General features: G+C 65.1%; 38 protein-coding genes and 1 pseudogene (1 of these 39 only partly in view). 19 read left to right on the top strand and 20 right to left on the bottom strand.

The features are described 5' to 3' along the window. The first annotated feature begins 204 nt into the window (after positions 1-204). The 3 genes from QDT69_RS31050 to QDT69_RS31040 all read left to right on the top strand — a co-directional run bounded on the left by QDT69_RS31050 (position 205) and on the right by QDT69_RS31040 (position 2,851). Positions 205-618 carry a DUF3830 family protein gene (locus QDT69_RS31050; RefSeq protein ID WP_021077459.1) on the top strand — a complete coding sequence of 138 codons (414 nt, stop codon included), beginning with the start codon at positions 205-207 and terminating at the stop codon, positions 616-618. 1 nt (position 619) lies between these two features. After that, positions 620-1,558: an allantoinase PuuE gene (gene puuE / locus QDT69_RS31045; RefSeq protein WP_279710274.1), complete on the top strand. Its 939-nt coding sequence runs from the start codon at positions 620-622 to the stop codon at positions 1,556-1,558. Positions 1,559-1,705: 147 nt separating this feature from the next. Beyond that, entirely contained in the window at positions 1,706-2,851 is a 1,146-nt protein-coding gene (locus QDT69_RS31040) for a mechanosensitive ion channel family protein (protein WP_279710273.1), read from the top strand. A gap of 3 nt (positions 2,852-2,854) precedes the next feature. Here QDT69_RS31040 and QDT69_RS31035 read toward each other — a convergent pair. Then, positions 2,855-4,109: pseudogene (locus tag QDT69_RS31035) on the bottom strand (NADH:flavin oxidoreductase/NADH oxidase family protein); the annotation flags it as partial. 85 nt (positions 4,110-4,194) lie between these two features. On the opposite strand from QDT69_RS31035, the gene QDT69_RS31030 reads away from it, so the two are divergent. Next, the gene (locus QDT69_RS31030) at positions 4,195-4,674 is read left to right on the top strand and encodes a MerR family transcriptional regulator (protein ID WP_347952150.1); all 480 of its coding nucleotides are present in this window, start codon (positions 4,195-4,197) and stop codon (positions 4,672-4,674) included. A gap of 53 nt (positions 4,675-4,727) precedes the next feature. Here QDT69_RS31030 and QDT69_RS31025 read toward each other — a convergent pair whose 3' ends face one another. From QDT69_RS31025 to QDT69_RS31005, 5 genes are read right to left on the bottom strand one after another with little or no spacing between them, the layout of a single operon-like run. Further along, positions 4,728-6,260 carry an ABC transporter ATP-binding protein gene (locus tag QDT69_RS31025; protein ID WP_279710272.1) on the bottom strand — a complete coding sequence of 511 codons (1,533 nt, stop codon included), beginning with the start codon at positions 6,258-6,260 and terminating at the stop codon, positions 4,728-4,730. Then, entirely contained in the window at positions 6,257-6,940 is a 684-nt protein-coding gene (locus tag QDT69_RS31020) for a cysteine hydrolase (protein ID WP_279710271.1), read from the bottom strand. The genes QDT69_RS31025 and QDT69_RS31020 overlap by 4 nt, the downstream gene beginning before the upstream one ends. Positions 6,941-6,955: 15 nt before the next feature. Next, positions 6,956-7,882, bottom strand: coding sequence for an ABC transporter permease (locus tag QDT69_RS31015; protein ID WP_279710270.1), 927 nt, complete (start codon positions 7,880-7,882; stop codon positions 6,956-6,958). A 1-nt stretch (position 7,883) separates the two neighbouring features. Then, positions 7,884-8,993, bottom strand: coding sequence for an ABC transporter permease (locus QDT69_RS31010; protein ID WP_279710269.1), 1,110 nt, complete (start codon positions 8,991-8,993; stop codon positions 7,884-7,886). Then, positions 8,990-10,099, bottom strand: a complete 1,110-nt coding sequence (locus QDT69_RS31005) for a BMP family ABC transporter substrate-binding protein (protein WP_279710268.1) — start codon at positions 10,097-10,099, stop codon at positions 8,990-8,992. The genes QDT69_RS31010 and QDT69_RS31005 overlap by 4 nt, the downstream gene beginning before the upstream one ends. Positions 10,100-10,470: 371 nt before the next feature. Here QDT69_RS31005 and QDT69_RS31000 point away from each other — a divergent pair, with 371 nt between their 5' ends. The 3 genes from QDT69_RS31000 (at position 10,471) to QDT69_RS30990 (ending at position 13,482) form a co-directional block, all read left to right on the top strand. After that, the gene (locus tag QDT69_RS31000; RefSeq protein WP_279710267.1) at positions 10,471-11,733 is read left to right on the top strand and encodes an allantoate amidohydrolase; all 1,263 of its coding nucleotides are present in this window, start codon (positions 10,471-10,473) and stop codon (positions 11,731-11,733) included. 138 nt (positions 11,734-11,871) lie between these two features. Then, the gene (locus QDT69_RS30995; RefSeq protein WP_279710266.1) at positions 11,872-13,110 is read left to right on the top strand and encodes a PAS domain-containing sensor histidine kinase; all 1,239 of its coding nucleotides are present in this window, start codon (positions 11,872-11,874) and stop codon (positions 13,108-13,110) included. 150 nt (positions 13,111-13,260) lie between these two features. Continuing rightward, positions 13,261-13,482: a hypothetical protein gene (locus tag QDT69_RS30990; RefSeq protein WP_279710265.1), complete on the top strand. Its 222-nt coding sequence runs from the start codon at positions 13,261-13,263 to the stop codon at positions 13,480-13,482. Here the strand turns inward: QDT69_RS30990 and QDT69_RS30985 are convergent. Further along, the gene (locus QDT69_RS30985; RefSeq protein WP_279710264.1) at positions 13,430-14,401 is read right to left on the bottom strand and encodes a LysR family transcriptional regulator; all 972 of its coding nucleotides are present in this window, start codon (positions 14,399-14,401) and stop codon (positions 13,430-13,432) included. The two genes, QDT69_RS30990 and QDT69_RS30985, sit on opposite strands and share 53 nt — an antisense overlap. A gap of 86 nt (positions 14,402-14,487) precedes the next feature. Between QDT69_RS30985 and QDT69_RS30980 the strand changes: the two genes are divergently transcribed. Next, positions 14,488-15,585 carry a putative sulfate exporter family transporter gene (locus QDT69_RS30980; protein WP_279710263.1) on the top strand — a complete coding sequence of 366 codons (1,098 nt, stop codon included), beginning with the start codon at positions 14,488-14,490 and terminating at the stop codon, positions 15,583-15,585. A gap of 12 nt (positions 15,586-15,597) precedes the next feature. Here QDT69_RS30980 and QDT69_RS30975 read toward each other — a convergent pair whose 3' ends face one another. Next, complete coding sequence (locus QDT69_RS30975) at positions 15,598-16,611, bottom strand: formamidase (protein ID WP_279710262.1); 1,014 nt, start codon at positions 16,609-16,611, stop codon at positions 15,598-15,600. Between the two features lie 293 nt (positions 16,612-16,904). Between QDT69_RS30975 and QDT69_RS30970 the strand changes: the two genes are divergently transcribed. Then, complete coding sequence (locus tag QDT69_RS30970; RefSeq protein WP_279710261.1) at positions 16,905-17,582, top strand: cysteine hydrolase; 678 nt, start codon at positions 16,905-16,907, stop codon at positions 17,580-17,582. Positions 17,583-17,729: 147 nt separating this feature from the next. Here QDT69_RS30970 and QDT69_RS30965 read toward each other — a convergent pair whose 3' ends face one another. Together QDT69_RS30965 and QDT69_RS30960 are read right to left on the bottom strand one after the other, a co-directional pair. Further along, the gene (locus QDT69_RS30965; protein ID WP_279710260.1) at positions 17,730-18,701 is read right to left on the bottom strand and encodes a helix-turn-helix domain-containing protein; all 972 of its coding nucleotides are present in this window, start codon (positions 18,699-18,701) and stop codon (positions 17,730-17,732) included. 611 nt (positions 18,702-19,312) lie between these two features. After that, positions 19,313-19,864, bottom strand: coding sequence for a hypothetical protein (locus QDT69_RS30960; RefSeq protein WP_279710259.1), 552 nt, complete (start codon positions 19,862-19,864; stop codon positions 19,313-19,315). A gap of 88 nt (positions 19,865-19,952) precedes the next feature. Between QDT69_RS30960 and QDT69_RS30955 the strand changes: the two genes are divergently transcribed. Continuing rightward, the gene (locus tag QDT69_RS30955) at positions 19,953-21,818 is read left to right on the top strand and encodes an autotransporter domain-containing protein (protein ID WP_279710258.1); all 1,866 of its coding nucleotides are present in this window, start codon (positions 19,953-19,955) and stop codon (positions 21,816-21,818) included. A 437-nt stretch (positions 21,819-22,255) separates the two neighbouring features. On the opposite strand, the gene QDT69_RS30950 is transcribed toward QDT69_RS30955, so the two are convergent. The 4 genes from QDT69_RS30950 to QDT69_RS30935 form a co-directional block, all read right to left on the bottom strand. Then, positions 22,256-23,080: a carbohydrate ABC transporter permease gene (locus QDT69_RS30950; protein WP_279710257.1), complete on the bottom strand. Its 825-nt coding sequence runs from the start codon at positions 23,078-23,080 to the stop codon at positions 22,256-22,258. After that, positions 23,077-24,018: a sugar ABC transporter permease gene (locus tag QDT69_RS30945; protein WP_279710255.1), complete on the bottom strand. Its 942-nt coding sequence runs from the start codon at positions 24,016-24,018 to the stop codon at positions 23,077-23,079. Before QDT69_RS30945 ends, QDT69_RS30950 begins: the two co-directional genes overlap by 4 nt. Further along, a complete protein-coding gene (locus tag QDT69_RS30940; RefSeq protein ID WP_279710254.1) occupies positions 24,015-25,337 on the bottom strand; it encodes a sugar ABC transporter substrate-binding protein in 1,323 nt (440 codons plus the stop codon). Before QDT69_RS30940 ends, QDT69_RS30945 begins: the two co-directional genes overlap by 4 nt. Positions 25,338-25,547: 210 nt before the next feature. Continuing rightward, positions 25,548-26,402, bottom strand: a complete 855-nt coding sequence (locus QDT69_RS30935; RefSeq protein ID WP_279710253.1) for a VOC family protein — start codon at positions 26,400-26,402, stop codon at positions 25,548-25,550. A gap of 127 nt (positions 26,403-26,529) precedes the next feature. On the opposite strand from QDT69_RS30935, the gene QDT69_RS30930 reads away from it, so the two are divergent. Further along, on the top strand, positions 26,530-27,897 hold the full coding sequence (locus tag QDT69_RS30930) for an FAD-dependent oxidoreductase (protein ID WP_279710278.1): 1,368 nt from the start codon (positions 26,530-26,532) through the stop codon (positions 27,895-27,897). A gap of 153 nt (positions 27,898-28,050) precedes the next feature. Then, positions 28,051-29,238 (top strand): 6-phosphofructokinase, encoded by a 1,188-nt coding sequence (locus QDT69_RS30925; RefSeq protein ID WP_347952153.1) that lies wholly within the window; start codon positions 28,051-28,053, stop codon positions 29,236-29,238. A gap of 58 nt (positions 29,239-29,296) precedes the next feature. Here QDT69_RS30925 and QDT69_RS30920 read toward each other — a convergent pair whose 3' ends face one another. The 4 genes from QDT69_RS30920 to QDT69_RS30905 form a co-directional block, all read right to left on the bottom strand. Further along, entirely contained in the window at positions 29,297-30,922 is a 1,626-nt protein-coding gene (locus QDT69_RS30920; RefSeq protein ID WP_279710251.1) for an ABC transporter ATP-binding protein, read from the bottom strand. Continuing rightward, a complete protein-coding gene (locus QDT69_RS30915) occupies positions 30,919-31,749 on the bottom strand; it encodes an ABC transporter permease (protein WP_279710250.1) in 831 nt (276 codons plus the stop codon). The genes QDT69_RS30920 and QDT69_RS30915 overlap by 4 nt, the downstream gene beginning before the upstream one ends. A gap of 2 nt (positions 31,750-31,751) precedes the next feature. Then, positions 31,752-32,729: an ABC transporter permease gene (locus tag QDT69_RS30910; RefSeq protein ID WP_279710249.1), complete on the bottom strand. Its 978-nt coding sequence runs from the start codon at positions 32,727-32,729 to the stop codon at positions 31,752-31,754. A 197-nt stretch (positions 32,730-32,926) separates the two neighbouring features. Next, on the bottom strand, positions 32,927-34,540 hold the full coding sequence (locus QDT69_RS30905; RefSeq protein WP_279710248.1) for an ABC transporter substrate-binding protein: 1,614 nt from the start codon (positions 34,538-34,540) through the stop codon (positions 32,927-32,929). 433 nt (positions 34,541-34,973) lie between these two features. Between QDT69_RS30905 and QDT69_RS30900 the strand changes: the two genes are divergently transcribed. After that, positions 34,974-35,273: an HU family DNA-binding protein gene (locus tag QDT69_RS30900; RefSeq protein ID WP_016843119.1), complete on the top strand. Its 300-nt coding sequence runs from the start codon at positions 34,974-34,976 to the stop codon at positions 35,271-35,273. A 202-nt stretch (positions 35,274-35,475) separates the two neighbouring features. On the opposite strand, the gene QDT69_RS30895 is transcribed toward QDT69_RS30900, so the two are convergent. Continuing rightward, complete coding sequence (locus QDT69_RS30895) at positions 35,476-36,255, bottom strand: SDR family oxidoreductase (protein ID WP_279710247.1); 780 nt, start codon at positions 36,253-36,255, stop codon at positions 35,476-35,478. A 500-nt stretch (positions 36,256-36,755) separates the two neighbouring features. Then, positions 36,756-37,742 (bottom strand): ABC transporter substrate-binding protein, encoded by a 987-nt coding sequence (locus QDT69_RS30890; RefSeq protein ID WP_279710246.1) that lies wholly within the window; start codon positions 37,740-37,742, stop codon positions 36,756-36,758. A gap of 471 nt (positions 37,743-38,213) precedes the next feature. On the opposite strand from QDT69_RS30890, the gene QDT69_RS30885 reads away from it, so the two are divergent. The 6 genes in view from QDT69_RS30885 to QDT69_RS30860 are tightly spaced (at most 33 nt apart) and all read left to right on the top strand, a layout consistent with a single transcriptional unit that may run on beyond the window. Next, a complete protein-coding gene (locus QDT69_RS30885) occupies positions 38,214-39,305 on the top strand; it encodes an ABC transporter substrate-binding protein (RefSeq protein WP_279710245.1) in 1,092 nt (363 codons plus the stop codon). Further along, entirely contained in the window at positions 39,283-40,299 is a 1,017-nt protein-coding gene (locus QDT69_RS30880) for an ABC transporter permease subunit (protein WP_279710244.1), read from the top strand. The genes QDT69_RS30885 and QDT69_RS30880 overlap by 23 nt, the downstream gene beginning before the upstream one ends. Continuing rightward, positions 40,293-41,090 (top strand): ABC transporter ATP-binding protein, encoded by a 798-nt coding sequence (locus QDT69_RS30875; RefSeq protein WP_279710243.1) that lies wholly within the window; start codon positions 40,293-40,295, stop codon positions 41,088-41,090. The genes QDT69_RS30880 and QDT69_RS30875 overlap by 7 nt, the downstream gene beginning before the upstream one ends. After that, positions 41,084-42,256 (top strand): acyl-CoA/acyl-ACP dehydrogenase, encoded by a 1,173-nt coding sequence (locus tag QDT69_RS30870; RefSeq protein WP_279710242.1) that lies wholly within the window; start codon positions 41,084-41,086, stop codon positions 42,254-42,256. The genes QDT69_RS30875 and QDT69_RS30870 overlap by 7 nt, the downstream gene beginning before the upstream one ends. 33 nt (positions 42,257-42,289) lie before the next feature. Then, positions 42,290-43,384: an LLM class flavin-dependent oxidoreductase gene (locus QDT69_RS30865; RefSeq protein WP_279710241.1), complete on the top strand. Its 1,095-nt coding sequence runs from the start codon at positions 42,290-42,292 to the stop codon at positions 43,382-43,384. Next, positions 43,381-43,912, top strand: the 5' portion of a protein-coding gene (locus tag QDT69_RS30860; RefSeq protein WP_279710239.1) for an ABC transporter substrate-binding protein. 410 nt of this gene lie beyond the right edge of the window; the window shows 532 of its 942 coding nt (coding positions 1-532); the start codon lies at positions 43,381-43,383; its stop codon lies beyond the right edge, outside the window. The genes QDT69_RS30865 and QDT69_RS30860 overlap by 4 nt, the downstream gene beginning before the upstream one ends.

Below are 43,912 nucleotides of genomic sequence, written 5' to 3'. Positions count from 1 at the left end.
TCACCCTGATTGACGTATCCTTGTTGTATCCTTGGAGGCTCGCAAACGGGCAGGCGAGGCGCAACGCAACTTTGCTCAAATCTGCGTTGCGGGACCGTCAAGCGGCGAAAAACCGCCTTTCCCTGCCGGAATCGGCCTTGCGTCCGGCGCGGGCCGGCGGCAATGGTTGGGGCATCACTTCTTCCAGCTACCCACGAGAGCCCGATGAGCAAACTGATTGTCCGCGCCGGCGATTTCACCTTTGACGCCCGTTTCGAGGAACAGCTCGCGCCGAAGACGGTGGCTGCGTTCCGCAAGGCGATGCCGTTCGAGAGCCAGGCGATCCATGTGCGCTGGAGCGGCGAGGGCGTCTGGATGCCGCTCGGCGATCTCGATTTCGGCGTCTCCTACGAGAACCACACCAGCTATCCGGCGCCGGGCCAGATCATCCTCTATCCCGGCGGCATCAGCGAGACCGAGATCCTGCTCGCCTATGGCGGCGTGCACTTCGCCAGCAAGATGGGCCAGCTCGCCGGCAATCATTTCATCACGCTGACCTCGGGGCTGGAAAACCTCACGGCCTTCGGCAAGACCGTGCTGTGGAAGGGCGCGCAGAACATCCGCTTCGAGGAAATCTGATGTGACCGAGGCCCGCTATCCGCGCGATCTCCGCGGCTACGGCCGCAATCCGCCGGATCCGAAATGGCCCGACGCTGCACGCGTCGCGGTTCAGTTCGTGGTCAATTTCGAGGAGGGCGGCGAGAACAACATCCTGCACGGCGATCGCGCCTCGGAAGCGTTTCTGTCCGACGTGCTCGGCGCGCAGCCCTGGGCCGGTCAGCGCCACGCCAATATCGAGACGATGTTCGAATACGGCTCGCGCGCCGGCTTCTGGCGGCTGTGGCGGATGTTCACCGAGCGGAAGCTGCCGACGACCGTGTTCGGCGTCGCGATGGCGCTGAAGCGCAATCCCGACGTCGTCGCGGCGATGCAGGAGGCCGGCTGGGACATCGCAAGCCACAGCCTGCGCTGGGTCGAGCACAAGGACATGTCGGAGGACGAGGAGCGCGCGGAGATCGCCCGCGCCATCGCGGTGCATACCGAGGCCACCGGCGCGCGGCCGCTCGGCTGGTACACCGGCCGCTCCTCGATCAACACGCTGCGGCTTTTGATGGAGGCCGGCGGCCTGCGCTATCTCTGCGATTCCTACGCCGACGATCTGCCGTACTGGATCAAGTCACCGGGCACCGAGCCGCATCTCGTGATCCCCTACACGCTCGATGCCAACGACATGCGTTTCATCAACGCGCAGGGCTTTGGCGGCGGCGACGAGTTCTACACCTATCTGAAGGACAGCTTTGACGTGCTCTATGCCGAGGGCGCGACGTCCCCGAAGATGATGTCGGTCGGCCTGCATTGCCGCGTCGTCGGCCGTCCCGGCCGCGCCGCCGCGCTGATGCGCTTTCTCGATTACATCGGGAAGCACGAGCACGTCTGGGTGCCGACGCGGCTTCAGATCGCCGAGCACTGGCACGCCAATCTGAAGCATCTCGCCGCCGACGCGTTCGAGATCGGCTAGCAACGGTTCCGCGTCCGCCGATTTGACGCAGATATCCCGATGCATCCGAGCGAGCTGCATCGGATGAATTGCTGCATTGCACGAACGGCAGAAGCGATCCCGGATTCCGTGCGTTAGCGGCCTGCAATGCGGGAGCAGGCGGGTTTCATGCGGGATTTCCTGGCCGAATTGGAACACACATTTCGCTGGGTTCCGGACTGGGTCGTTGGCCTCGGCCTGATCACGGGCGCGATTGCGGTCGCGCTTATTGTTCATTCGATTGCGCAGCGCCTCGTCCATCGCATGGTCAGATCGCAGAACTCGGTCGCCCCCCAACTGCTTGAGCGGACATCGGGGCCGTCGCGGCTGGCGCTTTGTCTTGCCGCCGTTGCACTGGTGTTGCCGCTGGCACCGCTCGACGATCTGCTGCGGCGGACGCTCAGCCATCTCTTCGGCGTCGCCGTGATCGCGCTGGTCGGCTGGATCTCGATCCGTGCCGTCGACATGGCATCGGCCAGGTATCTCGATAAATTTCGTCTCGACGTTGCCGAGAATTTTCTGGCGCGCAAGCACGTCACCCAGGTTCGCGTCTTCAAGCGGGTCACCGACACGCTGATCGTCATCATCGCGGTCTCCACCGCGCTGATGACCTTCGATTCGGTCAGGCAGTATGGCGTCAGCCTGTTCGCGTCCGCAGGCGCCGCCGGCTTGATCGTCGGTCTCGCAGCGCGACCCCTGTTGAGCAATCTGATCGCCGGCGTGCAGATTGCCGTCACCCAACCGATCCGGATCGAGGACGCCGTCATCATCGAGAACGAATGGGGCTGGGTCGAAGACATCGCCTCGACCTATGTCGTGATCCGACTGTGGGACTGGCGGCGCATGGTGGTGCCGCTGTCCTATTTCATCGAGCGCCCGTTCCAGAACTGGACGCGCGACGCGCAGTCGCTGATCGGCGCGATCGCGCTGCATGTCGACTATAGCGCCGACGTGCCGGCGATCCGGAAAAAGCTGGAGCAGGTGGCTAAGGATTCAAGACTTTGGGACGGCGCGGTCGTCAATCTGCAGGTGATCGACACCCATCCGCGCACCATCGAGCTGCGCGCGCTGGTCAGCGCCCGCAATGCGCCGCAGTCCTGGGACCTGCGCTGCGAGATACGCGAGAAGCTGCTGGCGTTCATCCGCGACGAGATGCCGGACGCGCTGCCGCGCGATCGGGCGATCCTCGCGCCTGCCGTCGATGATTTCGGCAGGGCGTTCCTGCGCGGCGCACCGCCACGGCAGCGCGCGGCTGCACCGGCGCGCAATCAGTGACTTGCTTGAGGCCGCGTACTCATCAGGCCGCGGCCTTCGCCTGCATCCAGTGACGGTACTGCTTGGCCCGCCGCTTGGCGTCGATTTGCGAGACGACAAGCGCCCAAATCGGCGAAACGCCGGGAACCGGCCGGCGCCGGTGGCTGAGACGGGTCAACTGGTATTTGACCGCCGCCATGTGCGCCGTGGCGGCAAGCGGCTTGTTCTTCCATGCGATCGGCTTGAGCGACGGCACGTCGACCCGGCCGAGACGCCAGTTGCGGGGCAGATCCGGCTCGATGGCGAGCGCGGTTGCGATGCCGGCCATCGCGACCCCGCTGTCGACGACCTGTTCGGCGACCTCGCGCCGGCGGATGCCGCCGGTGACCATCAGCGGCATCGTCGCGACGGCGGCGATGTCGCGGGCAAATTCCAGGAAGTAGGCCTCGCGCGCGAGCGTGCGTTCGTCGCGCGAGGAGCCCATCATCGCCGGCGCTTCGTAGCTTCCGCCGGAGAGCTCGACAAGGTCGACGCCGAGGGGCGCCAGCATGGCGACAACGGCCTTGGCTTCGTCCGGCGAGAAGCCGCCACGCTGGAAGTCCGCCGAATTGAGCTTGACCGCGACCGCGAAGCCGGGGGCTACCACGGCGCGGATGCCGCGCACGATGTCGAGCAGCAGTCGCGCGCGGTTATCCAGGCTGCCGCCCCAGCGATCCTGTCGCCGGTTCGAGAGCGGCGAGAGGAACTGGCTGAGCAGATAGCCGTGTGCGGCATGGATCTCCACGCCGGTGAAGCCGGCGCGCTCGGCAAGCGTCGCGGTGGTGATGAAGCGGCGCTCGACGTCGGCGATGTCGGCGGCCGTCATCTCGCGCGGCACCGGGAAGCGCTTCGATTGTGCGCCGAGGTCGAGGGCGATCGGGGACGGCGCCAGGGTCGTCTGGCCAAGAGCGGCCGGTGTCTGCCGTCCCGGATGGTTGATCTGCATCCAGAACTGCGCGCCTCGCGAGCGTCCGGCCCTTGCCCAAGCCGCGAAGCGATCGAGGTGCCGGTCATTCTCCAGCACGACCCCGCCGGGGCCCGTCATGGCGCGAGCATCGACCATCACGTTCCCCGTGATGATCAACCCGGCTTCGCCCTCGGCCCACGCCTGGTAGAGCCGCAGCAGCCCTTCGGAGGGGGCGTGGTCGTTATCGGCCATATTTTCTTCCATCGCGGCCTTGGCGATGCGGTTGGCAATCTTGGCGCCGCCGGGCAGCGTGAGCGGTGAAAACAACGACATGAGGGATCTCCCTGGAAAGGTTTGGACAAACCCAAACCTTTAAGTTAAGTTTAAGGTCAAGCCTTTCCTGAGGGAGATTTCAAAGATGAACATCGGGGAGTTGGCGACGCGCAGCGGCCTCAGTCACTCGCGCATCCGGTTCTACGAACGGGTTGGCCTGCTGAAGACCGTCGATCGGCAGGCGAACGGGTATCGAAGCTATCCGCCCGAGGCGGTGGTGATGCTCGCCCTGATCGCCACCGCGCAGCAGGCCGGATTCAGCCTCGACGAGATCCGGGCGCTGGTGCCGCCCGACCTGGTCAAGTGGGAGCACGACGCACTCCTCGAAAGCCTTCACGGCAAGGTGAAGGAGATCGAGGCGCTGCAGGCGCGGCTCGCGCAGAGCAAGGCGGGACTCGTCGCGCTCATCAAGGACATCGAGACCAAGCCCGACGGTGTCGATTGCGAGGACAACGCGCGACGCTTGCTATCGCGGCTTCCGAGCGGCGAATTCGCGCGCGCGACCACGGCCGCGGCCGACGTGAAGATGCTCGGCAAGAAGCGCCGTCCGGCCAGGAGAGGCTGATCGGGGCCATCAAAGCAGTGCGGCTGCCTTTTCGGCGGTCGCCTTTGCGCGTCCTAGTGTCCTGCCATGTGCCGGCCGATCTCGGTCAGGTCGGCCTCGCTGGCGCGGGCCTCATGCACGAACGCGCCGTGGAACATCACGACCAGCCGATCCGACAGCTCCAATAGTTCGTCGAGGTCTTCGCTGACCAGCAGCACCGCCGCGCCGCGGTTGCGCGCCGCCATGATCTCGGCGTGGATCTGCGCCACTGCCGCGAAGTCGAGCCCGAAGCAAGGATTGGCCGCGATCAGCACCTCGACATCGCCCGAGAGCTCGCGCGCCAGCACTGCGCGCTGCACATTGCCGCCCGATAGCGCCGCGATCGGCATCTCCGGCGTGCGGGTCTTGATCTTGTAGCGGTTGATCTTGCGCTCGGCGTCGCTCCGGAAGGCTTTGCCGTTCAGCCACCAGCCGCCTCGCGCGAACGGGGCGCGGTCGAATTCGCGGAAGGCGATGTTGTCGGCGACGCTCATGCCGCCGACGCAGGCGTTCTTCAGCGGCTCCTCCGGTAGCAGCGACATCCTGTGGCGGCGCATCTCCTCGCGGCTCGCAGCATAAGCCTCGCCCTGGACGCGGATCACGCCGCTCTCGGCCTCGCGCTGGCCGGCCAGCACCTCGACCAGCTGGCGCTGGCCATTGCCGGACACGCCGGCGATTCCGACGATCTCGCCGCTTTTGACGGTCAGCGACACACCGTGCACGGCGATCGCGCCGGCGTCGTCAAGCGCGGTGAGCTTGTCGAGCTCGAGCCGGGGTGCGCCGGTCTCGCCGGTGCGCGGCGGCTGTACTGTGAGCTGCTCGGCACCGATCATGGTGCGCGCCATCTCGTCGGGCGTGAGGTCGGCGACGCGGCCGGTGCCGGCGAGCTTGCCGCGGCGCAGGATCGTCACCTCGTCGGCAAACGCCATCACCTCGCGGAATTTGTGCGTGATCATCAGGATGGTGAGCTCGCCCGCGACCACCATCGCGCGCAGCATGCCGAGCACCTCGTCGGCTTCGCCTGGCGTCAGCACCGAGGTCGGCTCGTCCAGGATCAGGAAGCGGCGCTTCAGATAGAGCTGCTTGAGGATCTCGCATTTCTGCCGTTCGCCGGCGGAGATGGCGGAGACCTTTGCATCGAGCGGCACCTTGAACGGCATTCGCGAAAGGAAGGCTTCGAGCTCCTTCTTCTCCTTGCGCCAGTCGACCACCGAAGGCACGTCGTCGCGCGCCAGCACCAGGTTCTCCGCGACCGTCATCGCCGGCACGAGGGTAAAGTGCTGGTAGACCATGCCGAGCCCGAGCGCATGCGCGTCTTTCGGATTGGCGATGGTCTGCTGGCGGCCGCCGACCAGGATGTCGCCTTCGGTGGCGTGGTAATAGCCCATGATGCATTTCACGAGCGTGCTCTTGCCGGCGCCGTTCTCGCCCAGCAAGGCGTGGAACGAGCCGGGCCGCACCTTGAGTTCGACATTGTCGAGCGCTGTGAAATCGCCGAACCGCATCGTCATGGCGATGGCGTCGACGCCGAACGCGCCTGACGGTGCGGGCGGTTCGCCGATGATCACGACAGCGCCCCGATCAGGTCGGCGGATTTGGTCACCGCGCCGAACACGCCGCCCTGCATCTTGATCATCTTCAGCGCGTGGTCGTGATTGCTCTTGTCGGTGGCGCCGCAGCAATCCTCCACCAGCACGCATTCGAAGCCGCGGTCGTTGGCCTCGCGCATCGTGGTGTGGACGCAGACATCGGTGGTGATGCCGGTCAGCACGATGTTCTCGATACCGCGCAGCCGCAGCATCAGCTCGAGATCGGTGGCGCAGAACGAGCCCTTGCCGGGCTTGTCGATGATAGGTTCGCCCGGCAGCGGCGCGAGGTCGGGAATGATCTCCCAGCCCGGTTCGCCGCGCACCAGGATGCGGCCGCAGGGGCCGGGGTCGCCGATGCCGGCGCCGATCTGGCGCGAGCGCCAGCGCTTGTTGGCGGGCAGGTCGGCCAAATCGGCGCGGTGGCCTTCGCGGGTGTGGATGATGTGAAAACCCTGCGCGCGCATCACCGCGAGCAGCTTTTTGATCGGCTCGATCGGCGCGCGGGTCAGCGAGAGGTCGTAGCCCATCTTGTCGACATAGCCGCCGACGCCGCAGAAATCGGTCTGCATGTCGATGATGATGAGCGCGGTATTCTCTGGCCGCAGGTCGCCATTGTAGGGCCAGGCGTAGGGCTCGGACTTGATGAAGCGCTCGGGCATGAATGATCTCGCGGTCTATCGGGTGATGGACAATTCGGCGGGCGCGCCGGTCAGCGTGCGCTTCGGCGAGCAGGTGATGATCATGATCGCCAGGGTCAGGATGTAGGGCGCGGCGTTGAAGAGGTGATAGCCGGAGGTGATGCCGACCGATTGCAGCGCGGGCCCGAGCGCGGCAGCGCCGCCGAAGGCGAGCGAGGCCCACAGGCACAGCATCGGGTCCCAGCGCGCGAAGATGACAAGCGCCACGGCGGTGATGCCCTGGCCGGAGGAGAGCCCTTCGTTCCAGCTGCCGGGATAGAACAGCGACAGGAACGAGCCGCCGATGCCGGCGAGGAAGCCGCCGACCATGGTGGCGCGGAGCCGGATCAGCAGCACCGAATGGCCCATCGCGCGCGCCGCATCGGCGCTTTCGCCGGCGGTGCGGATCAACAGGCCCCAGCGCGTGGTCCTGAAGGCCCAATAGAGCAGCGGCGCGATCGCGACGCCGATCAGGAACAGCACGTTGATGCGCAGCGCCGCGCGGAGCTGCGGGATGTCGTTCCACCAGCCGAAATCGATCGCTGGCAGCCGCGCGGCGGTCGGCTCGATCAGCGGCTTGCCGAGGAAGAACGCGAGGCCGGTGCCGAGCAGCATCAGCGCGATGCCGACCGCGATGTCGTTGACGCGGGGCAGCGAGCAGATCCCGGCATGCAGCGCGCCGAACAGCGCGCCGGTGATCCCGGCCGCGAGCACGCCAAGCCATGGCGAGTCGGAGAGATAGGAGATGCCGTAGGCACTCATCGCGCCCATCACCAGCGTGCCCTCGAGGCCGAGATTGATGCGGCCTGACCGCTCGGTGATGCATTCGCCGAGGCTGACGAACAGGAATGGCGTCGAGACGCGGATGGCGCCGCCGAACACGGCGAGCGGGACGGTCCAGAGCCCGAGCGATGCATCCGCCATGTCAGGACCTTCCCTTCAGGAAGCCGATGCGCCCATAGAGCGCGTCGCTTGCCAGCACGAATACGAAGATGATGCCTTGCAGCACCAGCACCGAGGCATCGGGCAGGCCGAGCCGCCGCTGCAATAGGCCGCCGGAGGCCGAGATGCCGCCGAGCAGGATCGCGACCGGAATGATCGCCAGCGGATTCTGCCGCGCGAGGAACGCAACGAGGATGCCGGTGAAGCCGTAGCCCGCCGCGAGGTTGGCATTGGTGCGGCCCTGCACGGCCGCCACCTCGATCATGCCGGCAAGCCCGGCGCTGCTGCCGGCGAGGAAGCAGACGGTCAGGATCAGCTTGCCGACGGAGAGTCCCACGATCTTGGCGGCGCGGATGTTGCCGCCGGCGACGCGCGCGGCGAAGCCGAAGGTGGTGTGATAGATCAGGATGTAGGCGGCCACCGCCGCGACGAGGCCGAACACCAGGCCCCAATGCACGTCGGTGCCGGGAATGCTGCCGATCATGTTGGCGGCGCCGATCTCGCGCGTCGACGGCTTGTTAAGGCTGGCCGGATCGCGCATCGGTCCCTCGACCAGATGGTTCAGGATCGCAAGCGCGATATAGACCAGCAGCAGGCTCGAGATCGTCTCGTTGACCCCGCGATACTGTCGCAGGCCGCCGGACAGCGTGATCCAGAGGCCGCCGCCGATCATGCCCGCGATCACCATCGCGATCTGCACCACGATCGGCGCCGCGCCCTGCAACGCCAGCGCCGCCGATGTCGCCGACAGCGCGCCGATCAGGAGCGCGCCTTCGCCGCCGATGATCACCATGCCGAGCTGCGCCGGCAGCGCAGTGCACAGCGCGGTCAGGATCAGGGGCGCGGCGCGGGTCAGCGTGTTCTGCCACGAGAACCAGGTGCCGAACGCGCCGTAATACATGTAGAAATAGAGATCGAGCGGGTTCTTGCCGTAGAGCGCGATGAAGCCGCCGAACACCGCGAGCGCGCCGACCAGCGCCGCGCCCGGGATCAGGATGTATTCGATGCTCGCGCCGTAGCGCTGGAGGAAGCCGGGATCGGCGGCCGGAGCAACGCCGGCCGCCTCCACCGATTCCGCCGCCTCGGTCGTCACGCGGTGGCTCCGATCACGCCCTCGACGAGATAGTCCATCTTCTCGAGTTCGGGATCCTGCTGGCCGCGATCGGTGCCGGAAGCGATCACCGTCTTGCCCTTGTTGTCGACGAGCGGGCCCTTGAAGATGGTATATTCGCCGGACATGAACTTGGCTTTGACGTCGTCGGCATGCTTGCGCGCTTCCGCTGAGACCATCTCGCCATAGGGCGAGACCTTGACGATCTCTTCCTTGAGGCCGCCGCGATAGAAGTTCGGGATCGCTTCACCCGCGACGATCATCTTGACGAATTTCGGATAGAGCGCCTCCCAATTCCATTCGGCGCCGGTGAGATAGGCCTTCGGCGCCAGCGGCGACTGGTTGACGTGATAGCCGCACACCATCGCGCCGCGGCGCGCGGCGTTCTCGACCATGGTCTTCGGTCCGTCGACATGACAGGTCAGCACGTCGACGCCCTGGTCGATCAGGCTGTTGGTCGCCTCGGCTTCCTTGACCGGCATCGACCAGTCGCCGGTGAAGATCACCTGCGTGGTCGCCTTCGGATTGGCGAGCCGGGCGCCGAGCGTGAACGCGTTGATGTTGCGCAGCACCTGCGGGATCGGCTTGGCCGCGACGAAGCCGAGCTTGCCGCTCTTGGTCGAATAGCCGGCGACGATGCCGGAGATGTATTGCGCCTCGTCGATGTAGCCGAAATAGCTGCCGGCGTTCTTCGGGTCCTTGTCCGACCAGAGCCCGCCGCAATGCTCGAAGTGCATCTTGGGAAACTTGCCCGCCATCTTGACGACGTGCGGGTTGTAGTAGCCGAACGAGGTCGGAAACAGCAGCGTGGCGCCGTCGAGGTTGATCATGGACTCGATGGTCTTCTCGACCGCATCGGTCTCCGGCACCTTCTCTTCCTCGACCACCTTGATGCCGGGCAGCTTCTTCAGCGCCGCGGCGCCTTGCGCGTGGGCCTGGTTGTAGCCGTAGTCGTCGCGGGACCCGACATAGATGAAGCCGACCGTGGTTTCCGCCGCAGCCGCGCCGCGAATGCCGAGCGTGCTGCCGAGCGCCAATGCCGCGCTTCCCTGCAATAAATGCCTTCTCGAAATCCTGCCAAAATCCATCGCCTGCTCCCTCCGGCGGGCCGGCCCGCCTGTCCTTGTCGCAGCCGCCGTAACGGCGGCGCTTGACGGAGTGTCGCAAGCTTCGTGCCAGAGCACGTTTGGCGGTCATGGTTCCGTAAGTAGCTGATTATGAATGCGAACGATGGTCGATGTGGTTCGCCTTTGGAATCGGCACGCGCCATTATTGCCTAATTTGTGAGCGATTGATCTTCGTTGTATGCAATGCCGTTAAGCAACCGCTAACCGCCGGGCGGCCGATGCGCGCCCGGCCGGGACGTCGCGCAAGGCGCCATTTGCCGGCTGGTGAATCGGACCGGGCCTGCTACGAGTGAAGCGGGCTCGGGCGCCGGGTTGGACCGATGGGAAACAGCATGAGCGAGACAAAACCGTCCTCAAATCCGTCTTCCCTTGGCGACGCGATCGTGGCGCGGATCGATCAGCTCGCGGCGATCTCGGAGACGCCGGAGCATTTGGCGCGCATCTTCCTCACCGAGGAGCATCGCAAGGCGGCCGATCTTATCCTGTCCTGGATGCGCGAGGCCGGCATGAGCGCGCATCTCGATGCGATCGGCAATGTCTGCGGCCGCTACGAAGGCGAGCGACCGGGCCTGCCGGCGCTGATGCTCGGCTCGCATTACGACACCGTGCGTGACGCCGGCCGATGGGACGGCCCGCTCGGCGTCATTACCGCGATCGCCTGTGTCGCCGATCTGAACCGGCGCGGCAAGCGGCTTCCGTTCGCAATCGAGATCGTGGGCTTCGCCGACGAGGAGGGCGTGCGCTTCGCCTCGACCTTGCTCGGCAGCCGCGCGGTGGCCGGCACGTTCGACGAGAGTGTGCTCAACACGCGCGATCGCACTGGTACCACGATGCGCGATGCGCTGATCGCCTTCGGGCTCGATCCCGATCATATCGGCAAGGCGGCGCGTGCCCGCCGCGAATTGCTCGGCTATGTCGAGCTGCACATCGAGCAGGGGCCGGTGCTGGAAGAGAAGGCGCTGCCGGTCGGCGTCGTCACGGCGATTTCAGGCGCGACGCGGCTCGCCGCCAATCTCACCGGCTTTGCCGGCCATGCCGGCACCGTGCCGATGCCGCTGCGGCGCGATGCGCTTGTTGGCGCTGCCGAATGCATCGTTGCGATCGAGCAATTCTGCAAGTCCGACGAACAAGGCCTCGTCGGCACCGTCGGCTATGTCAGCGCCATGCCCGGCGCCACCAATGTGATCCCGGGCAAGGTGTCCTTCACCATGGACATCCGCTCGCAGAGCGACATGCATCGCAAGCGCGCCGTTGCCGACATCGTGCGGCAGATCGAGACGATCGCAAAACGCCGCGAGCTCGCCTTGCAGATCGACGTCACCCACGAGAACCGCAGCGTGCCCTGCGCACCCTGGCTGAAAACGCAGATCGCTGCGGCCGTCGCCGCCGAGGGCCATGCCGTGTTCGAGCTGCCGAGCGGGGCAGGGCATGACGGCATGGCGATGGTCGATGTCGCCGATATCGGCATGATCTTCGTGCGCTGTCGCGGCGGCATCAGCCATAATCCGGCCGAGCATGTCGAGCTCGCAGACGCCGACACCGGGGCGCGGGTGCTGCTGCGGTTCATCGAGAATTTCCAACGCACGGTGCAGTGAATATGTGAAGGTGCCGCGGCTGGGCGGTCGTCTGTCCGTGCCGAATCTGGACAGATTTGATCGCCGTTGCCTGGCACAGTCGGCCTATTTGCGCGCCGGCCGTGAACGGCTAGACTTGGCGTCAACGGGGGGAAGGACATGCGGTCGTCCGTCGTCCACGACGTTCAGTTCCCAAAACAACCGGCGCTGCAGCTGATCTATGACACTGCACCGATCGGTCTTGCCTACCTCTCTCCCGATTGCCGTTATCTTCAGATCAACCAGCGGCTCACCGAGATCTGCGGCATCTCGGTCGAAGGCCATCTCGGACGCACCGTGCATGATTGCGTGCCCGCGCTGGCCACCGCGGTCGAAGGCATCGTTCGCTCGATCATGGAGACCGGCGAGCCCGTCACCGGCGTGGAGGTCTACGGCCAGCGTCCCGGTCACAATGACGAGCGCTGCTGGATCACGCATTGGCACCCGCAGCGCGAACCGAACGGGAGCATCGTCGGCGTCAACGTTGCGGCCGAGGAGATCACAGATCGCAAGCGCAGCGAACGCGAGATCCGCGCCGCGCGCGATGCGGCCGAGAAGGCCTTGCAGCATCTGCAGGAGACCCAGGCGTCGCTGATCGAGGCGGAAAAGCTTGCGGCGCTGGGACGGCTGGTGGCCGGCGTCGCGCACGAGATCAACAGCCCGGTCGGCACCAGTCTTACGGTCGCCTCGGTGCTGGAGCAGAAATGCGCCGACTTCGCTGCCGAGGCGGCGCGCGGCAAGCTGAAGCGCTCCAGCCTGAGCGATTTCATCGAGGTCGTCGAAAGCGCGTCGTCGCTATTGGTCGGCAACCTCAAGCGCGCAGCGGACCTGGTGCAGTCATTCAAGCAGGTGGCGGTCGATCGCAGCTATTTCGACCGCAGCCAGTTCGATCTCGGCGAGGTGACCGAGCAGGTGCTTTCGAAGCTGCGTCCGGCGTTGCCGAAGAACAATCTGGCGCTCGAGGTCGATTGTCCGTCGGGTCTCGTGATGAACAGCTATCCCGGCCCGTATGGCCAGGCGCTGACAAACCTGTTCGTCAATTCCCTCGTGCACGCGTTTCCGGACGGCAAGGGCGGCTCCATCACGATCCGGCTGCGCGCGTCGGGCGTGGACCAGGTGGAGATCCTGTTCGCCGACGATGGCTGCGGGATGAGCGGCGACGTGCTGCGGCAGGCCTTCGATCCCTTCTTCACCACGCGCCGCGACATTGGCCGGATCGGGCTCGGCCTGCACATCGTTCACAACATCGTCACGAACCGGCTGGGCGGAGAACTGCATCTCGACAGTGCCCCAGGCATGGGAACGCGCGTGCGGATCACGCTGCCGCTCATCGCCCCGCAGCGCGGGACGGACAGCTGACGCCGGATCAGGTAGCCGAGAAGGAAATACTCCCCGGCCAGGGGGCCGGAAAACGTCCTTCCAAGGTGCGGGTGCAAAAGGCATTCCACGACCCTTGCATCCACCCCCGTCGTCGCGACATTGTCACGGTATTCCCTGATGGTCACGACGATGAGCCAACCCGCATTCGATCCCTTCGGTGAGCCGGTCCCCGCAGTCGATTCTTCGGCCGCGAGCGAAGGCGTGTCGAAATGGCTGAAGACCGCGGGCACCAGCGTGTTCTGGGTGCTGGTGGTCGGCATCGTGCTGGCGCGCGCCGTCTATTTCGAGCCCGGCGTGTTCAGCTTCGAGCATGCCGTTGCGTGGGCGCAGGGTCTGTTCGCCGCGCTTTAGCTGACGGCGTGCGCGGCGCCGTCTTCGCGGCCCGCGTCTCCCGAATGATCCCCTCGAACGCGACCGCCGCCGGCACGTCGAGCCGGCCGGGCGATTTCAGCTGCCACAGCGTGCGCTCGATATGGACGCCCTTGATCGGGATCACCTTGAATTTGCCCAGCTTCACCTGATCGTCGATCGTCGCGATCGACACGATGGCGACGCCGACGCCTGATGCCACGGCCTGCTTGATCGCCTCGGTGCTGCCGATCTCGAGCGTTCGCTGCGGCTCGACGCGGTGGGCGACGAGCGCCTGCGCGACCACCTCGCGCGTGCCTGAGCCCGGCTCGCGCACGATCAGGATCTCGTCGTTAAGCAGGCGGACGTCGATCGGGGCGGCAGTGGCCGCGAAGCGGTGATCCGGGGCCGCGATCAGCACCATCACGTCGGTACGCCAGGCTTCGCTGGTCAGGTTCTCGTCCTCGACCGGGCCCTCGACCAGCGCGATCTCGATCTCATGTCCCAGCATCAGCGCCGCGATATCAGAGGTGTTGGCGCTCACGACATGCAGGTCGATGCCGGGAAAGGCGCGGTGGAACACGCCGAGATATTCCGGGATCATGTAGGTCGCGATGGTCGTGCTGGCGCCGATCCGCAGCGACCCGCTGTCGAGGTTGCGCAGCGCCTGCAGTTCGTCCTCTGCGGCGCGCTCGGCCGCGAACAGCGTCTCGGCATGGCGGGCCAGCGCCGCGCCTTCCCGGGTCGGCCGCACCCCCTTCGGGGTGCGGTCGAGCAGCCGGCAGCCGACCTGCAGCTCGAAATCCCGCACGCCCTTGGAGATCGCCGGCTGGCTGATGTGCAGGAGGTCGGCGGCGCGGGAGAAACTTCCGGTCCTCGCCACGGCCGCGAATAGGCGGAGCAGATGCAGGTTAAGGGACATAACTTCTCTCTATCGGGGCAGTCCGAAAAGATATTAGCCAAGAGACCCGCAATGGCGCATAAAATCTTCTCCGAAAAGAGGATTTCGTGCCGGAACAAGAACAAGATCAGGGGCGGCAGCAGGGGGTGCTGAAGGGCATCATCCTGCTCATTCCGGGCATTCTGCTCTGCGGCGTGGTCACGGTCATCTCGCTCGGCATCCAGGCCGCCGAGGAGCGGGTTTTCGACCACCCCTATATCGAGGCCCTTGTCGTCGCGATCCTGCTCGGGATGGCGGTGCGCACCGCCTGGGAACCTGCGGAGCGCTGGCGCTCGGGCATTGCCTTCAGCGCCAAGCAGTTGCTCGAGGTCGCGGTGATGCTGCTCGGCGCCTCCATCAGCTTCGCCGCGATCCTGGCGTCGGGCTGGCTCCTGATCGGCGCCATCGCGGCGACCGTCGTGATCATGCTGGCGGTGAGCTATGGCCTCGCCCGCCTGCTCGGGCTCAAGACCAAACTCGCGATCCTGATCGCCTGCGGCAATTCGATCTGCGGCAATTCCGCGATCGCGGCGGTGGCGCCCGTGATCGAGGCCGATGGCGACGACATCGCCTCGTCGATCTCGTTCACCGCCATTCTCGGCGTGCTGATGGTGCTCGGCCTGCCGCTGCTGATCCCGCTCTTGAAGCTGACCGCGACGCAATACGGCATCCTCGCGGGGCTCACGGTCTACGCCGTGCCGCAGGTGCTGGCGGCGACCGTGCCGGCCGGCATCGTCTCGACCCAGATCGGCACGCTGGTGAAGCTGGTGCGCGTCCTGATGCTGGGCCCGATCGTGGTCGCCCTCTCGCTGTTCGTGGCACGGCGGCGCAAGGCAAGCGCCGAGGCCGGTACGGCCACGCAAGGTACGGCCAAGGAAAGTTCTGTAAAGGCCGCCTCGATCAGCCCGTACAAGCTGGTGCCCTGGTTCATCATCGGCTTCCTGGTGCTGGCCGCGCTGCGCTCGTTCCAGCTGGTGCCCGACATCGCGATCGCGCCGGTGACCAAGACGGCGGCGATCCTCACCGTCGTCTCGATGGCGGCGCTCGGTCTCGGCGTCGATGTCCGCGTGCTCTCGACCGTCGGCGGCCGGGTGACGGCCGCGGTTACGCTGTCGCTGATGCTGCTCTTGGGCCTGAGCATCGGTCTGGTGCATTTCTTCAAGTAGCCGCGGGGGCGGCTACTCGGCGGCCTTCGCGGTCTTGCCGAACATCCGTGTCGGCGCCGCAAAGCCGCAGGACGTGCCGTCGGTGATCTTGACCTGATCTTCCCATGGCAGGCGGAAGCGGCCGGACACCATGTCCTGCATGAAGGTGTAGGGGCAATCCATCGCGCCACCTTTCACCGCGACATAGCCGCGGTGCCAGAGCTGATAGATGTTGTTCTCGACGCCCCAGTTGATCCGGGCCTCGCGCACGAGGTCGGGCCGCACCTCGGCGGTGATGATCTCGTCGGCCCGTCCGGTGGTCCCGTGCGCGATGATGCTGCCGTCGAAATTGACGATCATGCCTTCGCCCATCGAGTCGAACGACCCATCCGAGCCGCACATGCAGACATTGGCCGTCACCATCAGGTTCTGGAACGCATTGGCCTGGTTGGTGAAGCGCCAGCTGTCGCGGATCGGCGCGGTGTAGCCCGCGGTGCGGATCATGATCTCGGCGCCCTTGTAGGCGCATTCGCGCGCCATTTCCGGGAACATGCCGTCGTGGCAGATGATCAGTGCGATCCTGGCGCCTTTCGGCCCGTCGATCACTGGAATGCCGATATCGCCCGGCTCCCACGGCTCGACCGGAATCCAGGGATGGAATTTGCGGTAGTAGAGCTTGATCTCGCCGTGATCGTCGATGATCAGCCCCGAATTGTAGGGATTGCCGTGCGGGTTGAACTCCATGATGGAGAAGCAGCCCCAGATATTGTTGTCGATGCAGGCCTGCTTGAAGGCCGCGACTTCGGGACCGTCGAGCCGGCACATGATCTCCGGATTGGTATCCATCGAGAGGCCGTGCAGCGAGTATTCGGGGAACACGACCAGGTCCATGGTGGCGAGATTGCGTCGCGCCTTCCCGACCATCCAGACGATGCGCTCGGTCTGTCGTGCCAGATCGGCCTTGGTCGCAACCACGGGCAGCTGCAGCTGCACCAGTCCGATCACGACGCCATTGGGTGACTTGTTGAGGCCGCCAAGTCCATTCATGCCTGTCCTCCCGCTTGTTTGAAGTGTTGTCATTTCGCGAACGCTCGTCGACGCTCGCTCGGGCTTCGGTCTCTCTCTCTCTCTCTCTCAGCTAGCAACGATCATGCCAACAGGATTGGATGATGGACAAATCAAGCGGATGAGAACCGGGCAGGATGAACGGCCGAGCGTGTGTCCAAGCGATTGAGATGCCGGGCGTTTCGGGCCGTTGAGGGCGACGGCTGCATCATTGCGCGATGGCACGCGGTTTGCTTAATCAAGCGCAGGTCTTCTCGCATTCGGGGGCGGGCGTCATGGCGAATTCAAGCGGGACAATCGCGGCGGAGCCGGCGCCGATCACGCTCGACTGGAGCAAGACCGCGCTCGTCATCATCGATATGCAGCGCGATTTCATGGAGCCGGGGGGCTTCGGCGAGACGCTCGGCAATGACGTCAGCCAGCTTGCCCGCGCGGTGCAGCCGATCGCCACGGTACTCGCGGCGGTGCGCGACGCAGGCCTGCTCGTGGTCCATACACGCGAGGGCCATCTGCCCGATCTCTCCGACGCGCCGCCGGCGAAAGTCGAGCGCGGCGCGCCGAGCTTACGGATCGGCGATCCCGGACCGATGGGGCGGATCCTGATCCGCGGCGAGGCCGGGCATGACATCATCCCCGAGCTCTATCCGCTCGAGAGCGAGATCGTGATCGACAAGCCCGGCAAGGGCGCGTTCTACGCCACCGAATTCGGTGACATCCTGCAAAAATACGGCATCGAGAATCTGCTGGTCTGCGGCGTCACCACCGAGGTCTGCGTCAACACCACGGTGCGCGAGGCCAACGACCGTGGCTACCGCTGCGTCGTGATATCAGACGGCTGCGCGTCCTACTTCCCCGAATTCCACGAGATGGGCCTGAAGATGATCAAGGCCCAGGGCGGAATTTTTGGCTGGGTCACCGATTCTGCCGCGGTGCTGGAGGCGCTCGCTGCGTAGTTAGTGCGCCTTGATTCCGAAGTTCGCATAAGAGTGAGCCGCATGTGCTTACGAACTTCGGAATCGGAACGCCATCCACTGCAACAACGAAAACGAAGAGCCAAGGCGCGATAACGATTCGATCCGTACTGTCGCGGCCTAACGCGCTCAACGCCGCATCGTGGCGCGGACGTCGGAGGGCGTCGCGCCGTAGCGGCGGCGGAACGCGCGGTTGAAATAGGACAGATCGCCGAAGCCGGCTTCGAACGCGATGCTGCTGATGTTGCTATCGCCCCGGCGCGGGTCGGTCAGCAGCCGATGGCTCTGCGTCAGGCGGGCGTCGAGGACGAATTCGGTGAAGCTCGTTCCCTCGTCGGCGAACAGGCGCTGAAGATTGCGCGGCGAGAGATTCCGACGCGCCGCGACGGTGACCAGCGTGAGGTCGGGATCGGAGCAATGCGCATGGATGTCGGCTTTGGCGGCGGCGAGCCGCGCGGCGCGTAAGCCCCGGTCCTTCGCCACAGCCGCCCCGTCGCGGGTAGCGCCGATCACCAACGCCGCGAGGTCGTAGATGTGGGTGACGACGACTTTCCGTAGTTCGGGTGTCGACATCGGACCGATGCGGATCAGTCTTTGGAGATAGAAGGTAAGCAGTTTAACGGCTTCTGTATCGCGCGGCACTGGGCGCATCAGCGCATCTTCCGGATACGACACGAGCTGCGTGAGCGCGTTGCGCCGCAGCCGCAGACTGAGGAAGCGCGCGAATGACGGACATATGCTCACCCACGGCTCCGCGGTCGACATCAGGATGGCGTCGCCGGCAGCGCCGATGACCTCGCGGCCCCGGTGCGATAAGACGGGCGCGCCGCTCAGTGAGATGCGGAGCACGAGGTGGTCGGTGCCGTCGAGCAGTTCGTGCGTCACGGCAGTGCGTAGATTGCCGAGGGTCCAGGATGCAAAGCACAGCTCGGGTAGGGCCTGCGCCGTCGCCTCGGCGTGGAACGGCCCGTCATGCAACGGCATCGTGTCGAATTGAAAGACACGGCGTCCGATCGCCTCGCGCCATATCGCGAGCCGGTTCTGCGCCGGCCATTCGGCGGTCGAAAATCGGAGCGTCGTGGGCTCTGGAGGCTCTGACATCATGGGCTCGTGGCGTATCTATTCTGATCTGTGTTGCCGCATTGTGGCACTAGTGTCCCGCTCCCGACGCCGTATCACTTTGCAGCGAATACTCTTACAGCCATCGGGACACTAGAGTGACTTTGGATGTGACGTCCTGCGAATGACCCGCTGCGATCCTGTCCAATCCGCCACACTGGGGTTGAAAAAGTCGGGGCTGTCGTCTCCGTCCAAGTCCGTGTCGCTTCAACCCAAGCAGGCTCAATCTGCCATCCCTACACCTCGTATCCCTAGGAGTCGACGAGGGAGTTTGGGGTGCAGGTCTCAGAACAGGACAGGACGCCGGCCGGCGCGATTGTTCCATGCCGGATCGGCGTGCGCGCGGGTTCGATGGCCCGCGTCATGCTCTGGCCGTTGCTGCTCGGCGCAATCCTGATGCCGCGGCTGGGCGAGGCGCAGGACGCGACGTGGAGCGCCCATCCCGTCTCGAACGACTGGACCGATTCCGCCAACTGGAGCTCCAATTTCCCGCCGACGGGGACGGCGACTTTCGGCGCCTCCAGCCAAACCGCGATCACGCATCCGGGAATAGTCTCGGTCGGGACGATTGTGTTGAACAGCGATGCGCCGGCCTACAGGTTCAGTGTGGGCCTGACGTTTACCGGCCGGGGAATCGTCAACAAGTCAGGCTTTGCTCCGGTTTTCGATAATGGAGTTGGTTTTAGTAACGCCAGTTCGGCCGGTAACGCCATCATCAACACGACTGGTGGCGGGGCCTTTTTCAACAACACCAGCGCCGCGGCCAATGCCACGATCAACAACGCCGGCACCGTTCTCTTTGCGGACAGCAGCTCGGCCGGCAACGCCACTATCAACAGTCTCAATTCTACTATTGCCGAGATACATTTTTCCAACACCAGCTCGGCTGGCAACGCCCATATCAGCAACGGCTTCTCTCTGACCTTTGACGACCACAGCACGGCGGCCAACGCCATCATTGCCAACCCTCGCGGCGGTGACGTGATTTTCGCCGCCAGCAGCACGGCTGCTAACGCAAGCATCACGAACAACGAAATTGTGAATTTTGAATTTTCCAGTACCGCCGCCAATGCCAGCATCACGAACTTCGGCAACGGCAGGCTCTTTTTTGGTGATGCCAGCAGCGCCGGCAATGCGACGATCATCAACAACGCTGGTGGGCTGACATTCTTTAGCGCTCAATCCACTGGCGGTAATGCGCGTTTCATCAACAACGCGGGCGGCGTGTTCGACATGTCGCACTTGGCAAGCGCCGGCACAACAGCCGGCTCGATCGAGGGGGCGGGATCGTTTGTCCTTGGCGGCAAGACGCTCACTGTCGGCTCCAACAATCTCTCCACGGAAGTGTCCGGCGTCATCAGCGGCACCGGCGGCAGCCTTACCAAGGTCGGCACCGGCGCGCTGACGCTGTCAGGTAGCAACAGCTACACGGGCGCAACGGTGGTTAGTGGCGGAACACTCGCGGTCAATGGCTCGATCGCGCAATCCGCGGTAAGCGTCAACGGCGGCGGCACGCTCGCCGGCGCCGGCACCGTCGGCGCGACCACGATCGCCGGCGGCGGTACGGTCTCGCCTGGCGGTGGCGTGGGTGGTGCGATCGGCACGCTCCATATTGCCGGCAGCTTGGCTATGCTGCCGGGTGCCATCTACGCGCTCGACCTCAACGCGGCCGGACGGAGCGACAGGATCGTTGCGAGTGGAGCAGCCAGTCTTTCCGGCGGAACCGTGCGGCTGGCGTCGGTGAACGGTTTCCTCCTCAACACGCCCTACACGATCCTGACCGCAGCGGGAGGAAGGACCGGCACGTTCTCGGGCTTGATGTCCGGCACCAGCAGCTTCGCCTTCATCGCGCCCAGCCTGACCTACGATGCAAACGACGTGTTCCTGACGTTTGCGCGCAACAATGTGCGCTTTGCGAGCGTAGCGCAAACGCGCAACCAGATCGCGACGGGGGCCGGGTTAGACGGCCTCGGCCGCGGGCCGGCGTTCAACGCGCTCGCCTTCAGCACGACGCCGGCGCAGGCGCGCTTTGCGTTCGACCAGCTCTCCGGCGAGCTGCACGCGAGCGCGGCGGGCGCAATGCTCGATGAGTCGCGAGACGTCCGCGACGCCGTGATCGGCCGGCTGCGGCAGCCTTTCGGCAGCGCGGACGGACCGTCTGCGGCGCTCGCCGGCATCGGTCCTCAGGCCGTCGCGATCGACGGCAGCGGCGCCTTGGCCTACGCGGCCGAACCGGCCTTCAAGGCCGCGCCGAATTTTTTACCGCAGGAGAGCGTGATAACCGCCTGGGCGCAGGCCGTCGGCGATTGGGGGCACAATGGCAGCGACGGCAATGCCGCCGCGCTCAGGCGCGAGACCGGCGGCGTCATCTCCGGTGTCGACGCCACTTTCGACGCGCGCTGGCGGGCCGGCTTTGCCGGCGGCTACACCCAGTCCTTGCTAAATGTCGATGACCGCCGCTCGGCCGCCACCATCAACAATTATCACCTCGCGCTCTATGGTGGCGGCCAGCTCGACGCTTGGGCTCTGCGCGGCGGCGCCGCCTTCACCGCGCACAGCATCGATACCGATCGCGCGATCGTGTTTCCCGGCTTCGCCGATGCCGCCAAGGCGAGCTACGACGCCCACACCGCCCAGGTGTTCGGCGAGATCGGCCGCGGCTTCGCACTTGGCCGTGTCGCGCTCGAGCCGTTCGCGGGGCTGGCCTATGTGCACCTCGACACCGGCCATTTTACCGAGACCGGCAGCGCGGCGCTGAGCGGCGGCGGCGGCGCCTTGGCTACCGCCTTCACCACGCTCGGCCTGCGCGGCGAGGGCGCGGTAGCGCTGGCCGACGGCAAGCCGCTGACGGTGCGCGGCACGCTCGGCTGGCGGCACGCGTTCGGCGATGTGACGCCGGAAACGCTGCTGGCGTTTTCCGGCGGCGGCACACCGTTCACGGTTGCCGGCGTGCCGATCGCGCGCGATGCGTTGCTGGTCGAAGCGGGTCTCGGCTTCAATCTGGCGCGCAACGCCAGCGTTGTCCTGATGTATTCGGGACAGCTTGCGCGTGACTCGCACGATCACACCGCCAAGGGCGAGATCAACTGGAAATTCTAAAGCCTGATGAGATTAGGTTGAGCTGGAACGGCGTCGAAGGTTCACCTCTCCCTTGGGAGAGGTCGATTTGCGCAGCAAATCGGGTGAGGGGTTATGGTCTATCGAGAGGGCAAGAGCCCTCACCCGGATTGCTTCGCAATCCGACCTCTCCCCAACGGGGAGAGGTGAACCGAGACCGCGCCAAACCGATTCAACCAAAACTCATCCCGCCCTAGGGCTCCGATTCCGAAGTTCGTGGGCCGAAGTTCAAGCGCGAATTGCAACTGATGGAACTTGAAGCGGTCGGTATAATTTCGGAATATTAGAAGAGTATCCTTGAGTTGCCCGACGTGTCAAGTTGCCCGGTCGAACGTCGGGCGCCGCCGGCTACTTTGCATGGGGTTGTTTTCGATATTTTGGCGGCGCCCCCTGCGACGGCGTCATAACTCCATCTTGCCCTAGCCGCCCTTCACCGCGCCCGCGGTCAGCCCGGCAACGATCTGCCGCTGCGCCAGCACGGTGAGCAGCAGCACCGGCGCGGTCACGATCAGCGCGGCGGCGGCGAGCGGACCCCAGCTCAGCTGGTCGAACGAGATCATGTTGTAGACCGCGACCGGCAGCGTGCGGGTCTCGCGCCCGGCCAGCACGATGCCGAACACAAAGTTGTTCCAGGAGAAGATCACCGCGAGGATGAAGGCGACCGCAAGCCCGGGCTTGGCGATCGGCAGCGCGACATGACGGAACACCTGCCAGCGCGTCGCGCCGTCGATCAGCGCGGCTTCTTCCAACTCCAGCGGCGTAGTCTCGAAATAGCCGATCATGATCCAGATCACGATCGGCACCGTCACCACGAGATGGATGATGATCTGCGGCACCAGCGTGCCGAGCAGGCCGAGCCACTGGAACAGCAGGAACAGCGGGATCAGGTATGACAGGCCCGGCGTGATGCGCGCGATCAGGATCACGATCGCCGATTTATGCGCGGCCATCCGCGCGATGCCGTAGCCGGCGGGCACGCCGACCAGCATCGCAAGGGCCGTGGCGCAGCCGGTGACGACGAGACTGTTGCTGAAATAGGTCAGGAAGCGGTTCGACGCGAATACGTCGGCATAGTTCTTCCAGGCGATATGCTCCGGGAACAACACCGGCGGATAGGAGGCGTTGTCGATCTCGAATTTCAGAGACAGCGAGGCCATCCAGAGGAAAAACAGGATCGCCGGCGAGACGATGACGAACACCGACAGCCACAGCCCGATCTGGCCGAGGATATAGCGCGGGTTCATGCCTCGCTCCCGAGTTGGGACGTCCACAGCAGGCGCTTGCGCAAGTAGAGCAGCAACGCCGCCAGCGCCACGATCAGCAGGAAGAACACCACCGCGATCGCCGAGCCGTAGCCGAGGTCGTAATAGACGAAGGCGACGCTGTAGAGATAGACGTTGATGGTCTCCGACGCCGAGCCCGGTCCGCCCTGGGTGATCGCGAAGATGATGTCAAAGCTCTTCACCGCGTCGATCATGCGGATCATGCCGGCGATGAACAGGAACGGCATGATCAAGGGCAGCGTGATGAAGCGGAACACCTGCCAGAAATTGGCGCCGTCGATCTGCGCGCTCTCATAGGGTTCGGTCGGGATCGCGGCGAGGCCGCCGAGCACGATCAGCATCACCAGCGGCGTCCATTGCCAGGTCTCGACCAGCACCAGCGAGGGGATCACCGTCGTCGGGTTGAACACCCAGAGCTGCGGCGGCAGGCCGACCAGCGACAGCAGATAGTTCAGCACGCCGAGCTGCGGGTGGAACATCATGGTCCACACCAGCGCGATCGCCACCGGCGTTGCCATCATCGGCATGATGAAGATGCCGCGCAGGAAACCGCGCGCGGCGAATTTCTGGTGAAACACGACAGCTGCCAGCGTGCCGAACACCAGCGGCAGCAACACCGACAGCGCAGTGTAGGACAGCGTGTGCCCGACCGCCTCGACGAAACGCGGATCGGTCGGCAGCCGCAAATAGTTGGCGAGCCCGACGAAGACGGTCGGCGAGCCGACCTTCCATTCTTGTAGGCTCATCCAGATCGTGAACACCCAGGGAAAGATGATCACCGCCAGCACCACGACGAGCGCCGGGATCACGAACGGCCAGTAGGACGGCGGACGCCATTCACGCGCCGGGGCAGCGCTCTCGGTCGCTGCCGCCGGCTCAGTCTGTGTCACCACACTCACGCTTTTTCGCTACGCTCCAGGATGGGGCGGAATTGCTCGTGCGCCTTCTTCAGCTCGGTGGCGGGATCGGCGCCGGACAGCGTCGCGGTCAGCGCCGCACCGACGATGTCGCGGAATTCGGCGACCGGGATAATGACGGGCAGGCCGAGCTTGGAGATCTTGGCGGAGTCAACCACCGACTGCAGCCATTCCTTGGTCTTGACGCCCTTGGCGACCTCGGCATCGTCGACGATCGAGTTGCGGAACGGCACGCCGCCGCCAGCCTGCAGCAGGCGGGCACCTTGTCCGCGCGAGACCACCCATTGGCAGAGCAGATAGGCGGCTTCCTTGTTCTTGCTGGCGGCGGCGATGCCGACGCCGTCGCCATAGGTCGACGAGAACTTGCCCTTGGGACCGGCCGGCACCAGCGTGTAGCCGACCTTGCCGACGACGCGCGAGGCGGCCGGGTCCTCCAGCGGCGGCGCCCAACCGTCGGCGTCGATCCACATCGCGGACCTGCCTTGCGTGAAGGAGGCCATCGACTCCATCCAGTTGAAGCCGGCGACGCCTGGCGGCGCGCATTTGGTCAGCAGCCGCTGATAGAGTTTTGTGGCCTCGATCGCTTCGGGGCCATCGGTCAAAATGTTGCCCTTGGCGTCGAGGAATTCGCCGCCGTAGTTCAGATAGAAGTTGGTCCACATCGCCATGTTGGCGTTGCGCAGGCCGCGGCCGACGAAGCCGTAGACGCCTTCCTTCGGATCGGTCAGCTTCTCGGCGGCAACCACCATCTCGTCCAGCGTCTTCGGGACCTCGACACCCTTCTTCTGGAACAACTCCTTGTTGTAGTAGAGGATGAAATAGTCGACCGACCACGGCAGCGACAGCATCTGGCCCTTGTCGTTGCGCGCATATTGCAGCCCGGCCGCCGAGAAATCGCTTTCGACCAGGTCCGGCAGTGTCATGCTCGGATCCTTGAGATAGCCCGACATGTCGGCGAGCCAGCCTGCCTTCTCGAACTGCCGCTTCTGCACGTGATAGCTGAGGTGAACGACATCGAAGCTCGGCTTGCCCGACGACAGCTCGATCACGCATTTCTGGCGCTGCTGCTGCTCGGGGACCTGCTCCGATTCGACCTTGATGCCGGTGAGCTCGGTGAATTCCTTGATGTATTTTTGCAGATTGTCGCCGCGCGGTCCCTTGGCGAGGCTGACTTCGAGCGTGGTGCCGGAATATTTCTTCCAGTTGACCTCGGCGCGGGCCGGAAATCCGGTCAATCCAACCGCACCGGCGGCGGCGGTGCCCGCCAGCATCTGCCGGCGCGAGATCAGGTGATGCGACATGTTTCTCTCCCTTGGGACGGTTCTTGTTTGGGAGAGATACTAGAGCATGATCCGGAAAAGTGAACACCGGTTTTCCGGACGGATCGTGCATCGACCGATGCACTCACAGCATTGATGCGATCAAGAACCGCATCAATGCCCGAGTGCTTCAATTCGCTGCCGGGGGCTGCACGCGCGGCGCATGACGCAGCGCCGCGCAAGCTTTCGCCGCTATGCCTTGACGAAGGCGAGCAGGGTGCCGTTCGCGGCAGCCGGCGGCACGGTGATGCCGCCACCGCTCTTCACGCCGGTTGCGCCGAGCGCTTTCTCGGTCGCGGCAAGGTCGGCCGCGATCACAAGGCCGGCGCCGCCGCGATCGGACAGGCCATCCAGCGACACGCCGGGATAGCGCTTGCCGAGCTGGTCAGTGGTCAGGAACACGAAGTCGGCGCGATCGCCGCCGGACGGCACCGCAACCGCACCGTCGGGATCGTTCCTCACCGCGATATCGATCATCTTCGACAGATGCGCGGCATCGGTCGCGGGATCGGGCGAGACGATCAGGACCTGCTTGAGACGTTTTGCCCCATTGGCGTGGGTCATCAATTCGGGGATCCACACCGTCTCGCGGGTCTTGTGCTGGCAAGCGAAGATGCGGACGCCGCCGGGCGCCTCATTGGTCGGCCACTGGAAGGTGCGGAATTTCGCCGCGGAGACGGTGCCGTTCGGCAGCGTCACCGGGCGTTCGAAATCGGTCGGCCCGACCGGCGGATAGCCGCGTGCGCGGATCTCCTCGGCGCCGGCGGCGGAATCCACCGCGGTGAACGCGATGCGTTCGATGCCTTCGCCGCGCTTCTCCAGGAACGCGCGCGCCGGCGCATTATGTTCTGTCGGCGTCAGCACGCCGAGCAATTCCATGTAGTCGGGGTCGAACATGATGGTGTAGTTGCCCGATCCCATATGCGCGCTATGGGTGCCGCGCGGCGACACGGTGAAGCCGAGCCGCTTGTAATTCTCGGCCGCCTTGTCGAGGTCCTTGACCATGACCACGGCGTGATCGATTCCGATGACGTTCTTGAGTGCCACTTGTTGTTTTCCCGGCTGAAATGGGGCTTTGCTTGAGCACGATCTTTTCGGAAAACCGCTACGCACTTTTCCGGATCATGCTTTAAAGCTAACCAGAATGACCGGGCACCCGCAAGAAAGGATCATGATGAGCAGCAATGCCGTGCGCTGGCCCAATTCGCTGTGGGCAGCAGTGACGCCGTCAGGCCCCGATTGCCCCGAACTGACCGGCGCGCAGCAGGCCGATGTCGTCATCATCGGCGGCGGCTTCACGGGCCTGTCGACGGCGTTGCATCTGCGCGAGGCCAATGTCGACGTCGCGATCGTCGAGGCCGCCGAGCCGGGCTGGGGCGCCTCCGGGCGCAACAACGGCCAGGTGATCCCGACGCTGTCGCGCCCCGATCCGGACGACATCATCAAGAGGCACGGCGCGGCCGGCGAGCGCTTCGTTGCGATGCTGCGCGACAGCGCGGCCATGCTGTTCGACGTCGTCAAGCGCTACAACATCGCGGCCGAGCAGGAGCAGGCCGGCTGGGTGCAGCCGGTGCATTCGCCGGGCCGCATCAAGATCGCGGAGCGGCGGGTGCAGCAATGGTCCAAATTCGGCGCGCCGGTCGAATTGCTGTCGCGCGACCAGACGAGGGACATGCTCGGCTCGGACGCCTGGTACGGCGGCTTCTGGAACAGGACCGGCGGTCACGTCAATCCGCTGGCGCTGGCGCGGGGCCTTGCGCGCACCGTGCTCGGCCTCGGTGGACGAATCTACGCCCGCTCGCCCGCGACGAGCTTCGAGCGCCGCGGCGATCGCTGGGTGGTGAAGACCGAGAAGGGCGAGATCTCCGGCCGTGCGCTGGTGGTCGCCACCAATGCCTATAGCGGCGAGTTCACGAAATCGCTGGTGCCCGAGATCGCAACCGAGGTGATGCCGGTGCTGTCGTGGCAGATGGCCACGCCGCCGCTGTCGGACAATGTCCGCAAGACCATCGTCCCCGGCCGGCAGGCGATGTCGGATACCCATGGTGAGCTGTATTTCGCGCGCTATGACGCCCGCAATCGCCTCGTCACCGGCGGCGCCGTGCTCGGCCCGGGCGACAAGACCGGGCGGCTGAAGGCGCGGGTGACCGAGCGGTTGCAGCGGCTGTGGCCGCAGATCGGCGACGTCTCCTTCGATTACGTCTGGAACGGCTATGTCGGAATGACGGCGGATTTCCTGCCGCGCATGCACAAGCTCGGACCGAACGCCTATGGCTGGACCGGCTGCAATGGCCGCGCGGTCGCGCTGACGATCCCGCTCGGCCGCGAATTGGCGAAGGCGGTCCAGGGCGTGCCGGAGAGCGAGTTGGCTCTGCCTTTCACCGAGCCGGTGCAGTACGTGGCGCACGGATTGCTGCGCAAGCTCGCGCCCTGGATGCTGGTGCTCTACCGGCAGCGCGATGCCCAGGAGCTGGTCAAGGGCGATCGCTTCGAGTTGCTGCGCTGGGCCGAGTATTTCCTCGCCTCGCGCCGGTCAAGGTGAGCGCGAACCAACGTTGCGCTTCGAAGAATCGGAGCCCAAACTGGTCCGGTGGAGCGCCGCGATCACGAGGATTCTGCCGTTGGCGGATCGTGTTGTGGAAACCCCGACGCGACGCAGGCGTTATTGCCATATACCGAGTCCTGGGAGGTGGGCATGGCGAGGAAGCGCATTGGTATTCTCACGGGCGGCGGTGACGTCCCCGGCCTCAACGCGGTGATCAAGAGCGTGACATATCGCGGCAGCGAGGACGACATCGAGGTTGTCGGTCTCCGCCGCGGCTGGGAGGCCCTCACACACCTGAACCTCGACGACCCGGCCAGCAAGTCCCATTACATCATCCCGCTGAACCGCGAAAATACCCGCGTCATCGACCGGCGCGGCGGCACCGTGCTGCACTCGAGCCGCACCAACCCATCCAAGATGAAAAAGCTACCCGACCATCTCGCGGGCCATGACCTGCCATTCTCGGCAAGTAGCAAGGACGGTACCGCAACCGGGACATGGGACCTCACCAAGCAGGTGCTGACGAACCTCTCGGAGCTTGGTATCGAGCACCTGATCGCGATCGGCGGCGATGATACGCTGAGCTACGCGGACAAGCTGAACGGACTCGGCGTCAAGATCATCGCCATTCCGAAGACGATGGACAACGACGTCCGCAACACCGAGTATTGCATCGGATTTTCGACCGCGATCACCCGCGCCAGCGATGCCATCCAGCGACAACGCACAACGGTCGGGTCGCACGAACGGATCGGCATTTTCCGGATCTTCGGTCGCGATGCCGGATTTACCGCGCTCTACACCGCGTACGCGACCTCGATCCGATGCGCCATACCCGAATTCAAGGTCAATCTCGACAAGCTGATCCAGTTGCTGATTGAGGACAAGCGCGGCAACCCGAGCAATTATGCGCTGATCGTCCTCAGCGAGGGTGCCGAGTGGGAAGGTTACAAGGTGCAGGAATACGGCCAGCCTGACGCCTACGGTCACCGCAAGAAGGCCAGCGTGGCCGAAGCGCTTGCCGACGAGATCAAGCGTCGCGCGGGCGAGGAGACCATCGTTTCCGACCTCACCTACGATCTGCGATCGGGTGACCCGGACTTCATCGACAAGCTTGTCGCTCTGACGTTCGGCAACATGGCCTACGATGCCATCCTGGAAGGCAAGTCCGGCCTCATGTCGGCGCTGGTCGATGGCCGCTACGACCTCGTGCCCATCCCCGACGCCAGGCTTGGGCCGCGCAAACTGGACGTCGCCAGCACATACAACACGACGCGCTACCGGCCCAGCTATGGCAACAAGCGAGGATTGCCGATTTTTCTCACCCGCGCGTCCTAGCACGGGACCCGGGAAACGGACCGTGGCATGACCCGCTGCTGGGCCCGCGCGTGGCCAGCTACTCGGCGGCTGTGGAGTGCTCGCGCGCGAACTTGCCGCCGGGGATCGCCGACAGCAGCGCCTGCGTGTAGGGATGCTGCGGCTTGCCGAACACCTCGGCGGTCAGCCCTTGCTCGACCACGGCACCATCTTTCATCACGGCGACGAGATCGCAGATCTGCGCAGCGACGCGCAGATCGTGGGTGATGAAGATGATGGAGAGGCCGAGTTGCTGGCGCAGCCCGGCGAGCAGTTTCAGCACCTGCGCCTGCACCGAGACGTCGAGCGCCGAGACCGGCTCGTCGGCGACGAGCACATCCGGCTTCAGCGCCAGCGCTCGCGCCAGCCCGATGCGCTGGCGCTGGCCGCCGGAGAATTCGTGCGGGTAGCGGTCGCCGGCGGACGGGTCGAGCCCGACCAGCTCGAACAGCTTTCGCGCTTCGGCGATCGCGGTGGCGCGGTCGGTGCCGTGCACGATCGGTCCCTGCGCCACCAGCTCGGCCGCCTTGCGCCGCGGATTGAGCGAGGCGAACGGATCCTGGAACACCATCTGGATGTGGCGGGTCTCGCGCCTGATCTCGTCGCGGCCGAGCTTCGCCCAGTCCTTGCCGTCGAGCACGATCGAGCCGGTGTCGGGATCGATCAGCCGCACGATGCATCGCGCCAGCGTCGATTTGCCCGAACCAGATTCGCCGACGATGCCGAGCGTCGCGCCGCGCGGCAGGCGCAGCGAGACGTTTTTCACCGCCTCCGTGATCCGCGCGCCGCGGCCGAGGAAGCCGCCAGTGCGGTAGGTCTTGGAGACGCGGTCGATGGTCAGGATGTCCTTGCCGGAGAGGATGCGCGGTGGCGGCGCCGTCAGCGGCGGGACCGCTGCGATCAGCTGCCTGGTGTAGGCATGCTGCGGATCGTTCAGCACCTTGTCGGCGGTGCCTTGCTCGACGATCGCGCCGTGCTGCATCACCACGACGCGGTCGGCGATCTCCGCGACCACGCCGAAATCATGGGTGATGAACAGCACCGCCGTCTTCTTGCGCTGCTGCAAATCACGGATCAGTTTCAAGATCTGTGCCTGCGTCGTGACGTCGAGCGCGGTGGTCGGCTCGTCCGCGATCAACACCTTCGGGTCGAGCGCGAGCGCCATCGCGATCATGGCGCGCTGGCGCTGGCCGCCGGACAGCTCGTGCGGATAGGCCTTTGCGGCCGCCTTGGGATCGGGGATGCGGACGTCCTCGAGCAGTGACTGCACCCGCGCATTGATCTCGGCCTTGGACAGGCCGGTGTGGATCGCAAACATCTCGCCGATCTGGTCGCCGATGGTGCGCAGCGGATTGAGCGCCGTCATCGGCTCCTGGAAGATCATCGCAATGCCGGCGCCGCGCACCTCGCGCATCTCGGCCTGATCAGCGGAGCAGAGGTCGCGGCCGTCGAACATCATCCGGCCGCGTTCGATCGTCACCTCGTTCGGCAGCAGGCGCATGATGGCGTTCGCCATCATCGATTTGCCGGAGCCGGATTCGCCGACCACACAGAGGATTTCGTTCGACGCAACTGAAAGCGAAACGTCGGACAGCGCATGCGGCCGGTCGGCGCCCCTGGGCAGGCGCACGGTCAGCCCGTCGAGCGAAAGGACGGTCTCGCTCATCGGCTCTTCAGCCTCGGATTGAGCGCATCGTTGAGGCCCTGGCCGACCAGCGACACCCCGAGCACGGTGACCAGGATCGCAATGCCGGGGATCGCCGAGACGTACCACTGCACCCGCAGCACATCGCGGCCGAGGCCGATCAGATTGCCCCAGGAGGCGACGTTGGGATCGGACAGCCTCAGGAACGCGAGCGCGCTTTCCAAGAGGATCGAGACCGCCATCACGACACTGGCATAGACGATAACTGGCGGCAGCGCGTTGGGCAGGATCTCGCCGAGAATGAGCTGGACGTCCTTCATGCCCAGTGTCTTGCCGGCCTGCACGAATTCGCGGTTGCGCAGCGACAGGAACTCGGCGCGGGTCAGCCGCGCCGGCGCCGGCCATGAGACCACACCGACCGCAATCGTCACCGTGGTCAGGGTCGAGCCGAACACCGCGACCAGCACCAGCAGCAACACGAAATTCGGCAGCGTCTGGAACGCCTCGGTGATCCGCATCAGCACATTGTCGACCCAGCCGCCGTAATAGCCGGCGAAGGCGCCGACCAGGATGCCGATCAGGATCGCGATCACGGTGGCGACCCCGCCGATCAGGAGCGAGATCCGCGCGCCGTAGAAGATTTGCGCGGCAATGTCGCGGCCGGAATTATCTGTCCCGAGCAGGAAGCGCGGATTGGAGAACGGCCAGATCAGCGGCCGGCCCGCCAGCGCGAGCGGATCGCGCGGATAGAGCAAGCCGGCACTGATCGCCATTGCGATCACCAGCAGCAGCAGGATCAGGCCGATCACCGCGGCCGGGCTGCGGAAATAGCGTTTCATTGCGTCCATCGTCAGCCCTCCGCCGCGATGCGCGGATCGAGCCGCGCGTAGAGCAGGTCGACGACGAAGTTCACCGCTATGACCAGTAGCGCCGAGACGAACACGATGCCGAGCAGGGTGTTGAGGTCGCGTTGCACCACCGACTCATAGGCAAGGCGGCCGAGGCCGGGCAGGGAGAACACGCTCTCGACCACGACCGAGCCGCCGAGCATGGTGCCGGCCTGCAATCCGATCAGCGTCACCATCGGCAGCAGCGCGTTGCGCAGCACATGGCGGGTGATGACATGGGTCTCATCCAGCCCCTTGGCGCGGGCGGTGCGGACGAAATCGAGGTTCAAGACCTCGAGCATCGAGGCGCGCATGATGCGGAGATAAATCGCGAGGAAGATCAACCCGAGCGTCAGCGTCGGCAGCACCAGATGCGCGGCGATGTCGAGCACGCGCCAGATCCCGGTCTGGACGGTGCCGATGTCCTCGAAGCCACCGGGCGGCAGCCATTGCAGATAGACCGAGAACACCACGATCGCCATCAGCCCGAACCAGAACGAGGGGGTTGCGTAGAAGATCAGGCCAAGGGTCGAGATCAGCGTGTCCGGCCAGCGGTTGACGCCGCGCGAGGCGATCACGCCGAACACCAGGCCAAAGAAGAACGCGAACGACAGCGATGCCGTCATCAACAGGATGGTCGGCGGCAGCCGCTCCAGGATCACGGTCGCGACCGGCTTGCCGTAGATCGATGAGAAGCCGAGATCGAGCCGCACCAGGTGCCACAGATAGTTGCCGAGCTGCGCCGGAACCGAGAGATCGAGGCCGTAGAATTTGCGCAGCGCCTCGGCGGTCGCGGCATCGCCGCCGCCCATCTGCGCCATCAGCGCATCGACGGTGTCGCCCGGCGCGAGCTGCAACAGCAGGAACACGCCGATCAGGATCAGGAACAGGGTCGGAATCGAGGCGGCGAGCCGCCGCCCCGCAAGGCTCAGGATACGCATGACTTATCTATAGCGGTTTCGAAGGAAGTGGACACCGGCCTCTCTTACCTCGCCCCGCTTGCGGGGAGAGGTCGGATTGCATCGATAGATGCGATCCGGGTGAGGGGGTACAGGTCTATCGATGAAGCACCACTGCGGAGAGAGCCCCTCACCCCAACCCTCTCCCCGTGAAGAACGGGGAGAGGGAGAAGTGGGCCTCATGCACTCAGCCAAAGATCGTGCCAGCTCGCCGAGCCCCAGCGCGGCGTGTTGGAGTGGTTGCGGGCCTTCGCCGTGATCACGGTGACGAAGATCTGCTCGATCGGCATCCAGACCGGCAGCTCGGTGTTCACCTCCTTGACGAAATCGGCATACAGCGCCTTGCGCTTCACCGGATCGACTTCGGTCGCGGCGTTGTCGATGGTGGCATCGACGGTCTTGTCCTCCCAGCCCCATTGGTTGGTCCAGGGCGCGCCTTTGGGCTGGCCGGAGCGGTACCACACCGTGGTCGAGACCGCGGGGTCGTTGCGATACTGGTGCCAGCCGGTGGCGAGGTCGAAGGCGTGGTCGTCATAGACCTGCTTGAGGAAGCCGCCGCCATCGTTGCGCACGATGTCGACCTGGATGCCGACTTCGCCCAGCGACTGCTGGATGAAGGTCGACCACAGCGAGATGTCCTCGCCCCACGGCGCCGGCAGCAGCTTCAGCGCGAAGCGGTTGCCGCCACTGGCCTTGAAGCCTGCCTCGTCGAGCAGCGCGATCGCCTTGGCTTTGTCGTAAGGGTATTGCGGCGTGTTCGGCCCGGGATAGAAGTCGGTCGAGGTCGACGGGATCGGTCCGGTGCCGAGCTTGGCGAAATCGCCGAGGAAATTCTCGATGAAGAACGGCACGTTGATCGCATGCGCGATCGCGCGGCGGACACGGATGTCGGACAATTCCTTGCGGCGGAAGTTGAACTCGATGGTGTTGGTGCGGGCGTTGCCCTCATTGCCCTTGGTCGAAACGATGAAGCGCTTGTCCTTGCCGAGCCGCGCCATGTCCGAGATCGTGAGCCCCGAGAACGGGCTGTAGTGCAGCTCGCCGGCCTCCATCTGCGCGGCCGCGGCGGCGCGGTCGGTGATCACCTTCCAGACGATGCGGTCGAGATAGGGCGCGTTCGGCCGCCAATAGTCCGGGTTGCGGTCGGCGATGATGTATTGCCCGCGCTCATATTTGACGAATTTGAACGGGCCGGTGCCGACCGGCGCCAGATTGGTCGGGTTCTGCCTGATGTCGCCGCTCTCATAGAGATGCTTGGCGGAGACGTAGCCGAGGTCGGGCAGGGCGCGGAGCAGCAGGTTCAGTGGCATCGGCCGCTCGTAGCGGAAGATCGCGGTCTGCGGGTCCGGCGTATCGACCGAGGTGAGGAACAGCTGCAGCGTCGATCCGTAGTTGAGGATCTTCTTCCACATGTTCATCGCGGTGAAGGCGACGTCCTCCGAGGTGAACGGCTTGCCGTCATGCCAGGTGATGCCCTTGCGTAGCTTGAAGGTGACGGTCTTGCCGTCAGGGGTCGCCTCCCAGCTCTCGGCGAGCACGCCGACCGGCTGTCCCTGGGCATCGAGGTCGACCAGATTCTCCTGGATCTTGCCGCCGATGATGTAGACCCCGGTCGAGGCCTGGATGCTCGGGTTGAGCTGGCGCTGCTCGGCGCCGTAATGGACATTGAACACGCCGCCCTTGCGCGGGGTCTCCTGCGCGAACGCCCGCATCGGATTGATGACATTGGCTGCAATCGCGGCCGAGGTCAGAAGGGCCGTGCGGCGGTTGATCTCGAGGCGGCTCAAATCCATACGCGGGTCTCCAGCACTTACATAAAGGCTTGCATCGGGCGCCAGCCGATCGGCGTGGCGCTCCCTTCGCCGATGTTACCTTGGAAAGGGAACCCAAGTCATTTTCTAATGCCTCGGTCTTTTGGAGGATCGTTTCCGAAACCTGAAGTGGCGCGCCGCGGCGCCTCGCAACCCGGATTGTCCGCGGCGTTGTCGCACCTCGGCGGCGTGAGATGTGCAAAGTGATTCTCTCAACGAGGCCGTTTCGGGAGCCCCGAAGCCGCGCAAACCCTGTAATTTTAGGGGTCGGAAGTGCCTTGACTGGAAAAAACACTGGAAAAATCCCTGATTCGGGGGCTGTCCACAGCGATATTGCTGTGGGGAGTGCAGAAAACACTGTTTTTCTCGGCGTTTTCCGCCATATCGTGCCCACTCCAGAATCAATGGAGCAACCATGGCTACCCAACTGTCGAAGTCGCAAGTGATCGAGAAGATCGCGACCACCACCGAACTCTCCAAGCGCGACGTCAAGAACGTTTTGGACTCGCTCGTCGATGTCGGCCACAAGGAGCTGAAGAAGAACGGGGTGTTCCTCGTCCCCGGCTTCGCGAAGTTCGTTGTGGTCAAGAAGCCTGCGACCAAGGCGCGCAAGGGCACCAACCCCTTCACCGGCGAAGAGATGATGTTCAAGGCCAAGCCGGCCCGGAAGATCGTCCGCGCACGGCCGGTCAAGGCCGCCAAGGACGCGGTTTAAGAATAGAAGGCCTCCGGTGACGGAGGCCTTTTGCTTTTGGGCCGTTAGCCAGCCGCAGTAGGTTGCCTGCCCGCGAGAGTGTTCGAGCGAAATGGACACCGGCTCGCATGTGGAAACGCGCCGAAGCAAGCATCCGGAGCTCCGGTCCTGGTTGAGCCAAGACCGGAGTTTTGGATCACCGGAGTTCTAGATCACCGGAGTTCTAGACCACCGGCGACCGGCCACCATCGACATTGATGGCGGTGCCGGTGATGTAGGAGCCTTGCTCCGAGGCCAGGAAGCAGGCGAGGTTGGCGAACTCCTCCGCCGTGCCGATGCGGCCGAGCGGCGTGCCCTTGGCCAAGCCCTTGGCGAATTCCTCGAAATCCGTGTTCGGCGCCTGGGTGGCATGCCGCTTGACCCATTGATCGCTCATGATCAGGCCGACCAGCAGCGCATTCACCAGGATGTTGTGCTCGCCGCCCTCATTGGCCATCACCTTGGTCAGCGCCATGCCGGCGGCGCGCGACACCGAGGTCGGCGCCGAATTGCCGGCCGGCGCCTTGGCGAAGGTGTTGAGCACGTTGATGATGCGTCCCCATTTGCGCTGCTTCATGCCGCCCCAGACCAGCCGGCTGAAGCGGATCGCGGCGAACAGTTTCAGGTCGAGGTCCTCCTGCCAGGCTTCGTCGCTGATGTTCTCGAAGGCCAGCGTGCGCGCCGTGCCGGCGTTGTTGACCAGCACGTCGATCCCGCCGAGATCGGCGACGATCCGGTCATGGGCCTTGGCGATGTCGGCGGCCTTCGCGACGTCGCAGACGTAATCCCGCACCACGAGGCCGTCCTTGGCCAGCGCCTCGCGCGCCGCCGCGAGGTCGGCTGCGCCGCGGGCGAGGATCGCGACCTTGGCGCCGGACTCCGCAAATCGCCGCGCCACCGCGATCCCGATGCCCTTGCTGCCGCCGGTGACCACCGCGACGCGGTCTTTCATCGATAGGTTCATTGTTGTTCTCTCCGATGGATCAAGGTCCCGGAGAGACGCTATCAAACCGACAGCGCGACCAACAAGGTCATGCAGAGCAGGTGTGCTGTGACGATTAGTGCGAGATGGAGCGGGCCGGACATCGGATGTCTCCATTGTGGTGTGCAGTAAGAGCAGCGCAATCGCATATGATATTGCAGGTCGATCCGCGAGCTCGCTTCGCCTCTCCCGCTTGCGGGGGAGGCCGGATCGCATCGTTAGATGCGATCCGGGTGGGGGCTCTCTCCACGAGTCCCATCGCAGTGAAACCCCCACCCGAACCCTCCCCCGCAAGCGGGAGAGGGAGCGCAGTACCGATGCCGTTGCACCTCAAACCTCATATGCGATAGCCCTGCCTGAAAGGGGGAGGGCGGGGGTTGCTCTCCGCGAGCGCTGGCATTCGCGGAGAGAGCCGATCCCCACCCGGTTTGCGCTTCCGCGCAATCCGACCCCCCTTTTCAAGGGGAGGTGAGAGCGCCCGGTTAATTCAAACTTGCGGCCGCGGTAAAACTGCGGTCGACGGCCTTGCCGACATCCAGCGTCTTGCCGAGGATGCCGTAGCGGGTGGCACGGTCGGAGGCCGCCTGCACCTCCTTCACCACGGCCTCGTCGATCGCGATCGGGCTCGTCTTCTGCGCGGTGTAGGCGGCGAGCAGCACGTCCTCCGGCAGTTTTGTGAGATCGGCCGTGCTCTTCGCGTATTCGGCGAGGTGGTCGAGTGACCATAGCCGCGCCTTGTTGAGCCGCTGCACCAGGTCCTGCACTGCGGCGCGCTTGGTCGCGATGGCGTTGTCGGAGGCAACGATGAAGGTGACGGTCGGCGTCAGGCCCTCGCCGTCGGCGACGACGCGCGCCTTGTCCTTGAGCGTCGCGAAGGAGACGTAAGGCTCCCACACCGCCCAGCCGTCGATCGAGCCGGCAACCAGCGCGATCTTGGCGTCGACCGGGCCGAGCGGCGCGAAGATCGCATCCTCGATCTTGTTGCCGCTCTTCTCCAGTGTCGCGTCGATCAGGAATTGGCCCCAGCCGCCGCGCGTGCCGGCAAGGCGCTTGCCCTTCAGGTCGGCCGCCGTCTTGATCGGTGAATCCGCGCGCACCAGGATCGCCTGCGTCTTCGGATCGGCGCGCGTGCCGCCGATCGCCTTGATCGGTGCGCCCGCGGCGTAGACCGACAGGAAGGCGAGATCGCCGGTGTAGCCGACATCGAGCGCGCCGGCGTTGAGCGCCTCGAGGATCGGCGCCGCGGCAGGGAATTCCGACCATTCGATCTTGTAGGGCAGGTCCTTGGCGAAGCCGGAGATCTCGAGCAGCGAGCGGTTGCCGCCCTTCTGGTCGCCGACCCGCAGCACGATGGCGTCAGCCGCGAATGCAGCCGCGGATGTCGAGAGCGTGATCACTGCCGCAATCAGCGCGGCCGCGGTGCGGCGGGTGAAGGTATGGGGAGAGCCCGAGCGGGCGAGTTTGCGCATGTCCGTTTCTTTCTGATTCAGTCGCTGCTCGGCGAAAATCGCGGCAGCGTTCGACCAAGTCTATGAGCAACCGGCTCGCCGTCAACGAAACGGAAAACTGAAATCCGCCTGCGTGCAGCAAGGATGATCTCGCCGAACCGTCATGCGTAGAACACATCGCGCAAGCGATCTGTATCGGCTCAAATTTGGTGCAATCGATGCAGCGACGGTGCGCGTCTGTGTGACAACAACAGCGAAAATCCTTTCATCGTCGCGCGCTGCGATCGTGGAGAGTTCAGCTGCGCCGCCGACAACATTCGAAATTCCATTTCATTGACGGTGAACCTGCCGCGCCGCATCATTTGCGCGTTGCTTGAGTGCAATAGCGCCGGAGAAATCCGCTTTTTCTAAACCATGAGCTTCGAACGACGGGGCGCGCGGACGGAGACGTCTGCGCGCGGGGCGGAGCCTTGCCGAAATGCAGGAGTGAAAATGTCGACCAACAAGAAGACGGTGATGGATCGCCGCACATTGCTGCGTGCGGGCGCCGCCGCAGCGTTTGCCGCACCGCTCGGCGCCTATGGCGCGCAGGCCTTCGCGCCGCGGGCGATCACGCCCGCGATCGACTTCTCCGAATTCCCGGTCTGCAAGACCGCATCCGACGCGCCGCCTCTGACGGGCGCGCCGCGCAAGCTGAAACTGTCCTGGAACGCCGGCGCGGTCTGCCTCGCGCCACTGCCGGTCGCGATCGACCATGGCTTCTTCCAGAAGCAGAACCTCGACGTCGAGCTCGTCAACTATTCCGGCTCAACCGACCAGCTGCTGGAGGCAATCGCCACCGGCAAGAGCGATGCCGGGCTCGGCATGGCGCTGCGCTGGCTGAAGCCGCTGGAGCAGGGCTTCGACGTCAAGATCGCCGCCGGCACCCATGGCGGTTGCATGCGCGTCCTGACCCGCACCAACTCCGGCGTCGACAAGCTCGCCGATCTCAAGGGCAAGATCGTCGCGGTCGGCGACCTCGCCGGCCCCGACAAGAACTTCTTCTCGATCCAGCTCTCCAAGCTCGGCATCGATCCGGTCAAGGACGTCGACTGGCGCGCCTATCCCGGCAATCTGCTCAACGTCGCGGTCGAGAAGGGCGAGGTGCAGGCGTTCCTGTCGTCCGACCCGCTGGCCTATCTCTGGCTGAAGGATGCGCAGTACAAGGAGGTCGCCTCCAACCTCGACGGCGAATACCGCGACAAGAGCTGCTGCATCGTCGGCCTGCGCGGCAGTCTGGTCCGCGAAGAACCGCATGTCGCGCGCGCCATCACCCAGGCGCTACTGGATGCCGCAATGTTCACCTCGCAGAACCCGGACAAGGCGGCGAAATCGTTCCAGCCCTATGCGCCGAAGGCGGCGAGCCTCGCCGATCTCGAGGCGATGGCGCGCTACCACACCCATCACCACCATCCGACCGGCGAGGTGCTCAAGCGCGAGCTGAAGGGCTACGCCGACGATCTGAAATCGGTGCAGGTGTTCAAGCAGAGCACCGACACGGCCAAATTCGCGGAGCGGATCTATGTCGACGTATTCAGTGTCTGATACGGCGGCCGCAGCCGCGCCGCGCACCGCGGTCACGTTCTCGAACCTTTCCGGCAGCTACGGTGTCGGGCTCGCAGCGAGCCTCGTCTGGCTCGCCTTCGGTCTGTCATGCCTGTATTGGCCCGATGTCGGCGATTGGTCGCGGACCGGATCGCTCGGCATCGGCGCAATCGTCATCGCCGCCTTCATCCTGTTCGGCACCTTCAGCGCGGACTATCTCGGCGGCGCCGGGCAGGCGTTGCGCAAGCGCGCACCGTGGTTGGTGGCGTTCGGCGCCTTCGTGACGCTGTGGGAGGTCGCGACCGCAAAATTCGCCTGGCTGCCGCTGCCGTTCTTCCCGCCGCCGCAGGCGATCCTCGAAGTCTACACCGACGATCTGCCAAAACTGCTCGACAGCGTGTTCGCCTCGATCAAGCTGCAGCTCGGCGGCTACATCATCGGCGCGACCGTCGGCTTCATCACCGGCGTCTCGATCGGCTGGTCGCAGAAGATCGGCTATTGGGTGCACCCGGTGCTGCGCTTCATCGGCCCGCTGCCGGCCACCGCCTGGTTGCCGATCGCGTTCTTCACCTTTCCGTCGAGTTGGAGCGCCTCGACCTTCCTGATCGCGCTCGCCACCGGCTTCCCGGTGACGGTGCTGACCTGGTCCGGCGTGGCCAGCGTCAGCAGCGCCTATTACGACGTCGCGCGCACACTCGGCGCCAGGCCGTCATTCCTGGTGCTGAAGGTCGCGATCCCCGCGGCGCTGCCGCATGTGTTCGTCGGCCTGTTCATGGGGCTCGGCTCGTCCTTTGCCGTGCTGGTCGTCGCCGAGATGATCGGCGTCAAGGCCGGGCTCGGCTGGTACCTGCAATGGGCGCAGGGCTGGGCCGCCTATGCCAACATGTATGCGGCGCTGATCGTGATGTCGCTGCTGTGCTCCGGCGCGATCACGCTGCTGTTCCGCACCCGTGACCGCCTGCTGGTCTGGCAGAAGGGTGTGGTCAAATGGTAGTGCAATCCGCAGCCGAAGCGATCACCTATCCCGCCGTCGGCGCCGAACTCGACATCGAAGGCGTCAGCCACGCGTTCGACATCGATGGCGCCACGCTGCCGGTGCTCGACAATGTCAATCTCTCGATCGCGCCGGGCGAGTTCGTCGCGCTGCTCGGTCCGTCCGGTTGCGGCAAGTCGACCCTGCTGCGGCTGGTGGCGGGGCTGGAGAAGCCGCGCACCGGCGCGCTGCGCGAAGACGAAGTCCGCATCACGGGCCCGCATCCGTCGCGCGTCGTCGTGTTCCAGGATCCGACGCTGTTTCCCTGGCGCACGGTGTGGGACAATGTCGCGCTCGGGCTGGAGGCGCAGGGTATCCTGAAGGCGCAGCGGCATCGGGTCGATGCCGTGATCGATCTGGTCGGCCTGTCCTCGTTCCGCAACGCCTATCCGCACCAGCTCTCCGGCGGCATGGCGCAGCGTGTGGCGCTGGCGCGCGCGCTGGTCAACGATCCGAAGATCCTGGTGCTCGACGAGCCGCTCGGCAAGCTCGACTCGCTGACGCGGATCGCGATGCAGTCCGAGCTGGTGGCGCTGTGGCAGCGCAAGGGTTTTACCACGCTGCTCGTCACCCACGACGTCGAGGAGGCGCTGGTGCTCGCCAACCGCGTCATCGTGCTGTCCGATCGGCCGGCGCGGATCAAGGCCGATATCGCGGTCGCCCGTCCATACCCGCGGCATCGCGGCGATCCCTATCTCGCGGAGCTGCGCAAGCAGATCCTCGGCCTGCTCGGGCTGGAGGCGACATGGTGACATCTGCGGCCAAGGAGTTGCCGGCGACGAGCGAGCCGGAGCCCATCGCGCGCACGTTGCGGCTCGCCGAGGTGTTTGCGGCGCGCGCGCCCGCGCATGATCGCGACGCCAGCTTTCCTTTCGAGAATTTCGCCGATCTCGCCCGCGAAGGCCTGCTGGCGCTCACCGTGCCGGTGGCGCTCGGCGGGGCAGGGGCGGGTGCGCGCGATGCCACGCGCGTGCTCGGCATCATCGGCAAGGCCGATCCGTCGACCGCGCTGGTGCTGTCGATGCATTACATCCAGCATCTGGTGATGGCGCGCAGCACGCGCTGGCCTGCGCGTCTGTCGCGCAAGCTCGCCAGGGAAACGGTCGAAGGCGTGGCCCTGATCAACGCGCTGCGTGTCGAGCCCGAGCTCGGCTCGCCCGCGCGCGGCGGACTGCCGGCGACCACGGCACGCCGCACCGAAACCGGCTGGCGGCTGACCGGCCGCAAGATCTATTCGACCGGTGCGCCGATCCTGAAATGGTACGCGGTCTGGGCGAAGACCGACGAGCAGGAGACCCGTGTCGGGCAGTTTCTGGTTCCGGCTGGATTGCCGGGAACGCGGATCGAGGAAACCTGGGATCATCTCGGCCTGCGCGCCAGCGGCAGCCACACCGTGATCTTCGACGACGTCGTGTTTCCGTTGGACTACGAGATCGACGTCCGCAAGCCCGACGATTGGAAGGTTCCGGACGTTACCCAGGCGACCGTGCATGCGATCTTCGTTGCCGCGATCTATGACGGTATCGCCCGCGCCGCCCGCGACTGGCTGGTCAAATTCCTCAAGGAGCGGGTGCCCGCCAATCTCGGCGCGCCGCTGGCGGCGCTGCCGCGGATGCAGGAGGTCGTCGGCGGGATCGAGGCGCGGCTTGCGGTGAATGCGCGGCTGATCGACAGCTTTGCTTCCGATTTCGATAATGGCTTTCCGCTGTCCGCGATCGAGGCTAACATCATCAAGCTGACGGTGACCAATAACGCCGCAGCAGTGGTGGAGGATGCCTTGTCGCTGACCAGCAATCACGGCCTGTCGCGAACCAATCCGCTGGAGCGGCATTATCGCGATGTATTATGCGGCCGCGTCCATACTCCGCAAGACGATGCCACCCGTGTCTCCGCCGGACGCTTCGCGCTGGGCGTCTGAAAACAACAGCCAACAACAACGGAGTTATCAGTCATGCCGGTCGAGTTCATCGGCTTCATCACCAACAACAATGCCTCCGAGACCATCGTCCGGTCAGGGCCGGTGCTCGATCCGCCCTATATCGAGACGGTGGCGAAAGCCCATGAGCTCGCCGGTTTCGATCGCGCGCTGCTGGCGTTCCACTCGACGACGCCGGATGCATTGCAGGTCGCGCAGCATGTCCTCACCATCACCAAGCAGCTCAAGGTGATGATTGCGCAGCGGCCGGGCTTCACCGCGCCGACGCTGCTGGCGCGCCAGCTCGCGACGCTGGATCAGTTCTACGGCGGCCGGGTCTCGCTGCACGTCATCACCGGCGGCAACGCCATCGAGCTGCGCCAGGACGGCAACACGCTCGACGACAAGGACGAGCGCTACGCCCGCACCAGCGAATTCCTCGACGTGGTGCGGCTGGAATGGACCAGCGAGAAGCCGTTCAACTACACCGGCAAGTATTACAACGTCGAGAACGGCTTCTCGCAGGTGAAGCCGCTGCAGAAGGGCGGCATCTACACCTTCGTCGGCGGCGGCTCGGACGCCGCGGTCGAGGTCGCCGGCAAGCACGCCGACACGTTCGCGCTGTGGGGTGAGTCCTACGCCCAGGTGCGCGACGTCACCGCGCGGGTGCGCGCCGCCGCGGCCAAGCACGGCCGGCCGACGCCGCGCTTCAGCCTGTCGGTCCGCCCGATCCTCGCCGACACCGAGGAGAAGGCGTGGGCGAAGGCCGAGCACATCCTCGAGCGCGCCACGGCTTTGCAGGACCAGACCGGTTACCGCCGGCCCAATCACGCGACTGATGGCGCCAAGCGGCTGCTGGCGCTGGCGGATCAAGGCACCCGGATCGACAAGCGGCTGTGGACCGAGATCGCAAAGCTCACGGGCGCCAACAGCAATACGACGGCGCTGGTCGGCACGCCCGAGCAGGTCGCCGAGGTGTTTGCAGATTATTACGATCTCGGCGTCAGCCACTTCCTGATCCGCGGCTTCGATCCGCTGGTCGATGCGATCGACTATGGCCGTGAGCTGATCCCACTGACCCGCAAGCTGATCGCCGCGCGCGATGAGCAGCGGGGGATCGCCGCCGAATGATCCGTCTCATCGTCGCGGCAGCGTTTGCGCTCGCCGCCATCGACGTTGCTGCCGCGCAGACCACGCTGCGCGTCGGCGACCAGAAGGGCAATTCGCAGGCCGTGATGGAAGCGGCCGGTGTGCTCAGGGATATCCCTTACAAGATCGAGTGGAAGGAGTTCGCCGCGGCCGCGCCGCTGCTGGAAGCGCTCGGGGCAGGCGCGATCGACACCGGCCTGGTCGGGGACGCGCCGTTTACGTTCGCGGCCGCATCGAAAATTCCGGTCAAGGCGATCGCGGCCGTGCGGCAGTCGCGCGACGGGCTTGCGGTCGTGGTGCCGGAGAACTCCGCGATCAGGAGCTTTGACGATTTGCGCGGCAAGAAGATCGCAACCGGCCGCGGCTCGATCGGTCATCAGCTGATCCTCGCGGCGCTGGAATCCAGGGGTTGGCAGGCGAGCGACGTGCAGATCGTGTTCCTCGCGCCGTCGGATGCCAAGGTCGCCTACACGCAAGGCTCGGTCGACGCCTGGTCGACCTGGGAGCCTT

Origin of the sequence: Bradyrhizobium sp. CER78, from assembly GCF_029846235.1 — a bacterium.
GTDB lineage: Bacteria > Pseudomonadota > Alphaproteobacteria > Rhizobiales > Xanthobacteraceae > Bradyrhizobium.
Note: the sequence above shows the minus strand (reverse complement) of the source record. Positions and strands in the feature narration are given on the sequence as shown.

Bases quoted from the DNA above. Each gene is read 5' to 3' on its own strand.
- QDT69_RS31050 (WP_021077459.1), top strand. From the start codon at position 205: ATGAGCAAACTGATTGTCCGCGCCGGCGATTTCACCTTTGACGCCCGT.
- QDT69_RS31040 (WP_279710273.1), top strand. From the start codon at position 1,706: ATGCGGGATTTCCTGGCCGAATTGGAACACACATTTCGCTGGGTTCCG.
- QDT69_RS31030 (WP_347952150.1), top strand. From the start codon at position 4,195: ATGAACATCGGGGAGTTGGCGACGCGCAGCGGCCTCAGTCACTCGCGC.
- QDT69_RS31020 (WP_279710271.1), bottom strand. From the start codon at position 6,940: ATGCCCGAGCGCTTCATCAAGTCCGAGCCCTACGCCTGGCCCTACAAT.
- QDT69_RS31015 (WP_279710270.1), bottom strand. From the start codon at position 7,882: ATGGCGGATGCATCGCTCGGGCTCTGGACCGTCCCGCTCGCCGTGTTC.
- QDT69_RS31005 (WP_279710268.1), bottom strand. From the start codon at position 10,099: ATGGATTTTGGCAGGATTTCGAGAAGGCATTTATTGCAGGGAAGCGCG.
- QDT69_RS31000 (WP_279710267.1), top strand. From the start codon at position 10,471: ATGAGCGAGACAAAACCGTCCTCAAATCCGTCTTCCCTTGGCGACGCG.
- QDT69_RS30995 (WP_279710266.1), top strand. From the start codon at position 11,872: ATGCGGTCGTCCGTCGTCCACGACGTTCAGTTCCCAAAACAACCGGCG.
- QDT69_RS30990 (WP_279710265.1), top strand. From the start codon at position 13,261: ATGAGCCAACCCGCATTCGATCCCTTCGGTGAGCCGGTCCCCGCAGTC.
- QDT69_RS30985 (WP_279710264.1), bottom strand. From the start codon at position 14,401: ATGTCCCTTAACCTGCATCTGCTCCGCCTATTCGCGGCCGTGGCGAGG.
- QDT69_RS30975 (WP_279710262.1), bottom strand. From the start codon at position 16,611: ATGAATGGACTTGGCGGCCTCAACAAGTCACCCAATGGCGTCGTGATC.
- QDT69_RS30970 (WP_279710261.1), top strand. From the start codon at position 16,905: ATGGCGAATTCAAGCGGGACAATCGCGGCGGAGCCGGCGCCGATCACG.
- QDT69_RS30965 (WP_279710260.1), bottom strand. From the start codon at position 18,701: ATGTCAGAGCCTCCAGAGCCCACGACGCTCCGATTTTCGACCGCCGAA.
- QDT69_RS30960 (WP_279710259.1), bottom strand. From the start codon at position 19,864: ATGATCGTCGCATTGCCGGCGCTGCTGGCATCACCAAAAAAGAGCCTG.
- QDT69_RS30955 (WP_279710258.1), top strand. From the start codon at position 19,953: ATGTCGCACTTGGCAAGCGCCGGCACAACAGCCGGCTCGATCGAGGGG.
- QDT69_RS30950 (WP_279710257.1), bottom strand. From the start codon at position 23,080: ATGAACCCGCGCTATATCCTCGGCCAGATCGGGCTGTGGCTGTCGGTG.
- QDT69_RS30940 (WP_279710254.1), bottom strand. From the start codon at position 25,337: ATGTCGCATCACCTGATCTCGCGCCGGCAGATGCTGGCGGGCACCGCC.
- QDT69_RS30930 (WP_279710278.1), top strand. From the start codon at position 26,530: ATGAGCAGCAATGCCGTGCGCTGGCCCAATTCGCTGTGGGCAGCAGTG.
- QDT69_RS30925 (WP_347952153.1), top strand. From the start codon at position 28,051: ATGGCGAGGAAGCGCATTGGTATTCTCACGGGCGGCGGTGACGTCCCC.
- QDT69_RS30920 (WP_279710251.1), bottom strand. From the start codon at position 30,922: ATGAGCGAGACCGTCCTTTCGCTCGACGGGCTGACCGTGCGCCTGCCC.
- QDT69_RS30915 (WP_279710250.1), bottom strand. From the start codon at position 31,749: ATGGACGCAATGAAACGCTATTTCCGCAGCCCGGCCGCGGTGATCGGC.
- QDT69_RS30910 (WP_279710249.1), bottom strand. From the start codon at position 32,729: ATGCGTATCCTGAGCCTTGCGGGGCGGCGGCTCGCCGCCTCGATTCCG.
- QDT69_RS30905 (WP_279710248.1), bottom strand. From the start codon at position 34,540: ATGGATTTGAGCCGCCTCGAGATCAACCGCCGCACGGCCCTTCTGACC.
- QDT69_RS30900 (WP_016843119.1), top strand. From the start codon at position 34,974: ATGGCTACCCAACTGTCGAAGTCGCAAGTGATCGAGAAGATCGCGACC.
- QDT69_RS30895 (WP_279710247.1), bottom strand. From the start codon at position 36,255: ATGAACCTATCGATGAAAGACCGCGTCGCGGTGGTCACCGGCGGCAGC.
- QDT69_RS30890 (WP_279710246.1), bottom strand. From the start codon at position 37,742: ATGCGCAAACTCGCCCGCTCGGGCTCTCCCCATACCTTCACCCGCCGC.
- QDT69_RS30885 (WP_279710245.1), top strand. From the start codon at position 38,214: ATGTCGACCAACAAGAAGACGGTGATGGATCGCCGCACATTGCTGCGT.
- QDT69_RS30880 (WP_279710244.1), top strand. From the start codon at position 39,283: ATGTCGACGTATTCAGTGTCTGATACGGCGGCCGCAGCCGCGCCGCGC.
- QDT69_RS30875 (WP_279710243.1), top strand. From the start codon at position 40,293: ATGGTAGTGCAATCCGCAGCCGAAGCGATCACCTATCCCGCCGTCGGC.
- QDT69_RS30870 (WP_279710242.1), top strand. From the start codon at position 41,084: ATGGTGACATCTGCGGCCAAGGAGTTGCCGGCGACGAGCGAGCCGGAG.
- QDT69_RS30865 (WP_279710241.1), top strand. From the start codon at position 42,290: ATGCCGGTCGAGTTCATCGGCTTCATCACCAACAACAATGCCTCCGAG.